A 54,217-nucleotide genomic window follows, 5' to 3' on the forward strand; every position below is an offset into this window, starting at 1 on the left:
GGGCCCCCCACCCCCCCCCCCCGCCGGGCGGGCCCCCCCCCCCGGCGCGCGGCCCCCCCCCCGGCCGGTGGGTCCGGATCGTCAGTCGACGATCGTCAGACGACGATCAGATAGATGCCGTACGCGACGGCCGCCGCGCACAGCGCGAAGCAGGCGTACGCGCCGGTGCGCGCCAGTACGGCGGAGCCGCCCTGCGCGGCGGCCTGCTCCTGCTTGGAGAGGCCGACGATGCCGAGGGTGAACAGGGCCACGAGGGCGACGGTCGCCACGAGGCTGACTCCGAAGACGGAGCCGAGAGCTGCCCAGTCGATCTTCATGTGGTTCCGTTCCTTACAGCGCGGCGGCGGAGGCCGGGGGAGCGGCCGGGTCCGTGGGGGCCGGCGTCGGGATGGTGGTCTTCAGGCCCTCGTCCGCGACGGCGGCGACGGAGCCGGCCGGCGGCGGGGTGACGGCGGCGATGGCCGTGGTCACGACGCCCGCGGGCTCGGCGTCGGCCTCGACGTCGTTGACGTTGGTGTGGTCGACGACCTGGCGTCGGGAGATGACCCAGATGGCGACGCAGGAGACGATCAGGAAGGCCGTGACGGCGGCGACGCCCCAGTCGCCCTGCCGGGCGACGTACTCGGCGCCGGCGCCGACGAGGCCCGCGGCCGGAAGGGTCAGGCCCCAGGCGACGAACATCCGGGTGGCCGTCGACCAGCGGACGACGCCGCCCTTGCGGCCCAGGCCCGCGCCCATGACGGCGCCGGAGCAGGAGTGCGTGGTCGACAGGGAGAAGCCCAGGTTGGAGGAGGCCAGGATGACCGTGGCCGCGCTGGTCTGGGCGGCGAAGCCCTGCTGCGGCTGGAGATCCGTGAGGCCCTTGCCCATCGTGCGGATGATGCGCCAGCCGCCGAGGTAGGTGCCGAGCGCGATCGCCATGCCGGCGGAGACGATGACCCAGACGGGCGGGTTGGCGCCGGGGGCGAGGACGCCGCCGGCGACCAGGGCGAGGGTGATGATGCCCATCGTCTTCTGGGCGTCGTTGGTGCCGTGGGCGAGGGAGACGAGACCGGCGGAGGCGATCTGACCGGCCCGGTAGCCCTTCTCGGTGGTCTTGCCGTCCGCGTTCTTGCCGAGGCGGTACGTCATGCGGGTGGCGAACATCGCGGCGAGGCCGGCGACCAGCGGGGCGACGACGGCCGGGATGAGGACCTTCGTGACGACGACGTCGCCGTTGACGCCGCTGACGCCGATCGAGGCGACGGTCGCGCCGATGAGGCCGCCCATCAGAGCGTGGGAGGAGCTGGACGGCAGTCCGACCAGCCAGGTGACCAGGTTCCACAGGATCGCGCCGACGAGCGCGGCCAGGATCACTTCGGGCTGGATGCCCTCTTCGTTGACCAGTCCCTTGGAGATCGTGTTGGCGACCTCGATGGACAGGAAGGCGCCGACGAGGTTCAGCACGGCGGACATGGCCACCGCCGTCTTCGGCTTGAGTGCACCGGTCGAGATGGTCGTGGCCATCGCGTTCGCGGTGTCGTGGAAACCGTTCGTGAAATCGAACACGAGAGCTGTCACGACCACAATGGCGAGCAGCAGCGTGATGTGTTCCATTTACCCAGGCAATCGTTTGACGTCAGTGGCTGGTTGAACGTAGGCAACCTGGGTGAACGGAAGGTGAACTGGGTCCGGCGGTGGAGTGTCCCCAACCGGGATCCACGGGTTCCGCTTCGCCTCCGGGGCGTCTTCCGGCCACTCGAACGAGAAGGCTGTGACCGCCGGTAATGCCCGCAGGCACGGGAGAGTGGTCGGCATGTGCCGGTTTTGCCGCTCTCGTCCAGCCTCGCAGAAGCCCTGAAAAGACCCCCCGGATGAGATCCTGGTCACCCCGCCGGCCCCGCGCCCACTGGCACGGCGCGCCGACCGTGCCGACACTGGAACGGTGCGCCCGGCTACAGCGACGGCAGCGGCCGTCACCACCCTGATCGGTGTCGGCGCGGCCCTCTACGCGGCCGGCCGCTACGCCAGCGACGCGGCCCTCAACCTGCCGCCCGGCCGGGCCCTGCCCGGCGACCCGAAACTCACCGTGCACGCCACCGGCCCCGGCCGGATCACCCTCACCCGCAGCCTCGCCGCGCTGCGCCCCGGCACGTACGGCATCGAGGGCACCGAGACCCACGCCGTCGTCGGCCCTGTCCTCGACCACGTCCCGCACAGCCCCGACACCGTCGTACGCCGCCTCGAACGGGTCGAACTGGGCGAGCTGCGGACCGGCTCCCGTGTCCGGCTCACCCCGCAGCTGCACACCGGCACCCCGCTCAGCGCCCTCGGCATCGACTACCAGGACGTCGAGATCCCCGGCGAGCTCGGCACCATGCCCGCCTGGCACGTGCCCGGACCCCGCCGCACCTGGGTGATCACCCTGCACGGCCTCGGCACCACCCGGCAGCACCCGCTGAACCTGCTGCCCTTCCTGCACCGCCGCCAGATCCCCGTCCTGCTGCCCGCCTACCGCGGCGACCCCGGCGCCCCCGGCTCGCCCGACGGCCTCGGCCACCTCGGCGACTCCGAGTGGCGCGACGTCGACGCGGCGATCCGGCACGCCGTACGGCACGGCGCGGACAAGGTCGTCCTGTACGGCTGGTCCACCGGCGCCACCATGGCGCTGCACGCCGCCGTCGGCTCCGGGCTGCGCGAGCGGATCGCCGGGCTCGTCCTCGACTCCCCGGTCCTCGACCAGGAGGCCACCCTGCGCGCCCTGGCCGCCGCCCGCGGCACCCCGAGCCTGCTGGTGCCGCTCACCGTCCGCGCCGCGCGCAGCCGGACCGGGCTGTACGGCGACACCCTCCAGGAGTCCGCCGACCCGCAGGCGCTGCGCGTCCCCACGCTCCTCTTCCACGGCCCCGACGACACCATCGCGCCCTGGGAGCCGTCCCGCGAACTCGCCGCCCTCCGCCCCGATCTGGTCACCCTCCGGCCCGTCCCGCACGCCCCGCACGCGGCCATGTGGAACGCCGATCCGAACCGGTACGAAGAGGCCCTGCGCCGCTTCCTCGTGCCCCTGCTCTAGGGGCCCCGAGCATTCCGATTGGGCTTTCGGGCCGTCAGCGGGAAGACTGCCCCCGTGACGTCTCGAAAGCCTGATGAGGAATTGGCGCGCAACTCCAGACTCCGACTCGTCCGCCCGCGGGCACTCGCCACGGCCCGCAGGGCCGTGACGACCCGGCGGACCCGGCCGGCGCCGCGGCCCCCCGAGGGGACGCCGCCCCGCCAGGAACTGGCCCGCCAGGCGCGGACCGTCCTCGGCGACGCCGTCCGGATCGCCCGCTGGGCCTCCGGCGCCCGGGCCCCGGAGGTCCTCCCGGCCCGGGAACGGGCCGCCGCGGCGCTCGACCTGACGCCCGACCAGATCCGGGCCGGCTGGGACCGCGCCCGGCTCGCCGGTCTCGTCGAGCTGCACGGCGAGACCGCCCGCCCCGGCTGGCGGCTGCACGCCTGGGACCGCGACGACTCCGCCGTGCTGCGCGGCTGGGTCGCCCTCTTCGACGCCTGGTCGCTGGTGCACCCCGCGCCGGAGGACGTCGCCCCCGGCGATGTCGCCGAGGTCGTCGAGGCGGTGCCGCAGCTGCTCTCGCTGCTCCAGCTGTCCGCCGGCCCGGTGCTCGTCCCGGCCCTCCTCGACATGCTGCAGCAGCGCGTCGAGGAACTCCGCGAGGAGCGCTGCGAAGTCCCGTCCGCGGACGCCGCCGACGCCTCGCTCCCCGCGCGCGGCGAGGAACCCGGCGCCCCGGGCGCGGAGGCCCCGGGCACGGACGCCCCCGCCGCGGCGGCCCCCGTCTCCGCCGAGGCGCTCGCCCCGCTGCTCGGCTGGGCCCTCGAAGGGCTGGCCGCCGTCGGCGCGCTCACCCTGCGCCCCGGCCAGGCCACCCTCACCCCGCTCGGCAACTGGGCGGTCTGGGTCAAGCTGGAGCAGATCTGCGTCGCCGCGCAGAGCCCGGCCGGCAACATCGAGCAGCCCGCCGAGGACATGCTGCGCGGCTGTGCCCGGCTCACCCCCGGCCCGGCCCGCGCCGAGTACCGCGCCTGGCTCGCCGCCCGCACCCTCGGCAGCGCCGTGACCGAACTGCTCGCCGTCGCCCGCGGTGAGGACGCCCTGCTGCGCGGCCTCGCCTTCGAGGCGCTCCGCGTCGTCGGCGCCCCCGCCGAGGCCGAGGTCCGCGCCACCGTCGACGAACCCTCGCTCCGCCCGTACGCGCTGCTCTGGCTCGCCGAGTACGACGGCGCCGACCCGGACGACGCCCCGGAGGTGCTCACCCGCGAGGAGGCGACCTGGCTCTGGGTGGACACCGCCGCGGCCGTCGCCGACCACGGCGAGAGCGCCCTCCTGGTCCGCCACCTCGACTCCGCCGTGCAGGGCACCGTCCCCGCCCTGCTCGACGAGGTCCGGGCCGTCGGTCACCCGCGCACCGTGCAGGTCCTCGTCGCCCTGGCCGCCGCGCACCCCGACCCGGCCCTGGCCAAGGCGGTCCGCCGGGCCGCCTTCCAGGTCCACACCGGCGGCGCCTGAGCCGGCCGGGCGCCCTACGAGGTGCCGGGGGCGTACGTCCCGAAGCTCCAGACGTTGCCCTCGGCGTCCCGGGCCATGTAGTCCCGGGAGCCGTACTCCTGGTCGGTCGGCGGCATCACGATCTCCACGCCGTGCGCCACGGCTCTGGCGTGGTGGTCGTCCACGTCGGTCACGTGGACGTACACCCCGGTCGGCCCGCCGGACGCCATCAGCCGGTCGAACTCGCTGCCGGTGCCCGAGCTGCCGAGCATCACCATGCCGTTCCCGTACGTGAGCTCGGCGTGCAGCACACGCCCGTCCTCGCCCTCGTACACCGCGTGCGCGGCGAACCCGAACGCCTCCGTCAGCAGCTTGATCGCGGCCTTCGCGTCCTCGTAGCGCAGGGTCGGACAGATGTCGGGTGCGTCGGTCATCCCGATCACTTCCTTTCGATGTGACCTCGATGTGACCTGGATCTCAGTCTTGCAGCCGCCGCTGACAACGAGGTGAACACCGGTCGGCTCAGCGGAAGGTGTCGCACCGCGCCATGTCGCCGGTCCGGTAGCCCGTGTAGAACCACTGCTGCCGCTGCGCCGCCGAGCCGTGCGTCCAGTTCTCCGGCGTCACCCGCCCCTGGAACCGTTCCTGGATCCGGTCGTCGCCCACGGCCGCCGCCGCGGACAGTCCGTCCTGGATGTCCGCGTCCGTCAGCCGGGTCAGCAGCGGCCGCCCGGTCCGCTCGTCCGGCGTCGCGGTCGCGTGCCGCGCCCACACTCCCGCGTAACAGTCCGCCTGGAGCTCCACCCGGACCGCGTTCGAGCCCGCGCCGGTCCGCCCGTCCTGGGCCCGGCCCAGCGTCCCCATCAGGTTCTGCACATGGTGCCCGTACTCGTGCGCCACCACGTACGCCTGCGCGAACGGCCCGCCACCGGCGCCGAACCTGGTGCGCAGGTCCTCGAAGAACCCGAGGTCCAGATAGACCTGCCGGTCCCCGGGGCAGTAGAACGGCCCCACCGCCGAGCTCGCCGCCCCGCAGGCCGTGCCGACCCGTTCGCTGAACATCACCGTGCGCGCGTCCCCGTACCGGCCGCCCCGCCGCGCGTACTCGGCCCGCCAGTAGTCCTGCAGGCTGTTGACCACCGCGACGATCCGGCAGTCCTCCCGGGCGTTCGCGTCCGCGCCCGTCCGGCACCGCCGGTCCACCTGCGCCGCCGAAGACGAGCTTGCCACCGGGTCCTCGCCGCCCGACGACAGCCCCAGCTGCTCCGGGCCCACCCCGAGGAACAGCCCGAGGACCAGTGCGATCAGGCCGACGATGCCGCCGCCGACGGTGCGCCGCCCGCCCGGGATCCGGCTGCCCCGGACGTCCCGCACCTCCGAGGTGTCCAGCTCGGCGTCGTCGTCGAACTGCACGGGCCACCACCTCCGCGTCGCGCCGCGGCAGGGGGCCGCCGCCCTGCGCCGAGTATCGATCAGCCCCGCCGGTCCCGCCCCTTTTGCCGATCACGCGACGGAAAACCGGTTGCATGCGCCCGTTAGACTGGCCGCATGGCCATTCTCCCCGCGCACGATTAGACGGCGTCGAAGCCCTCAGCGTCCGTCCTTCCGCCGTCCATCCCGCCCTGGAGTCTGTCCGTGATCACCGCCACCGGCATCGAGCTGCGCGCCGGCGCCCGCGTCCTCATCGAGTCCGCTTCCTTCCGTATCGCCAAGGGCGACCGCATCGGCCTGGTCGGCCGCAACGGCGCCGGCAAGACCACCCTCACCAAGTGCCTGGCCGGCGAGGGCCAGCCCGCCGCCGGCAGCATCGCCCGCTCCGGCGAGGTCGGCTATCTGCCGCAGGACCCGCGCACCGGCGACCTCGACATCCTGGCCCGCGACCGGGTGCTGTCCGCCCGTGGTCTCGACGTCCTCATCCGCAAGATGCGGCAGAACGAGGAGCGCATCGCCACCGGCTCCGGCGGCACCCGTGAGAAGGCGCTCAAGCAGTACGAGCGCCAGGAGACCGAGTTCCTCACCAAGGGCGGGTACGCCGCCGAGGCCGAGGCCGCCACCATCGCCGCCGCGCTCGGCCTGCCCGACCGGGTGCTCGGCCAGCCGCTGCACACCCTCTCCGGCGGTCAGCGCCGCCGGATCGAGCTGGCCCGGATCCTGTTCTCGGACGCCGACACCCTGCTCCTCGACGAGCCGACCAACCACCTCGACGCCGACTCGATCGTCTGGCTGCGCGACTACCTGAAGACCTACCGCGGCGGCTTCATCGTGATCTCCCACGACGTCGACCTGGTCGAGACGGTCGTCAACAAGGTCTTCTACCTGGACGCCAACCGCTCCGTCATCGACGTCTACAACATGGGCTGGAAGCTCTACCAGCAGCAGCGCGAGGCGGACGAGAAGCGCCGCAGGCGCGAGCGCCAGAACGCCGAGAAGAAGGCCGCCGCGCTCAACTCGCAGGCCGACAAGATGCGCGCCAAGGCCACCAAGACCGTCGCCGCGCAGAACATGGCCAAGCGCGCCGAGCGGCTGCTGTCCGGCCTGGAGGCGGTCCGCGTCTCCGACAAGGTCGCCAAGCTGCGCTTCCCCGACCCCGCGCCCTGCGGCAAGACCCCGCTCACGGCGGAGGGCCTGTCGAAGTCGTACGGCTCGCTCGAAATCTTCACCGATGTGAACCTCGCGATCGACAAGGGCTCGCGCGTGGTCATCCTCGGCCTCAACGGCGCGGGCAAGACCACCCTGCTCCGGCTGCTCGGCGGCGTCGAGCAGCCCGACACCGGCGAGGTCACCCCGGGCCACGGTCTCAAGCTCGGCTACTACGCCCAGGAGCACGAGACCCTCGACCCGGACCGCACCGTCCTGGAGAACATGCGCTCCGCCGCGCCCGACCTCGACCTCGTCGAGGTGCGCAAGGTGCTCGGCTCGTTCCTGTTCTCCGGCGACGACGTCGACAAGCCGGCCGGGGTGCTCTCCGGTGGTGAGAAGACCCGGCTCGCGCTCGCGACCCTGGTCGTGTCCTCTGCGAACGTGCTGCTCCTCGACGAGCCGACGAACAACCTCGACCCGGCCAGCCGCGAGGAGATCCTCGGCGCGCTGCGCACGTACAAGGGCGCGGTCGTCCTCGTCACCCACGACGAGGGCGCCGTCGAGGCGCTCGACCCGGAGCGCATCATCCTGCTCCCGGACGGTGTCGAGGACCTGTGGGGCGCCGACTACGCGGACCTCGTGGCCCTCGCCTGATCATCTCCGTAGGGATCATTCGGCTCATCGGTGATCCGTCATCTGAGTGAGACGGTCTGGTACCGGTGCGTGAGGGCCGGCGGAATCCCCGCTTGGCGCCGCGCGCCGGTCCTCCGTCGGCCGCACGTCCCTGACCTGGCACTTCGCTCGCCGGGCGGGACGGGAAGGGGCGCGACCACCAACGGAATCATTGATTCCGGTCGTGACGGCCCCTTCTCCGGACGCCAAGCTCGTGCCACGGACCTTGTCGAATGGGTGGCCAGGACGTCCGGGAGGGGTGATCATGAGAAGTCCAGAGCGCACTTCCCATGAGGAGGCACGGGTGGCCGAGACTCTGAAGAAGGGCAGCCGGGTGACCGGCGCCGCGCGCGACAAGCTCGCGGCAGACCTGAAGAAGAAGTACGACTCCGGTGCGAGCATCCGGGCGCTGGCCGAAGAGACCGGCCGCTCCTACGGATTCGTCCATCGGATGCTCAGCGAGTCCGGAGTGACGCTGCGCGGACGTGGCGGAGCGACACGAGGCAAGAAGACCGCCTCGGCCTGACACCGGGGCGCATGCTCGTCCGGTCCACCGGTTCCGACGGTGGCCGCCCGGTCGGCCGAGGGGTCGACCGGGTGGTTACTGTGCAGTAGCTTTGCTTGAGCTCGATGTGTCGAGCCGTGCTGCACGCACCGCACCTGAACCGGAGGCGCCCCATGACTACGTCCGACTCCGTCGACCCCGTGGTCGTCATCGACAAGGACGGCGTACGACTCACCGTCGAGGACGCCGTCGCCACGGTGACCCTGACCAACCCCGCCAAGCGCAACGCCCAGTCCCCCGCTCTGTGGCGGGCGTTGACGGAGGCGGGTCGGTCCCTGCCGGGCACCGTGCGCGTCGTCGTGCTGCGCGGCGAGGGCAAGTCCTTCTCCGCCGGCCTCGACCGGCAGGCGTTCACGCCCGAGGGCTTCGACGGCGAGCCGTCGTTCCTCGACCTGGCGCGCGGCGACGGCGCGGAGATGGACGCCGTCATCGCCGAGTACCAGGAGGCGTTCACCTGGTGGCGGCGGAGTGACATCGTGTCGATCGCGGCCGTCCAGGGTCATGCGATCGGCGCCGGCTTCCAGCTCGCCCTCGCCTGCGACCTGCGCGTCGTCGCCGAGGACGTGCAGTTCGCCATGCGCGAGACCAGCCTGGGTCTGGTGCCGGACCTCACCGGCACGCACCCGCTCGTCTCGCTGGTCGGCTACGCCCGCGCGCTCGAGATCTGCGCCACGGGCCGCTTCGTCCACGCCGCCGAGGCCGAGCGCATCGGGCTCGCCAACCTCGCCGTGCCCGCGGACGAACTCGACTCCGCCGTGCGGGACTTGAGCGCCGCGCTGCTCAGTGCGCCGCGGGACGCGGTCATCGAGACCAAGGCCCTGCTCCAGGGCGTCACCGGCCGCTCGTACGAGGAGCAGCGCGTCGCCGAGCGCGCCGCCCAGGGCCGCCGGCTGCGCGACCTCGCCGGCCTCGGCGACTGACCCGCCCGGAACATCGCACGGCCGCAGGGCCGCCCACCGAGCACGGCCCAGGAAGGGCGACCCGCACCCGCGGGTCGCCCTTCCGGCGTATTCGGGGGCGCGAATCGGCGGCGCCGCCCGCAGGGCCGTCGTACACGGGTTCCACGGCCCGGCTCCACCGGCCCTGAAGGGTTCCCCGGCGCGCGAGCGGGGAAGCGCGCTTAGTGTGGGCAACGGACCCAATACCGCCCGGAAGGGACGAACGGTGATGACCGAATCCGCGAAGACCGACCAACCGACCGTCGATGAGCCGAGGGGCGCGGCACGCCGGCCGTCCGTGATCAAGCGCGGCGGCGGCGAACCGGGGACCCGCGGCCGGACCACCATCGCCGACGGCGTCGTCGAGAAGATCGCCGGACTGGCCGCACGGGACGTCGACGGCGTCCACGCCATGGGCAGCGGCCTCTCCCGCACCTTCGGCGCCATGCGCGAACGCGTCCCCGGCGGCGGGAAGTCGTCCAGCGTGACGCGGGGCGTCAAGGCCGAGGTCGGCGAGGTGCAGACCGCCCTCGACCTGGAGATCGTCGTCGACTACGGCGTCTCCATCGCCGACGTCGCCCGCGACGTCCGGGAGAACGTGGTCGCCGCCGTCGAGCGGATGACCGGCCTGGAGGTCGTCGAGGTCAACATCGCCGTGAGCGACGTGAAGCTGCCGGAGGAAGAGGAAGAAGAGCCGGAGACGCGGCTCCAGTAGCCACGTGCCCGGCGGAAGGAGCTCAGCATGAGCATGGCGGTGGTCGGCCTGGTGGCCGGCATGGCCCTCGGCTTCGCCGGGTACTTCGGCGGCTTCGGGGCGTTCGTACTGGTCGCGGCGCTGGGGGCGATCGGCTTCGTGGCCGGTCGCTTCCTCGACGGCGACCTGGAGCCCGGCGACCTCTTCCGGGGCCGCCAGCGCGACGACCGGCGGAGGTGACCGCCGGTGGCCGGAGAACGGGTCACCGCCGCCGAACGGGGGGAGACCACCATCGCCGACCGCGTCGTCGCGAAGATCGCCGCGCAGGCCGCACGCGAGGCGCTGGGCCGGCTTCCCGCGGAGGGCCACAAGCCCCACGCCACGGTCGTCGTGCACCGCGACGTCGCGCACGTGTCCGTCACCGTGGAACTCGACTACCCCTCCGACATCGGCGGCCAGTGCGGCGCGGTCCGCAGCCGGGTCGCCGAACGCGTCACCTCCCTGGCCGGCATGGACGTCCCCGAAGTCGCCGTCCACGTCGAGCGGCTGCACTCGCCGCACGCCGGACACGAGGCCCGCGGGAGGCTGCGATGAGCACCGGCACCGAGGCCGCGACCCCGCCGGAACCCGCCCCCGGACCCGAGCCCGGCGACACCGGCTCCGTCCCGGTGCTCGCGGACGAGGCGGCCGAGGCGGGAAAGCGCGCCGGCCGCTTCTGGTCCCAGCGGCGGATCCCGTCCGCGATCGTCGCGGCCGTCGTCCTCGGCGGCGCCGGGCTGCTGCTGTACGACGTGGCCGCGGTCCGCGCCGAGCACTCCGCCATGCAGTGGCGGCGCAGCCTCGCCGACGACCTCGCCACCCGCCCGCTCGACGACACCTGGGTGCTCGTCGGCGCGTCCGTCGCCGTCGTCCTCGGCCTCTGGCTGCTGCTCCTCGCGGCCACGCCCGGCCTGCGTGCCGTGCTGCCGATGCGCCGCGAACACGTCGACGTACGCGCCGGACTCGACCGCGAGGCCGCGGCGCTCGCGCTGCGCGACCGGGCCATGGAGGTCTCCGGCGTGCAGTCCGTGCGGGTGCGGATGAGCCGGCGGAAGGTACGGGTCCGCGCCCTGTCGCACTTCCGCGAACTCGACGACGTCCAGGCCGATCTGACCACCGTGCTCGACACCGGGATCGACGAGCTCGGCCTGGCCGCGCCGCCCGCGGTCCGGCTGCAGGTCGGCCGGCCGCGGAAGAAGAGGTGAACCGAGGTGAAGCTGCGGCGCTTCAACCGGGGCCTGATCGGGCTCGCCGGACTGGTCCTGCTGGTGGGCGGCGGGGCCGTGCTCGCCGCCGGGCTCGACCTCGGCGTGCCCTCCTGGTGGCCCTGGTCCGGCCCGTCCGACGTCCTGCTGACCAAGGCCCAGCGGCAGCGCTGGCGCGGGGACGGCTGGTGGTGGCCCACCGTCATCGCCGTGCTCGGCGTCGTCGTGCTCCTCGCGCTGGTCTGGCTGGTCGCCCAGTTCCGGCGCGGCCGGCTGGCCGAGGTGCTGGTCGACACCGGCGACGGCGAGGCCGCGGTACTGCGCGGCCCGGCCCTGGAGCACGTCCTGGAGGCCGACGTGGCCACCCTCGACGGCGTGGCCAAGGCCCGGGTCCTGCTGCGCGGCCGGCGCACCGCGCCGACCACCCGCGTAAGGCTGCTCCTGGAGCCGTACGCCGCGCCCCGCGAGGCCCTGGCGGCCCTCACCCACGAGGCCCTGCAGCACGCCCGTACGTCGACGGGCCTCGCGTCCATCCCCACCGAGGCCCGTCTGCGCGCCGTCAAGCACCACGCCCGCCGCGTCACCTGACGGCGCCGGGCCGGCCGCTCAGAAGCCGTGCCGCAGGCCGCCGTCCACCGGGACCATCACACCCGTCAGGAACGAGGCCGCCGGGGACAGGAAGAAGGCCGCCGTGCGCCCGAACTCCTCCGGACGGCCGTAGCGGCGCAGCGGGATCTGCCCCTCGTAGGAGGCACGGGTCGCGTCGGCGTCGCCGGACAGCGCGTCCAGCTCCCGGACGCGGTCGGTGTCGACCCGGCCCGGCAGCAGACCGAACACCCGGATGCCGCTCGGGCCCAGATCGCGGGCGAGCGAGTTGGCGAAGCCCGCCAGGCCCGGGCGGAGCCCGTTCGAGATCGTCAGGCCGGAGATCGGCTCGTACACCGAGCCGGACAGCACGAAGCCGATCACGCCGCCCTCGCCCAGCGCCCCGGCCGCGGTCCGCGCCATCCGCACCGCGCCCAGGTACACCGTCTCGAACGCCGCCTGCCACTGCTCGTCGGTGTTGTCCACGCCGAAGCCCGGCGCCGGGCCGCCGACGCTGACCAGGATGCCGTCGAAGCGCCCGAACCGGGCCCTCGCCTCGGCGATCACCCGCTCCGCCGCGCCCGGGTCCGCGTTGTCCGCGGCCACGCCCACCGCGTCCGGCCCCAGTTCCTCGGCCGCCTTCGCGACCGTCGCCGCGTCCCGCCCGGTCACCACGACCTTCGCGCCGTCCGCGAGCAGCGCTTCCGCAGAGGCCCGGCCGAGACCCTTGGTCGCGCCGGTCACCACGTACACCCGGTCCTTCAGTCCAAGATCCATGGGCCTATCCTGCCGCCTCCTCGTCCACCCCGACCACCTCTCCGGCGTCCAGGGCCAGCGCCGTGCCCACCAGCCCGATGTGGCTGAACGCCTGCGGGAAGTTGCCGAGCTGGCGGCCGGCCAGCGGCTCGTACTCCTCCGCGAGCAGCCCCACGTCGTTGCGGAGCGCCAGCAGCCGCTCGAACACCTCCCGCGCCTCGTCCTTCCGGCCGATCAGCAGCAGCGCGTCCGCCAGCCAGAACGTGCAGGCGAGGAACGCCCCCTCCCGCCCCGGCAGTCCGTCGATCTCCGGCGCCGGGGTGTAGCGGCGGACGAAGCCGCCGTGCCCGAGCTCGCGCCGGACCGCCTCCACCGTGCCGATCACCCGCGGGTCGTCCGGTGGCAGGAAGCCGAGCCGGGGGATCAGCAGCGTCGCCGCGTCCAGCTCCGCCGAGCCGTACGCCTGGGTGAACGTGTTCCGCTCCGGGTCGTACGCCCGCTCGCACACCTCCGAGTGCACCTCGTCCCGCATCGCCCGCCACCGCGCCGGGTCTCCTTCCAGCGAGGGATCGGCCTCCAGCGTGCGCACCGCCCGGTCGGCGGCGACCCAGGCCATCACCTTCGAGTGGGTGAAGTGCCGGCGCGGGCCGCGGACCTCCCACAGCCCCTCGTCCGGCTCCCGCCACGTCGACTCCAGGAAGCCGAGCAGGCTCTTCTGCAGGTTCCAGGCGTGCGGCTCGGCCGGGATGCCCGCCTCCCGCGCCCGGAACAGCGAGTCGATCACCTCCCCGTACACGTCCAGCTGCGTCTGCTCCACCGCCGCGTTGCCGATCCGGACCGGGACGGACTGCCCGTGGCCGCTCAGCCAGGGCAGCGAGGTCTCGGGCAGCCGGCGCTCGCCGGCCGGGCCGTACATGATCTGCAGATCGGCCGGGTCGCCGGCGACCGCGCGCAGCAGCCAGTCCCGCCAGGCCGCGGCCTCGTCGACGTAGCCCGCCGAGAGCAGGGCGCCCAGGGTGAGGGTGGAGTCGCGCAGCCAGCAGTAGCGGTAGTCCCAGTTCCGTACGCCGCCGAGCTCCTCCGGCAGGGAGGTCGTCGGCGCGGCGACGATGCCGCCGGTGGGGGCGTACGTGAGGGCCTTCAGGGTGATCAGGGAGCGCAGCACGGCCTCCCGGTAGGGCCCCCGGTACGTGCACCGGGCCGACCAGTCCCGCCAGTCCTGCAACGACTGCTCCAGGGCCTCGAACGGGTCGCACAGCGCCGGGCGCGGGTGGTGCGAGGGGTGCCAGGTCAGCACGAACGCCACCCGGTCGCCCTCGGCGACGTCGAACGAGCAGCGGGTGCTGTACTCCTGGCCCCAGGTCTTCACCGGCGGCTCGCTGCGCAGCCACACCGAGTCCGGGCCCGCGATCGCCACCCGGTGGCCGTCCGCCCGGCGCACCCACGGCACGATCGAGCCGTAGTCGAAACGCAGCCGGAGCACGGCGCTCATCTCGACGGAGCCGCTCAGGCCCTCGACGATCCGCACGACGTCCGGCGCCCGGTCGCGCTGCGGCATGAAGTCGACGACCTTGACCGTGCCGGTCCGCGTCTCCCAGTACGTCTCCAGGATCAGCGACTCCCCGGCGTAGCCGCGGCGGGTGCACTGGGCGGCACCGGCCGGGGAGAGCCGCCAGTGGCCGTTGTTCTCGTCGCCGAGCAGCGCAGCGAAACAGGCCCCGGAGTCGAAGCGCGGCAGGCAGAGCCAGTCGATGGACCCGTCGCGGCCGACCAGGGCCGCGGTCTGCAGATCCCCGATGAGGGCGTAGTCCTCGATGCGTTGCGTCACGCCATGGCGTGTTCCCGATCGGGCGGACGGCCAATCAGACGGCCGCGGCTCAGACGGCGGCGGTGGCCGGCTCCGGGGCCTCCGGCCCCTGCGCGGCGCCGCTCCGGGCCGCCTCCTGGTCGCGCCGCTCGCGGCGGACGAGGATCACCCAGCCGACCGGCACGCCGGACGCGAACAGCCACCACTGGACGGCGTACGCCATGTGCGCGCCGATCGAGTCGTGGTCGGGCTCCGGGATCTGCTCCGGGGACTCGGTGACCGGGCCGGTCTGCTCGACATAGCCGCCGAGCACCGTCGCGCCGATCAGCTCGGCCTGCTGGGCGCTGTTGATCAGCATGACCTGACGGTCCGGAAGTCCGCGCAGGTCCTTGATGCCGCTGGCGCCGGTGGTCTCGTCGGCCTTCAGCCGGCCGGCGATCGTCACCTCGCCCCCGGGGGCGGGCGGCACCTCGGGATATGCCTTCTGGTCCGGGGCGGCGGGCACCCAGCCCCGGTTCACCAGCACGGCCCGGCCGTCCTTCAGGACCAGCGGGGTGAGCACGAGCATGCCGACGTTCTCGTCGGCGTTGGTGCGGCGGCGCACCACGACCTCGTGCGCGGTGTCGAACGTGCCGGTGGCGGTGACCTTCCGCCAGTAGTCGCCGCGCGGGACGGTGTGACCGGGTGAGGTCAGGGTCTCGACGGGGACGGGCTTCGCCTTCAGGTTGTCCGCGATCAGGGCGTTCTGGGCGACCCGGCGCTCGTGCCGGTGGAACTGCCAGAAGCCCAGCTTGATCATCACCGGGATGAGCAGGAGAGCGACGAGGGTGAGGATCACCCACTGCCGGGACAACAGGAAGCGGTACACCCCACGACCGTACCTCTCGGGCCGTGGGGTGCTCGCAGGGGGGTTCCGCCGGGGCGCCGGGCGGAACCGGGCTCACACCTTGTCGACGATGCCCACCTTTCCCTCCGCGCGGGCGCAGTGGCCGCCGCAGTACCAGTTGCCCTCGACCTCGACGCCCTGGCCGATGATCTGGACCCGGCAGTGCTCGCAGATGGGCGCCATGCGGTGGATGGCGCAGGCGAAGCAGTCGAAGACGTGCACCGCGCCCTGCGCGTGCACCTCGAAGGACATGCCGTAATCGTTTCCGCAGACCTCACAACGTGCCATGCGCCACAGGGTGGGCCGCCGGGCGGCCGAACGGGCGGCGGCACGCCCGGCGCGTCACCCGTCTGCCGGGGCCACGTCTCTCAGCAGGTGCGTGTACGCGGCCTCGTCGACGATCGGCGTGCCGTACGCCTTCGCCTTGACGGTCTTGGACGTGGCCGAGTCCGGGTCGTTGGTGACCAGCAGGCTGGTGAGCCGGGAGACGCTGCCCGCGACGTGCAGCCCCGCCTCGACCGTGCGGTCCTCCAGGAGCTCGCGGTCGATGGAGGTGTCGCCGGAGAACGCCACCCGCATGCCCTGCTTGAGAGGTTTGTCGGATTCGTAACGCCCGGGGTTGGGATGCGGGCAAGGCGGCCGCTTCTTCGTCGGACGCCAGCTGTTCCCGTACGAGGACTGCCGGCCGATCCGCGCCGCACCGGACCCGGTCGCGGGCGAGGACGCCCACTCCGTCAGCGGCCGGCACTCGAGCAGCGGCAGCCGCAGACCCTGCTCCGCCGCCGCGTGCAGGCTCGGCCGGAACGCCTCGGCGAGCACCCGCGCGTCGTCCAGCGCGTTGTGCGCGCGCTGCTGCACGACGCCGAAGTGGGCCGCCAGGGACTCCAGCTTGAGGTTGGGCAGCGGCAGCGCCAGCTCCTTGGCGAGCGCGATGGTGCACAGCCGCTGCCGCACCGGCGCGGTCCGCTCGGCGCGCGCGTACTCGCGGGCGAGCATGCCCCAGTCGAAGATCGCGTTGTGAGCGACGAGCACCCGGCCGTCGAGCCGCTCGGACAACTCCCCGGCCACGTCCGGGAAGAGCGGGGCGTCCGCCAGCATCTCGTCGGTCAGCCCGTGGATCCAGACCGGGCCGGGATCCCGCTCCGGGTTGACGAGGGTGTACCAGTGGTCCTCGACCTCGCCGCGGGCGTCCAGCCGGTAGACGGCAGCCGACACTATCCGGTCGTCGCGGGCGAGGCCGGTGGTCTCCACGTCGACGACCGCGTACCCCTGCGGGTACGCGGCCGGCCACGCTGCTGCGGTCGTACGGTCGTCGAGCATGGTCATTGAGAATACGGCCCCGCACGGACACCCTCGTCCCCGGAGTCCAGCAAACCGGACACCAGCGCCCGAATCGAGCGCGTGAACAACCGGTCCGTGTCGATCGGACGGGCCAGCGCGCGGGCGAGCGCCGGGTCGTCCCCGGTGGTCTCGCCCGCCCACAGGTCCTGTTCGGCAGGGGACTGGGCGGGGGCGCGCTCGCGGTTGCGCTCCACCAGGACATGGCCGACGACGTGGAACTGCACCGCCCGCACCACCCCGGCCGCCCGGGCCCCGCGCAGCCCCGCCGCGTGCACCTCGAGGACCAGCGCCTGCTGGGCGGGCAGGAACATGCGTTCCGTCAGGCCCCGTTCGTGCACCATCGCCACCAGATGCGGACGCGCCCGCAGTTCGCGGCGGAGCGCCCGGGCCACCGAGACGATCCGCCCGGCCGGGGTCGCGCCGCGCGGGCGGATCGCGCCGAGGTCGGCGACGGTCCGCTCGACGAGCGCGTCGAGCAGCGACTCCCGGTTGCCGACGTGCCAGTAGATCGAGGTCACCGCGGTGCCCAGTTCGGCGGCGAGCTTGCGCATCGTCAGGGCGTCCGGCCCGTGCTGCCGCACCAGGGCCGCCGCCGTGTCGAGGACCTGCTCCCGGGTCAGCGCGCTGCGTGCCATCCGTCCCCCTTCCGTTCCGTGCAAGGGCCGTTCCGTGCACGGGTCTTTACCCTTCATCCCCGCCGGTGTAACTGTGTTACAGAACCGACCCCCGACGAGAACCGAAGGGTGGTACGTCATGGCACGTGTACGGTACGGCGCGCGCACCGAGGAGGAGCTCGCGGCCGCCCGCGGCGCGAACGCGAAACTCCCCGACATCTGGTCCACCGGCGTCGTCGCGGTCTGGGAGACCGACCCCGACGTGGTGGCGGCCGTGCTGCCGCCCCCGCTCAAACCCGCCGAACGCCCCCTGGTGCGGGCGAACATCAGCAAGGTCGACCTGCCCGGATACCCGCTCGGCGCCGGCTCGGTGGCCGTCGCCGCCGGCCACGGCGACCAGCAGGGCTGGTACCCGCTGGTCATGCCGATGACCCACGAGCGGGCCCTGACCGGCGGCCGCGAGGTCTTCGGCGAACCGAAGAAGCTCGGCGAGGTCACCGTCGAACGCGACGGGCTCGTGGTCCGCGCCGTGCTCGCCCGGCACGGCATCGCCTTCGTCGAGGTGCGCGGCGCGGTCTCCGGCCCGCTGCCGCTGCCCGAGCCCGCCGACAAGACCGACTTCTACTTCAAGTTCCTTCCTGCCGTGGACGGTTCGGGCCTCGAAGGGGACCCGGTCCTGGTCCACTGCGTCCGCCACGAGAAGGTGCGCAGGCTGGAGGCGGTCACCGGCGACGTGGTGCTGCGCGAGTCCATGTACGACCCGGTCGCCGACCTGCCGGTCCGCCGGCTCGTCGAGATCACCGTCGGCGAGAAGACCACCGACCAGAAGGGCCGGGTCGTCGAACGGGTCGCCGCCGAGGTCCTGCTGCCGTACATCCACCAGCGCTACGACGACCCCCGGCAGGTGCTCGACGGACCGCCCGAGGGGAGCGTCTGATGCGGCTCGAACCCGGCCAGGTCGCGGTCGTCACGGGCGCGGCGAGCGGCATCGGCCTCGCCATGGCCCGCCGGTTCGCCGCGGAGGGGCTGGCGGTCGTGCTCGCCGACGTCGAGGAGGCGGCGCTCGCCAAGGCGGCGGACGAGCTGATGGAGAGCGGGGCACACGTCCTCGCCCGGACGGTGGACGTCGGTGACGCCGACTCCGTACGCACCCTGGCGGACGCCGCGTACGCGACCTTCGGCGCCGTCCACGTGCTCTGCAACAACGCGGGCGTCGGCTCCGGGGCCGAGGGCCGGATGTGGGAGCACGAACCCAACGACTGGAAGTGGGCCTTCGCGGTCAACGTCTGGGGCGTCTTCCACGGCGTGCAGGCCTTCGTGCCGCGGATGATCGAGGGCGGCGGGCCCGGCCACGTCGTCAACACCTCCTCCGGCGACGGCGGCATCGCCCCGCTGCCCACCGCCTCCGTCTACGCCGTCACCAAGGCGGCCGTGGTCACCATGACCGAGTCGCTGTACGCCCATCTGAAGGCCGAGGGCGCACCGGTCGGCGCGTCCGTGCTCTTCCCCGGCCCGCACATGCTGCGCACCGGACTGTGGGAGTCGCACCGCAACCGGCCCGAGCGGTACGCCAAGCAGCGCCCGCGCCGGACCCCGTACCGCACCATCGACCAGTACGAGACCGCGATGAGGCAGGCCGGGCACGAGGTGCGGTTCACGCCCGTCGAGGAGGTCGCCGGCCATGTCGTCGACGGCATCCGCGCCGACCGGTTCTGGATCCTCCCGGAGAGCGAGCACAGCGACCGGCAGATCCGCGCCCGCGCGCAGTCGATGCTCGACCGCGCCAATCCGTCGTACCTGGAGAACTTCATCCTGGACTGAGGGGGGACCGCCGTGGCCCACGACGACCCGTACCTGATCATCTCCTCCGACTGCCACGCCGGACTGCCCACCGAGCAGTACCGGCCCTATCTGGACTCCCGCTTCCACCGCGCCTTCGACGAGTTCCTCGCCGGCCGGGACGCCCGCCGCGCGGCGATGACCCGGCTCGGGGTGCGCAACGAGGCGTTCGCCGAGAAGTGGTTCAGCGACAACGAGGAAGGGCTGCGCGGCGGCTGGGACACCGCGCAGCGGCTCAAGGAGCTCGACGGCGACGGCGTCGCCGCCGAGGTCGTCTTCCCCGACGCGGACGCCGTCGACAGCCAGACCGCCGCGCCCTTCGGCGTCGGCCTCGGGCTCTCCGGCGACCAGGACCCCGAGCTCGGCATGGCGGGCGCGCAGGCGCACAACCGCTGGCTCGCCGAGTTCGTGGGCGGGAACGCCGAGAACGCAGCACGGCACTGCGGCGTCGCCCTGCTGCCGGTCACCGCCGACGTCGACAAGGTCGTCGCCGAGATCCACCGGGCCAAGGAGTCCGGGCTCGGCGCGCTGATGATCCCGTCGATGTGGGTGGACAAGGAGCCGTACCACGACCGCCGTTACGACCCGGTGTGGGCGGCCGCCGCCGATACCGGGATGCCGCTGGTCACCCACTCCGGCGCGGCCCCGCGCGAGGAGTACGGCGACCACCTCGGCATCTACGTCTCCGAGGTCACCTGGTGGCCGGCCCGGCCGCTGTGGTTCCTGCTGTGGTCCGGGGTCTTCGAGCGCCACCCGGGGCTGCGGTTCGGCGTCGCCGAGTCCGGCTGCTGGTGGCTGCCGAACCTGCTGTGGTTCATGGACCGGCTCTATCTGGGCGCGCACGGCGGCAAGAAGCTGTCCCCGTTCGCCGAGCTGAGGCGGCCGCCGAGCGAGTACCTCGACCGGCAGGTGTTCATCTGCGCCACCAACACCAAACGGCGCGAGCTGGCGCAGCGGTACGAGATCGGCGTCGACAACATCCTGTGGGGCAGCGACTTCCCGCACCCCGAGGGCACCTGGCCGCGCACCCGGGGCTGGCTGCGCGACACCTTCCACGACATCCCGGTCGACGAGACCCGCCGGATCCTGGGCCTGGCCGCGGCGGAGGTGTTCGGCTTCGACACGGCGAAGCTGGAGCCGATCGCCCGCCGCATCGGCCCCACCCCGGCCGAGCTCGGCCAGCCGGAGGACCAGACCGCCGTCGAGGCGTCCTGGGCGCGCTCGCGCGAGGTGGGCCGGCACTGGCTGACGGGGCACGACTTCCCGTCGATCGGCGCGGCGTCATGACGGACCGGTACACCGTGATCTCGGCCGACTGCCATGCCGGCGCCGACCTCCTCGACTACAAGCCGTACCTGGAGAAGCGCCACCACGACGACTTCGACGCCTGGGCGGCCGCGTACGTCAACCCGTACGAGGACCTGCTCGCCGACACCGCCGACCGCAACTGGAACTCGCAGCGCCGGCTGCGGGAGCTGGAGGCGGACGGCATCGTCGCCGAGGTCGTCTTCCCCAACACCATTCCGCCGTTCTTCCCGTCGGCCTCGCTGATGGCGCCCGCGCCCGGCCTTGCGGAGTACGAGCAGCGCTGGGCCGGACTGCGGGCGCACAACCGCTGGCTGGCCGACTTCTGCGCGGACGCGCCGGGACGGCGGGCGGGGGTCGCGCAGATCCTGCTCAACGACGTCGACGAGGCGGTACGGGAGATCCGCCGCGCCAAGGAGGCGGGCCTGACCGGCGGCGTCCTGCTGCCCGGCGCGCCGCCCGGCAGCGGGATCCCGGAGCTGTACGCCGCTGTGTACGACCCGATCTGGGCGGTCTGCGCCGAGCTGGACGTGCCGGTCAACCACCACGGCGGCTCGGCGTCGCCGCCGCTCGGCGACGAGCCGGCCGCGCGGGCGGTGTTCATGGTGGAGACGACGTGGTTCTCGCACCGGGCGCTGTGGCACCTGATCTTCGGCGGGGCGTTCCGCCGGCACCCCTCGCTGAAACTGGTGCTGACGGAGCAGGGGTCGGGCTGGATCCCCGGCGTCCTGGAGATGCTGGACTACTACCACGACCGGCTGGTGGCGGCCACGACGAAGGCGGCGACGGCGGAGTCGAAGTTCGGCGCGGGCCTGGCGGCGCACATGGGCCGTGGCCCCAGCGAGGTGTGGCGGGACAACTGCTTCGTCGGCGCGAGCTTCATGCGCCCGCACGAGGTGCCGCTGCGCGAGCGGATCGGCCTGGACAAGATCATGTGGGGCAGCGACTACCCGCACGACGAGGGCACCGCGCCGTACTCCCGCGAGGGCCTGCGGATCGCCTACGCGGGGCTGCCGCGGGAGGAGGTAGCGGCGATGGCCGGCGGCAACGCGGCCCGCGTGTACGGCTTCGACCTGGCGTACCTGGACACCCTGGCCGCCGTCCACGGCCCCACGGTGGCCGAGATCGCCGAACCCCTCAAGGAGGTCCCGCCCGCGGCCACCAGCCCGGCGTTCGCCCCGGGCGGGTCGGTCCGCGTCTGGTGACGCGGCGGGTGAGACCCTCCCGGGGTGACTGAAGCCCCAGCACACGACGAGGCCCACGGCGGCGGGCTCGGCACCCGGCTGAACTGGCTCCGGGCCGCCGTCCTCGGCGCGAACGACGGAGTCGTCTCCACCGCGGGCCTCGTCGTCGGCGTCGCCGGCGCCACCGAGTCGCAGTCCGCGCTGCTCACCGCGGGCCTCTCCGGACTGCTGGCCGGCTCGATGTCGATGGCGGCGGGGGAGTACGTCTCGGTCTCCACCCAGCGCGACTCGGAACTGGCGGCGCTGGCCCAGGAACGCCGCGAACTGCGCGAGCGCCCCGAGGCCGAACTCGCCGAACTCACCGAGCTCCTCGCCCGCCGCGGCCTGAGCCAGGACGTCGCCCACGAGGCCGCCGTCCAGCTCACCGAACGCGACGCCCTGCGCGCCCACGCCCGCGTGGAGCTGGGCATCAACCCCGACGAGCTGACCATCCCCTGGCACGCGGCGGGCGCCAGCTTCCTCGCCTTCACGGTCGGCGCCCTGCTCCCGCTGCTCGCGATCGTCCTCCCGCCCGCCGACGACCGCCTCTGGGTCACCGTCCTCTCCGTCCTCACCGCCCTCGCCCTCACCGGCTGGTGGAGCGCCCGCCTGGGCGCCGCCCCACCCACCCGAGCCATCCTCCGCAACGCCGCCGGCGGCGCCCTGGCGATGGGCGTGACGTACGCGGCGGGTTCGTTGCTGGGGGCGGCGGGGGTCTAGTACTCCGGCCTGTACCCGGCGCCCTTGTCGGAAGTAGCCAAAGGTTGCTGACATCTCGTCTTACTTACTTGTGCGTAACGACGTCTAGCCGCGCCGCCGCCCCGCCTCTACCTTCAGCGCATGCCGAACCTGCCCGATGTCGTGCTGTGGTCGATACCCGCCTTCGTGGTGCTCACCGTCGTGGAGATGGTCGGTTACCGGATCCATCCCGACGACGACAAGGCCGGGTACGAGGCCAAGGACGCCGCGACCAGTGTGGGCATGGGGCTGGGGAGTCTGTTCTTCGACGTGGTGTGGAAGATCCCGGTCGTCGCGATCTACGGCGCGGTCTACGCGCTCACCCCGCTCCGGGTGCCGGTGCTGTGGTGGACGGTTCCGCTGATGCTGCTGGCGCAGGACTTCTGCTACTACTGGCAGCACCGCGGCCATCATGTGGTGCGGATCCTGTGGGCCTCCCATGTGGTGCACCACAGCAGCCGGAAGTTCAATCTCAGCACCGCCCTCCGGCAGCCCTGGACCGGGTTCACCTCCTGGCCGTTCTATCTGCCGATGCTCGTGCTCGGCGTGCATCCGGCGGCCGTCGCCTTCTGTTCCTCGGTGAACCTCGTGTACCAGTTCTGGATCCACACCGAGCGGATCGACCGGCTGCCGCGGCCCGTCGAGTACGTCTTCAACACGCCCTCGCACCACCGCGTGCACCACGCCTCGCAGGGCGGCTACCTCGACCGGAACTTCGGCGGGGTGCTCATCGTCTGGGACCGGCTCTTCGGGACCTGGGTGGGGGAGACGGACCGGCCCGTCTTCGGGCTCACCAAGAACATCGCCACCTACAACCCGCTGCGGGTCGCCACCCACGAGTACGCGGCCATCGCCCGTGATCTGCGGGCGGCCGGCAGCTGGCGCGAGCGGGGCGGGCGGGTGTTCCGGGGGCCCGGGTGGGAGCCGGGGGCGGGGGCGGGCTCGTGAGGAGGGCCGTGAGGAGGAGAGCCGTCGCCTCCCGGGTGCTGCTCGGCGCGTTCCTGATCGCCGCCGTCGTCGACCTCGGCTCGCTGCTCGTCGGGGCCGAGGCCGGGCATCTCGCCGCCAAGCCGTTGCTCATGCCGCTGCTCGCCGCGTACGCGGCCGCCCGCAGGGCCCCGGCGTCGCTGGTCGCCGCGCTGCTGTTCGGGTGGGGCGGGGACGTCCTGCTGCTCGGGGACGCCGACGGGGCGTTCCTCGCCGGGATGGGCTGTTTCGCCGCCGGGCATGTCTGCTACCTGCTGCTCTTCGGGCGGCGCTCCACCTCCCCGGCGCTCGGCCTGCTGTACGCCGGAGTCCTCGCCGTCACCGTCCTCGCCCTGTGGCCCGATCTGCCCGCCGGCCTGCGCGTACCCGTCGCCGCCTACTCGCTGCTGCTGACCGCCGTGGCCTACCGGTCCAGCTCGCTCGGGCTCCTCGCCGGGGCCGGTGGCGCGCTGTTCCTGCTGTCCGACACGCTCATCGCCACCGCCCTCGCCGACTGGCCCCAGCCGCCCTTCCCGGACTTCTGGGTCATGGCGACCTACCTCGCGGCGCAGTTCCTGCTGACCGAGGGCACCCTGCGAGCGAGGTACGGTGAATGTCGTACAACCAGTCGTACGACCAGCCGTACAGCCATCTGACAGCGAGGACCGTCCGTCATGCGCGCCACCACCATTCACGCCCCGTTCGACCTGCGCGTGGAGGACGTGCCCGATCCGGTGATCAAGGAGCCCACGGACGTCGTGCTGCGGGTGCTGCGGGCCTGCATCTGCGGCAGCGACCTGTGGGCGTACCGCGGCGAGTCCGCGCGGCAGCCGGGCCAGCGCATCGGCCACGAGTTCCTCGGCATCGTCGAGGCGGCCGGGGCGGACGTGACCGGCTTCGCGGCCGGCGACCTCGTCGTCGCGCCGTTCGTCTGGTCCGACGGCACCTGCGACTACTGCCGCGAGGGCCTGCACACCTCCTGCCCGAGCGGCGGCTTCTGGGGCTCGGTCGGCTCCGACGGCGGCCAGGGCGAGGCCGTACGGGTGCCCCACGCCGACGGCACCCTGGTCAAGCTGCCCGCCGACGCCGCCTCCGACGACCGGCTGCTCACCGCGCTGCTCGCGCTCTCCGACGTCCTCGGCACCGGCCACCACGCCGCCCTCGGGGCGGGGGTCCGCAAGGGCTCCACCGTCGCCGTGGTCGGCGACGGGGCGGTCGGCCTCTGCGGCGTGCTGGCGGCCAGGCGCCTCGGCGCCGAGCGGATCATCGCCCTGGGCCGGCACACCGCCCGCACCGACATCGCCCGCACCTTCGGCGCGACCGACGTCGTCGCCGAGCGCGGCGAGGCCGCCGAGGCGGCCGTCCGCGAACTCACCGGCGGCCAGGGCGCGCACGCCGTCATCGAGGCCGTCGGCACCGAGCAGTCCATGCGCACCGCCGTGAACATCACCCGCGACGGCGGCGCGATCGGCTACGTCGGCGTCCCGCACGGCAGCGGCACGGGCCTGGACCTGTCGGTCATGTTCGACCGCAACATCTCCCTGCGCGGCGGCGTCGCGCCCGTCCGCGCGTACATCCCCGAGCTGCTCCCCGACGTCCTCAGCGGCGCCGTCGACCCGTCGCCGGTGTTCGACATGACGGTCGGCCTCGACGGCGTTCCGGACGGCTACAAGGCCATGGACGAGCGCACCGCGCTGAAGGTCCTCGTCAAGCCGTGAGCCACGCGGGGTCGTCGGCCCCGGGCAGGCCCGGCGGGCGCGACCAGCCCGCCGGGCCGCCCTCGTACGCGACGGGGGAGAGCGCGTGCCGCACGCGCCCCAGCGGGCCCTCCGTCTCGGTGACGTACCGCTCGGGCTCGTACCGCGGCAGGGCGTGGGTCAGCCAGTGGCCCGTCTGGGCGAGCGCCAGGCGGACGAGGCGGGTGCCGCCGTCCCGGTCCTGTTCGGTCAGCGAGCGCAGGACGGCCGCCGCCAGCAGATAGCCCGTACCGTGGTCCAGCGCCTGCGCCGGCAGCCAGTACGGCTCCTCCTCCGCGCCCTCGACCACCGCGATCCCGCTCGCCGCCTGGACCAGGCTGTCGAAGCCCCGCCGCCCGCCCCACGGCCCGTAGTCGCCCCAGGCGGAGAGCCGGGCGGTCACCAGACCGGGCCGGTACAGGTCGAAGCGGTCCAGGGCGCCGGGACGGTAGCCGGTGACCAGGACGTCGGCGGCGTCGAGGAGTTCGTCGAAGGTGCGCCGGTCGGACGGCCGGTCCAGGTCCAGCGCGGCGGACCGCTTGCCGACGGCCGCGTCGGCGTGCAGGTCCGGCAGTTCGGGGTTGCCCGGCGGGTCGATCCGCAGCACGTCCGCGCCGAGCAGCGCCAGGGTCCGGGTCGCGACCGGCCCGGCGATGACCCGGGTCAGGTCCAGGACCCGCAGGGGGCCCGAACGCCGCCTCGGGGGCGCCTCGTCGAGCCGTTCCCTCGTCAGCAGCGGCCGGGCGGCGACCTCCCGGCCCTGCTCGTGCGCGGCCCACTGCTCGGGGGTGCGTACGGCCACGGCGCAGCCGCCGGCCGCGTACACCGCCGTCTCCAGCTCCACGGCCGTACGCTCCCTGAGCGCGTCGTAGACGGCGGTGTCCGGCGCGTCCTCGGTCAGGCCCAGGGCCGTGTAGAAGGCCGCCCTGTGGTGCGGATAGTTGGCGTGACCGCGGATCCAGCCGTCGCCGACGCGCAGGCAGGAGGAGAACTTGGCGAAGTTCACCGGCCTGCGGCGGTCGACGCTCAGGTGGCGCTCGCTCGTGAAGGCGGTGGCCACCGCCCCGTCGTCCACCCGTACCGGACCCGGCAGCCCCGCCTGCTCGACCGCGGCCAGAGAACAGACCGCGACCGTGGCCCGCGCCAGGTCCATCACGGGCAGCCGGGCGGCCAGCAGCCCCGACGGACCCGTGTACTCGACCCGGTCGGTCAGGGCGGGATCGCCGTCGAGGACCGCCCACAGCAACTCCGTGGCGCTGCCCACCGTGTTGCTCATGCCGTTGCTCATGCCGCTGCCCGTGCCGTCGCCCATGGCCGCATGATCGCACTCCTCGTGCCGGCCGGACCTCGTACGACTCCACAATAGATAGCGGATAATGCTACTATCCATTCTATCGGCCGCGTCATCGCAGGTCGCAAGCAGGCTCACCGAAAGGAAGCTCCTTCCATGTTCGGCACTCTGATGCTCCTCGCCGTCCCCACCCTGCTGTTCCGGCTGCTCGGCGCGTTCGGCGTCGGACGGTTCGCCACCTGGCGGGTGTCCGCCGCGCACGGTCTCGCGGTCATGCTGCTGTTCACGGCGAGCGCCCACTTCGTCCCCTCGGCGCTCGGCCCCATGCCCGGCCATCACGACCTGGTCGCGATGGTCCCGCCGTTCGTGCCGTTCCCCCGCCTCGCCGTGTACGCGACAGGCGTCCTGGAACTCCTCGGCGCCGCCGGACTCGTCCTGGCGGCGACCCGGCGCATCGCGGCGTTCGGCCTGGTCGTGCTGTTCGTCGTGATGCTCCCGGCCAACATCCACGCGGCCGTCGAGCAGATCCCCTTCAACGGGGAGCCGGCGACACCGCTGTGGTTCAGGATTCCGGAGCAGCTGCTCTTCATCGGCGTCGCCCTGTGGGCCTCCTCCTCCGTGCGCGCCGCGGCTCCCCGCCGGGCCGAAGCGACGGCGGTCCGCTAGACACGGGCCGACAGACGAAGGGGCCCCGGTGCGGCATGCCGCACCGGGGCCCCTCGCGTCAATAGGTGTTACCTGCGCACGGCGTCCAGCGCGTCGACGACGCCCTCGCCGTAGAAGCTGTTGCGGCCGGTGCCGCCCTCGCAGACCGCGTCCACGGTGCCGTCACCGTCGATGTCGTACGGGTTCGTGCAGGCGTGGTTGTCGGCCTGGCCGTACAGCAGCTCCTTGAGCTCCGCCGGCGACGCGTCCAGGTGCCGCGACTTGATCAGCGCGAGCACACCGGCGGCGTGCGGGGCGGCCATGGACGTGCCGGCCTTGTAGTTGTAGCCGCCGTTGACCGTGGTCGACAGGATGCGGCCGTTGACCGCCGGGGCGTCCGGGGTCTGGTACTCGGTGCGGTCGCCGCCGGGCGCCGAGATGTCGACGACGCCCTTGCCGTAGTTCGAGTACGAGGCCTTCAGGCCCTTCGCACCGGTCGCGGAGACGGTGACGACGCCCGGGAGCATGGCCGGGTAGTCGAAGCACTCGCGCGGGTTGATCACGCGGGTGACCGGCGTGGTGTCGTTCGGGCTGCTGTCGTCGGTGATCTCGCCCGCCGCCAGGTCCATCTTGGAGTTGCCGGCCGCGGCCACGTTCACCGCGCCCTTGCGCTCGGCGTACCGGCTGGCGCGGGTGACCGCCTCGACGAGGGCCTTCTGGTCCTCGTCGTTCTTGCAGGCGAACAGCCACGGGTCGGTGTAGTAGCTGTTGTTGGTGATGTCGACGCCGTGCTCGGCCGCCCACACGAAGCCACAGACCACGGCCTCGGTGTAGAAGAAGCCCTCCGAGGTGGACACCTTGATGCCGGAGACCTTCACGCCCGGCGCGACGCCGGTGATGCCGACGCCGTTCTTGGCGGCGGCGATCGTGCCGGCCACGTGCGTGCCGTGGTCGCTCTCGCCCGGCTGCGGACGCCAGGAGCCCGGCGTGGTGTCCGGCTTGCCGGTCACGCAGTTGGCCGAGGCGGCGACGTCGAAGTTCGGGGAGAGGTCCGGGTGCGTGTCGTCGACGCCGGTGTCGATGACGCCGACGGTGACCTTGCTGCTGCCCAGGGTCCGCTCGTGGGCCTTGTCCGCCTTGATGGCCGGCAGGTCCCACTGCAGCGGCTCGAGCGGGTCCTGGCCGTCGGTGGCCTGAGCGGCCGCGGCCAGCGCCTCCGAGCCCGTCAGGGCCTCGGCGCCCTCGCCGACGGAGGTGTCGCGCTGGACGGAGAGCGGCGCGGTGCGCGTCGCGCCGGCGGAGACCACCCCGCGGACCGTGCGGATCGTCTTCGCGAACTCGGGGTTCTGCGAGTGGACGACGATGACGCCGATCCGGTCGTACGACATGACGATGCTGCCGCCGGCCGCGGCGATCGCCCGCTTGACCGCGGCGGCGGTGTGGCGGCCGCCGTCGATGTTCACCACGTACGACAGCTTCGGGCCGTCGTACACGGCGGTGGCCGCCGGAGCCTCGTTCAGCGGCGCGGCGTTCGCGCCGGTGGGCAGGAAGCCCAGCGAGGCCGTGAGCGCCAGACCGGCGGGCAGAGCGAGTATGCGCCCGCGTCTGGTTCCCAGATGAGCCATGGGTTCTCCACATCATCCGTATGTACTGTCCGCACACCCGTTGTGCGTGGACAGGTGCATGACGAGTGAAGCTATCGCTGATCTTCCCGGCACATCAATGCGTCGAGACGCCCGGATGAAGAAAAAAAGATCCGCGTGAACCGCTTCGTCACCCGCTCCGTGCCGTTGTGCAGGGGAGGAGCTCTTTGAGGCTCCGTTCCCCCCACCCCCCAGTGAGGTCCCCCTTGTCCATGCCCACCGCAGCGTCGCGAGGAGAATCCGTGGCTACCGAGGCAACACCGCCGCCCCCCGGCGGAACGGCCACCACACCCGTCCCGCCCACGACCGAGCGCTTCGTCGAGATGCAGCAGAGCGCGGAGTTCGGCGAGCTGCGCCGTGCGCACCGCTCGTTCGCCTTCCCCCTGACGATCGGCTTCATCGCCTGGTACCTGCTCTACGTGCTGCTCTCCAACTACGCGGGCGGCTTCATGGGCACCAAGGTCGTCGGCAACATCAACGTCGCCCTCGTCCTCGGCCTCGGCCAGTTCCTGACCACCTTCCTCATCGCCTGGTTCTACTCGCGGCACGCGGCCGAGAAGCTCGACCCCAAGGCGGAGGCCATCAAGTCCCGTATGGAGGGCGACGCATGAGCAGCACCTTCGAGGCCGGGACCGCCGTCGCCGTGCTGGCCGCCGGCGGCAGCGCCTCCGAGCACCGGCCGCTGATCATCACCCTCTTCGCGGCCTTCGTCGTCGCCACCCTCTTCATCACCGTCTGGGCCGGCCGGCAGACCCGCAGCGCCGCCGACTTCTACGCCGGCGGCCGCCAGTTCACCGGCTTCCAGAACGGCCTGGCCATCTCCGGCGACTACATGTCCGCCGCCTCGTTCCTCGGCATCGCCGGCGCCATCGCCCTCTTCGGCTACGACGGCTTCCTGTACTCCATCGGCTTCCTCGTCGCCTGGCTGGTCGCCCTGCTCCTGGTCGCCGAACCGCTGCGCAACTCCGGCCGGTTCACCATGGGCGACGTACTCGCCTACCGGATGCGCCAGCGCCCGGTCCGCACCGCCGCCGGCACCTCCACCATCGTGGTCTCGATCTTCTACCTGCTCGCCCAGATGGCCGGCGCCGGCGTCCTCGTCTCGCTGCTGCTCGGCATCACCAGCGACGGCGGCAAGATCGCCATCGTCGCCCTGGTCGGCGTGCTGATGATCGTGTACGTCACCATCGGCGGCATGAAGGGCACCACCTGGGTGCAGATGGTCAAGGCCGTGCTGCTCATCGCCGGCACGCTCCTGATCACCTTCCTGATCCTGCTGAAGTTCGACTTCAACCTCTCCCAGCTGCTCGGCGCGGCCGCCGAGAACAGCGGCAAGGGCGCCGCGTTCCTGGAGCCCGGACTGAAGTACGGCGCCACCGGCATCTCGAAGCTGGACTTCATCTCGCTCGGCATCGCCCTCGTCCTCGGCACCGCCGGCCTGCCGCACATCCTGATCCGCTTCTACACCGTGCCCACCGCCAAGGCCGCCCGGAAGTCCGTCAACTGGGCCATCGGCATCATCGGCGCCTTCTACCTGATGACGATCGTCCTCGGTTTCGGCGCGGCGGCGCTGCTGAAGAACAGCGACATCATCGCCTCCAACAAGGCCGGCAACACCGCCGCCCCGCTCGCCGCCCTCGAGATCGGCGGCGGCGCGGGCTCCACCGGCGGCGCGATCCTGCTCGCCGTCATCTCCGCGGTCGCCTTCGCGACCATCCTCGCCGTGGTCGCCGGACTGACCCTGGCCTCGTCCTCGTCCTTCGCGCACGACATCTACGCCAACGTCATCAGGCGGGGCAAGGCCACCGAGAAGGAGGAGGTCCGGGCCGCCCGCTGGGCGACCGTCCTCATCGGCGTCGTCTCCATCGGGCTCGGCGCCCTCGCCCGTGACCTCAACGTCGCCGGCCTGGTCGCCCTCGCCTTCGCCGTGGCCGCCTCGGCGAACCTGCCGACCATCCTGTACAGCCTGTTCTGGAAGCGGTTCACCACCACCGGCGCGCTGTGGTCGATCTACGGCGGTCTGATCTCCGCGGTCGTCCTGGTGCTGTTCTCGCCGGTCGTCTCCGGCAAGCCGACCTCGATGTTCAAGGAGGCCGACTTCTACTGGTTCCCGCTGGAGAACCCCGGCATCGTCTCCATCCCGCTGGGCTTCCTGCTCGGCTGGCTCGGCTCGGTCCTGTCGAAGGAGAAGCCGGACGCGGGCAAGTACGCGGAGCTCGAGGTCAAGTCCCTGACAGGCGTCGGAGCGCACTGACCGCAGCCGAACGGACACCCTCCGCAGTCGCCGCGCGGCCGCGTCGTAGAGTCCTACGACGCGGTCGCGCAGGTCTCGTTCCATGGCGACCTGCTCGGTGTCGGAAGCCTCGCGTAGGCTCGGACCTGGAGAAAACACCGAACGACAGGCAGGGAGCGCGCAGTGCTCATCGACACCTACGGCCGAGTGGCCACCGACCTGCGTGTCTCGCTCACCGACCGGTGCAATCTGCGCTGTACGTACTGCATGCCCGAGGAGGGCCTGCAGTGGCTGGCCAAGCCCGACCTCCTCACCGACGACGAGATCGTCCGGCTGATCCGCATCGCGGTCACCGACCTCGGCGTCACCGAAGTCCGCTTCACCGGCGGCGAACCGCTGCTCCGCCCCGGCCTCGTCGGCATCGTCGAGCGCTGCGCCGCCCTGGAGCCGCGCCCGCGGATGTCCCTGACCACCAACGGCATAGGCCTCAAGCGCACCGCCGCCGCCCTCAAGGCCGCCGGCCTGGACCGGGTCAACGTCTCCCTGGACACCCTGCGCCCCGACGTGTTCAAGACCCTCACCCGCCGCGACCGGCACCGGGACGTCCTCGACGGCATGGCCGCCGCCCGCGACGCCGGACTGACCCCGGTCAAGGTCAACGCCGTCCTCATGCCCGGGCTCAACGACGACGAGGCCCCCGACCTGCTGGCCTGGGCGATCGAGCACGACTACGAACTCCGCTTCATCGAGCAGATGCCGCTCGACGCCCAGCACGGCTGGAAGCGCGACGGCATGATCACCGCCGGGGACATCCTGGAGTCGCTGCGCACCCGTTTCACCCTCACCCCCGAGGGCGCCGACGAGCGCGGCTCCGCGCCCGCCGAGCGCTGGGTGGTCGACGGCGGACGGCACACCGTCGGCGTGATCGCCTCGGTCACCCGCCCGTTCTGCCGGGCCTGCGACCGCACCCGGCTCACCGCCGACGGCCAGGTGCGCACCTGCCTGTTCGCCACCGAGGAGACGGACCTGCGGGCCGCGCTGCGCTCCGACGCTCCGGACGCGGTGGTCTCCGAGATCTGGCGCAAGGCGATGTGGGGCAAGAAAGCCGGTTCCGGCCTGGACGACCCGAGCTTCCTGCAGCCCGAGCGCCCGATGTCAGCGATCGGCGGCTGAGGAGTCGCCGGAGTCCTCCTGCCGGGCCTCCCACTCCGCGAGCGTCACCACGTCCTTGAGGAAACCCCGCACCCCGAGGAACTGCGACAGATGCTCGCGGTGCTCCTCGCAGGCGAGCCAGGTCTTGCGCCGCTCCGGCGTGTGCAGCTTCGGGTTGTTCCAGGCCAGCACCCAGACGGCCGCGGCGCGGCAGCCCTTGGCGGAACAGATCGGGGACGTCGGCGACGGGGAACTCTCCGGGATGATCACCGGAACATTGTCCCTGCACAAACGACGCCGAGCAGCCACGGGGGGAGCTGCCCGGCGTCGGTCCGTCGCTCCGACGGGGGATGCGGAGCGCAAGGGCAGTATGTCACGCGGACCCCATCGCAGTGCAGCGGAACGTCATGATTGATCTGAGCTTTTCTTGAGCTTCTCGTCGGGCCCCGGCTCGATCATCGGCCGCTCCGGCGGCAGCGAGAACGTCGACGGCAGGGACGGCGCCCGCTCACGGCCCGCATTGGCGATCACCACGGCCACGTACGGCAGCACCGCCCCCAACACCAGGGCCACGATCGCCACATGGCGCTCCACGTTCCACAGCACGGCCGCCGCGATGACAGCCAGCGTGCGCACGCTCATCGAGATCACGTAGCGACGCTGCCGGCCCCGTACGTCGTCGGCCAGACCCTTGCGCGCCCCGGTGATCCGGAAGACCTCGTTGCTGCCATGCGTCCGCATCGCGTACCACCACCGGATTCCGTGCCGGACTCTCCCCGGTCCGGGTCTCTCTCCACGGTACGCCCGCCGTCCGGCGGAGGTGAGAGGGGGTCACGTACGGCGCTGTCCGACATGCACGGTACGGCCGACTGGCCGAGACTGGGCCCACATGCGCAGATCGCGCCGCCGCTGAGGAGGCGACCAGATGGGTTGGTTGTGGGCAATCATCGTGGGCTTCGTCCTCGGCCTGATCGCCAAGGCGATCCTGCCGGGCAAGCAGCAGATCCCCCTGTGGCTGACGACCGTGTTCGGCATTCTCGGCAGCCTCCTCGGCAACGCCGTCGCGGGCTGGATCGGCGTCGAGGAGACCCGGGGCATCGACTGGACGCGCCACCTGCTCCAGCTGGTCTTCGCGGTCGCCGTGGTCGGCGTGGGCGACATGCTGTGGGTCCGGCTCAAGGGCGGCAGACGCACCGTGTGACCGGACGGACGACGGCCCGGGCACGCGTGGAAACGCGCACCCGGGCCGCCGTCGTGCAGCCGGACCGGTAGGACTCAGGCCCCCGCGTACTCGATCGCCGCCAGGTTCTTCTTGCCGCGCCGCAGCACCAGCCAGCGCCCGTGCAGCAGCTCGCCCGCCCCGACCTCGGCGTCCTCGGCCGCGACCTTCACGTTGTTCACGTAGGCCCCGCCCTCCTTCACCGTGCGCCGGGCGGCCGACTTGCTCGCCACCAGACCCACCTCGGCGAACAGGTCCACGACCTGGCCCAGCTCGGTGACCTTCGCGTGCGGCAGCTCGGAGAGCGCCGCCGCCAGCGTCGCCTCGTCCAGCTCCGCCAGCTCGCCCTGGCCGAACAGCGCCTTCGATGCCCCGATCACGGCCGCGCACTGGTCCGCGCCGTGCACCAGCGTGGTCAGCTCCTCGGCCAGCGCCCGCTGTGCGGTGCGCGCCTGCGGCCGCTCCTCGGTGAGCCGCTCCAGCTCCTCCAGTTCCTCGCGGGACTGGAAGGAGAGGATCCGCATGTACCGGGCGATGTCGCGGTCGTCGACGTTCAGCCAGAACTGGTAGAACGCGTACGGCGTGGTCATCTCCGGGTCCAGCCAGACGGCGCCGCTCTCGGTCTTGCCGAACTTGGTGCCGTCCGCCTTCGTCATCAGCGGCGTCGCCAGCGCGTGCACGGCCGCTTCCGGCTCGAGGCGGTGGATCAGGTCGAGACCGGCCACCAGGTTGCCCCACTGGTCCGAGCCGCCCTGCTGCAGCGTGCAGCCGTAGCGCCGGTACAGCTCCAGGAAGTCCATGCCCTGCAACAGCTGGTAGCTGAACTCGGTGTAGCTGATGCCCTGCTCGGACTCGAGACGGCGGGCCACCGAGTCCTTGGTCAGCATCTTGTTGACCCGGAAGTGCTTGCCGATGTCCCGCAGGAACTCGATCGCCGACAGCCCGGCCGTCCAGTCCAGGTTGTTCACCATGACCGCGGCGTTCTCGCCCTCGAAGGACAGGAACGGCTCGATCTGCGAACGCAGCCGGTTCACCCAGTTCGCGACCGTCTCCGGGTCGTTCAGGGTGCGCTCGGCGGTGGGACGCGGGTCGCCGATCTGACCGGTGGCCCCGCCGACCAGCGCCAGCGGCCGGTGTCCGGCCTGCTGGAGCCGCGCGACGGTGAGCACCTGGACCAGGTGGCCGACGTGGAGACTGGCCGCGGTCGGGTCGAAGCCGCAATAGAACGTGACGGGACCGTCCGCGAGAGCCTTGCGCAAAGCGTCCTCGTCGGTGGACTGGGCGAACAGCCCGCGCCACTTCAGCTCGTCGACGATGTCCGTCACGTCGTCCGTCTCCTCGTGATGAAGGGGGATCTGGTTGTCCTGATCAGTCTAGGCGGGTCAGACCCCCTTGCTGACCGAGCTCATGTTGAAGTCCGGGACCCGCAGGGCGGGCATCGCGGCTCGGGTGAACCAGTCGCTCCACTCGCGCGGCAGCGTCTTCTCCGTGCGGCCCGCCTCCGAGGCGCGCGACAGCAGGTCCACCGGGGACTCGTTGAAGCGGAAGTTGTTCACCTCGCCGACCACCTCGCCGTTCTCGACGAGATAGACGCCGTCCCGGGTCAGCCCGGTCAGCAGCAGCGTCGCCGGGTCGACCTCGCGGATGTACCAGAGGCAGGTCAGCAGCAGGCCGCGCTCGGTGCCGGCCACCATCTCGTCCAGCGACCGCTCGCCGCCGCCGTCCAGGACGAGGTTGCCGATCCCCGGGGCCGACGGCAGCCCGGTCAGGCCGGCGCTGTGCCGGGTGGTGGTCAGGTGCTCCAGCTTCCCGTCCCGCACCCAGTCGGTCGGGGACAGCGGCAGGCCGTTGTCGAAGACCGAGGAGTCGTCGCCGGAGGAGTGCGAGATCACGAACGGCGCGCACTCCAGGCCCGGCTCGTCCGGGTCCGAGCGCAGGGTCAGCGGGAGCGGGGAGAGCGTCTCGCCCAGGCGGGTGCCGCCGCCGGGCTTGGAGAAGACCGTACGGCCCTCCACCGCGTCCCGGGCGGTCGACGACCACAGCTGGTAGATCAGCAGGTCGGCCACCGCGGTCGGCGGCAGCAGCGTCTCGTACCGCCCGGCGGGCAGCTCCATGCGGCGCTCGGCCCAGCCCAGCCGCTTCGCCAGCTCGGCGTCGAGCGACGCCGGGTCGACGTCCTTGAAGTCCCGGGTGGAGCGGCCGGCCCACGCCGAGCGGGACCGGTCCGGGGACTTGGCGTTGAGCTCCAGGGTGCCGTTCGGCTGGTCGTGGCGGAGCCGCAGGCCCGTGGAGGAGCCCAGGTAGGTCGAGGTCAGCTCGTGGTTGGCGAAGCCGTACAGCTCACGGCCGCCGGCCCGGGCGCGGGCGAAGGCCTCGCCGAGCGCGGGCGCGAAGTCGGCGAAGACGGCCGAGGTGGTCTCGGCCGGAGCGTCGGTGAAGTCGGGGGACGACGGCACGCCCGTCACCAGCGGCTGGGCGTCCTCGGCCGGCCCGGCGGCCCGCGCGGCCTCCTCGGCGGCCCGCACCAGCGGCTCCAGGTCGTCCACGGTCACCGCCGACCGGGACACCACGCCGGACGCGGTCCCCTGCGCGCCGTCGACCGTGGCGATCACGGTGAGGGTGCGGCCGCGGGTGACGCCGTTGGTGGTCAGCGCGTTGCCGGCCCAGCGCAGATTGGCGCTCGACTCCTCGTCGGCGATGACGACGCACCCGTCCGTCCGGGACAGCTCCAGGGCGCGCTCGACGATCTCGTACGGCTTGGTGATCCGAGAGCTCATCGCCCGGCCTCCTGCGTGGTGTTCAGAATGTTCACGCCCCGGAAGAGGGCGGAGGGGCAGCCGTGGGAGACCGCGGCGACCTGGCCGGGCTGGGCCTTGCCGCAGTTGAACGCGCCGCCGAGGACGTACGTCTGCGGGCCGCCGACCTTCTCCATCGAGCCCCAGAAGTCCGTCGTCGTCGCCTGGTACGCGACGTCCCGCAGCTGGCCCGCGAGCCGGCCGTTCTCGATGCGGAAGAAGCGCTGACCGGTGAACTGGAAGTTGTACCGCTGCATGTCGATCGACCACGACCGGTCGCCGACCACGTAGATGCCCCGCTCGACCCCGCCGATCAGGTCCTCCGTGGACAGCCCGCCCGGGTCCGGCTGCAACGACACGTTCGCCATCCGCTGCACCGGCACATGTGCGGGGGAGTCCGCGAAGGCGCAGCCGTTCGAGCGGCCGAGGCCGGTCAGCTTCGCGATCCGCCGGTCCAGCTGGTAGCCGACCAGGGTGCCGTCCTTCACCAGGTCCCAGCTCTGCGCCTCGACGCCCTCGTCGTCGTAGCCGATGGTGGCCAGGCCGTGCTCGGCGGTCCGGTCGCCGGTCACGTTCATGACCGGGGAGCCGTACGTCAGCTTGCCCAGCTGGTCGAAGGTGGCGAACGAGGTGCCCGCGTACGCCGCCTCGTAGCCGAGCGCCCGGTCCAGCTCGGTGGCGTGGCCGATCGACTCGTGGATCGTCAGCCACAGGTTCGACGGGTCGACGACCAGGTCGTACCGCCCCGCCTCGACGCTCGGCGCGCGCATCTTCTCCGCGAGCAGCGCCGGGATCTCCTCCAGCTCCGCGTCCCAGTCCCAGCCGGTTCCGGTCAGGTACTCCCAGCCGCGCCCGACCGGCGGCGCGATGGTGCGCATCGAGTCGAACTCACCCGTCGTCCCGTCCACCGCGACGGCGGTGAGCTGCGGGTGCAGCCGGACCCGCTGCTGGGTGGTGACCGTCCCCGCCGTGTCCGCGTAGAACTTGTTCTCCTGGACCGTCATCAGCGAGGCGTCCACATGCGCCACGCCCTCGGCCCGCAGCAGCCGCGCGCTCCAGTCGGCGAGCAGCGCGCTCTTCTCCTCGCCCGGGACGTCGAACGGGTTGATCTCGTACGCGGAGATCCACGTCTTCTCCGCGTGCACCGGCTCGTCGGCCAGCTCCACCTTCTCGTCGGACCCCGCCGCGGAGATGATCTTCGCCGACAGCTGCGCCATGGCCACCGCCTGCGAGGCGACCCGCGCCGCCGCGTCCATGGTCAGGTCGACGCCCGAGGCGAACCCCCACGCGCCCCCGTGCACCACCCGCACCGCGAAGCCCAGGTCCGTGGTGTCCGAGGAACCCGCGGGCTTGGCGTCCCGCAGCCGCCAGGAGGCGCTGCGCACCCGCTCCAGGCGGAAGTCGGCATGGCTCGCGCCGAGCGCGCGCGCCCGCGCGAGCGCCGCATCGGCGAGCGCCCGCAGGGGCAGCGCCGTGAAGGCGTCGTCGAGGGAATGGGTCCCAGATGGCACAGCTGTCTCCTGTCGTGTGAGACCGGTCGTCCCCGATCATGTCGCGGTTCCGGGCGCGATGCCACGCGCTTTCCGCGGCGCGTTCTGTAGGGACCCGACAGTGGCATGCGTACGCCACTGTCAGGGGTCGATTCCCTCGAAGAGGGACGGGACCGATAGGTTTTCGATGTACCAGACCGCTGATCGAAAGGGTGATCCGTTGAGCCGCTCGGTTCTCGTCACCGGAGGAAACCGGGGCATCGGCCTCGCCATCGCCCGCGCTTTCGCCGAGGCCGGAGACAAGGTCGCCATCACGTACCGCTCCGGCGAACCGCCGGCCGCCCTGACCGATCTGGGCGTCCTCCCCGTCAAGTGCGACATCACCGATGCCGAACAGGTGGAGCAGGCCTACAAGGAGATCGAGGAGAAGCACGGTCCGGTGGAGGTGCTGGTGGCCAACGCCGGTGTCACCAAGGACCAGTTGCTCATGCGGATGTCCGAGGAGGACTTCACCTCCGTCCTCGACACCAACCTCACCGGCACGTTCCGGGTCGTGAAGCGTGCCAACCGCGGGATGCTGCGCGCCAAGAAGGGCCGCGTCGTCCTGATCTCCTCGGTCGTCGGACTGCTCGGCTCCGCCGGGCAGGCGAACTACGCCGCCTCGAAGGCCGGACTGGTCGGCTTCGCCCGCTCCCTCGCCCGTGAGCTCGGATCGCGCAACATCACGTTCAACGTCGTCGCGCCCGGTTTCGTCGACACCGACATGACCAAGGTCCTCACCGACGAGCAGCGTGCGGGCATCGTGTCCCAGGTCCCGCTGGGCCGCTACGCGCAGCCGGAGGAGATCGCCGCCGCGGTGAAGTTCCTCGCCTCCGACGACGCCTCGTACATCACTGGAGCCGTCATCCCGGTTGACGGCGGATTGGGCATGGGTCACTGATCACCATGAGCGGAATTCTCGAAGGCAAGCGCATCCTGATCACCGGCGTGCTGATGGAGTCCTCCATCGCGTTCCACGCCGCGAAGCTGGCGCAGGAGCAGGGCGCGGAGATCATCCTCACCGCCTGGCCCCGGCCCACGCTGACGGAGCGCATCGCCAAGAAGCTCCCCAAGCCCGAGAACGTGAAGGTCCTGGAGCTCGACGTCTCCAACGACGAGCACCTCGCGCGCCTGGAGGGCCAGGTCCGCGAGCAGCTGGGCGACCGCCTCGACGGCGTCGTCCACTCCATCGGCTTCGCCCCGCAGGACGCGCTCGGCGGCAACTTCCTCAACACGCCGTTCGAGTCGGTCGCCACGGCCATGCACGTCTCGGCCTTCTCGCTGAAGTCCCTGACCATGGCGCTGCTGCCGCTGATGAGCGAGGGCGGCTCCGTCGTCGGCCTCACCTTCGACGCGAAGTTCGCCTGGCCGCAGTACGACTGGATGGGCCCGGCCAAGGCCGCCCTGGAGGCCACCAGCCGGTACATGGCGCGTGACCTCGGCAAGCAGAACATCCGCTGCAACCTGGTCTCCGCCGGCCCGCTCGGCTCCATGGCCGCCAAGTCCATCCCCGGCTTCGACGGTCTGGCGAGCGTCTGGGACTCCCGCTCCCCGCTGGAGTGGAAGCTGGACGACCCGGAGCCGGCCGGCAAGGCCATCGTCGCCCTGCTGAGCGACTGGTTCCCGATGACCACCGGCGAGATCGTCCACGTCGACGGCGGCCTGCACGCGATCGGCGCGTAGCCGTACGCCTGCACGCGATCGGCGCGTAAGCACGCCGCGGACGTGATGAGGGCCGGTGGGCCGCCCCTTCGGGGGTGGCCCGCCGGCCCTCCCGCATTGCGGAACGGGCTCGAGTCGAAAAGTCCGGCGGCGCACCTCAGACTGGTCGGAGCGTGACGTTTCTGTCTGCCGACGGGGAGGAGGTACGGCCATGCGTGCGAGGCACCGCAGAGTGGTCGGGATCGCCTCGGCCGCCGTACTCCTCGCCGGGACCGCCGCCGTCCTCGCCGAGGTACGCGCCGCTCCGGCGCCCGCCGCCCGGGGCGAACAGCCTCCGGCGTACGAGGCGACCTGCCGTACCGCCGTCGACGGCTCGCGGGTGACCGCGTACTGCCACAACCCCTACCCCGGCACCGACCGGGTCCGGCTGCACGTCGAGTGCGACGCCTGGTGGGACGTCGACAGCGACAGCGCCCCGGCCGACGTCGGCCCGACCGAGTACGCCGAGCTGAGCGGCCGTTGCTGGAAGGACGTACGGGCGGTCTGGCTCACCCATCAGCCGGCGACGGACTCCGCAGGCACATGAACGGATAGCTCGCCGCCTCCGCCGCCGCGGCGTCCCCGTCGCCGGCCCGGATCGCGGCGACGAGCCGCCCGTGGTCCATGTGGTTCTCCGGCCGCAGCTCCCGGCCCACGTCCCCGCGCAGCCAGTCGCGCAGCACGTCCCCGAGGTCGGCGTACAGCCCCGTCAGCACGTCGTTGTGGGAGGCCGCCACCACCGCCTGGTGGAAGGCCGCGTCCAGGGTCACGAAATGCTCCGCGTCGCCCGCCGCCCAGGACTCCTCGCGCCGCGCGAGCAGCGCCTCCAGCTGCCGCATGTCCCGCTCGGTGCGCCGCTGCGCGGCCAGCCGGGCCGCCGAGGACTCCAGCGTCGAGCGCACCTCGGCCACGTGCCGCGGGTCGGAGCCGGCGAAGCGGCGGTGCATGACGCCGGCCAGCTCGCTGGTGGCGATCACGTACGTGCCCGAGCCCTGGCGGATGTCGAGGAGCCCGTTGTGCGCGAGCGCGCGGACCGCCTCGCGCACGGTGTTGCGGGCCACGCCCAGCAGTTCGACCAGCTCCGGCTCGGTCGGGATGCGCGAGCCCACCGGCCACTCGCCGGAGGTGATCTGGTTGCGCAGCTGCGCGATCACCTGGTCCGAGAGCGCGGAACGCCGGGGGGAGCTGAGCACCATCAGAGACCTCCGGATTGGTTCGAGATTGGACAATCAATCATCCCATGATTCTATGATGGCGCTCATGTCCGACGAGCCGCAGACCCTCGACCCCGCCCCGGCCCCTGCCCGCCTCCGTACGCCCGCCGCCGAGGCCACGGCGGCGATCAGCGGCGGCAGCAGAGGCGGCGACACCGGTCCCGGCACAGGTCCCGGCCCCGGCCGCTGGGTCGTCCGTCTCGTCGTCGTCGGACTCGTGCTCGCCGCGCTCAACCTGCGCCCCGCCATCACCAGCCTCGGCGCCCTCCTCGAAGAGGTCCGCGCCGGCCTTCACATGAGCGGCAGCGTCGCCGGCGTCCTCACCTCCGTGCCGCCGCTCTGCTTCGCCGTCTTCGGGCTCACCGCACCCCGCCTGGCCCGCCGCTTCGGCCCCGCCGCGGTCGTCGGCGCGGGCATGGCCGCGATCTTCGCCGGTCTCGCCGTACGGCCCTTCGCCTCCGGCACCGTCGGCTTCCTCGCCGCCAGCGCGCTCGCCCTCATGGGCATCGCGGTCAGCAACGTCCTGATGCCGGTGATCGTCAAGCGGTACTTCCCGGACCGCATCGGCACCATGACCGGCCTGTACTCCATGGCCCTCGCCCTCGGCACCTCACTCGCGGCCGCCGCGACCGTCCCCATGACCGAGGCCCTGGGCGGAAGTTGGCGCACGGGCCTCGGCGTCTGGGCCGTACTCGCGGTTCTCGCCGTACTCCCCTGGATCCCGCTGCTGCGCGACCGCGACCGCGACGGCAGCCGCCACCTCGGCCGCGACGGCAGCCGCCACCGCACCCCGGCCGGCCGACCGGCCGCCTCCCCGGGCGCGCCCGCCGACGCGCCGCCCGGCCGCATCACCCGCAGCCGCACCGCCTGGGCCCTCGCCTGCTTCTTCGGCCTCCAGGCCACCGGCGCGTACATCACCATGGGCTGGATGCCGCAGATCTTCCGCGACGCCGGCGTCCCCGCCACCACCGCCGGCCTGCTGCTCGCGGTCACCATGGTCATGGGCGTCCCGCTCGCCTTCGTCATCCCGCGGCTCGCCACCCGGCTGCGCACCCAGGGCCCGATCGTCGTCGCCCTGGGACTGTGCGGCGTCACCGGCTACCTCGGGCTCTTCCTCGCCCCCACCGCCGGCGCCTGGGTCTGGGCCGTGCTGCTCGGCGTCTCCAACTGCTCCTTCCCGCTCGCCCTCACCATGATCGGAATGCGCTCGCGCACCGGCACGGGCGTCGTCCGGCTCTCCGCCTTCGCGCAGAGCGCCGGCTATCTGATCTCCATCCCAGGACCGCTGCTCGTCGGCGTCCTCTACCAGCACAGCGGCGGCTGGGACCTGCCCCTCGCGCTCATGGCGGGCCTGCTGGTCCCGCAGATGGTCGTGGGCGTCCTCGCCGGACGGGACCGGACCGTCGAGGACGAGATCTGAGATGCGAGACTGGGCCCATGCCCTACCTCGAACCGAATCCCCCGAACGGCCAGAAGAAGCTGCTGCTCGTGCTGTGCGCGATGCTCGGCATCGGGGCCGTGATCGCCGTCATCGCCTCCATCGCCTCGCCCTCCTGAGCCCGGCACGCCCCCGGGTGGGGGCTTTCCCCCGCGTCCCCTAGGGGGTACGCCTCAGGGTGAAGTGGGTGGATCACCGGATGGGCGGGGCCCCGCCCGCTTCGTACGGTGGGGACCGTCGCAGCAGCGCGCAGGTCCCGACCCACGGAGGCGGCCATGACGGCCCGTATCCCCACCCGCCCCCGGACCCCGGCCAACGGGGTCGACGCCCGGCTGCCGTGGTGGGCCCTCGCCCTCCCCGTGGCCGCCTTCGCCGTCCTGTTCCTGCTGATCGCCGACCCGGGCCAGGCGCATGCCGCGGCCGTCGCCGGCGACGCCCCGATGGGCCGGTTCCTGGAGACCCTGCAGCGCGCCCTGGGCCGCTGACCTCGTGCGGGTGCCGTCGATCTCGTGCGGGTGGAGTCCCCTCAACCCCCTGCGCCCAAAGGCCCGTTTCATGCGAAGCTGGGGTGCATGAGCGTCGAGACACCCCGCAAGATCGTGCTGCTCCGCCACGCCAAGGCCGACTGGGGCCAGGAAGCCGACCACGAGCGGCCGCTGGCCGACCGGGGCCGACAGGACGCCCCCCTCGCCGGCCGCCGGCTCGCCGCCCAAGGCATCACCTTCGACCTGGCCCTCTGCTCGACCGCGCTCCGCACCCGCGAGACCTGGAAGCTCGCCGTCGCCGAGCTGTCGCAGCGGCCGAAGACCGTCTACGAGGAGCGGCTGTACGAGGCCTCGCTCGGCGAGCTCATCGCGCTGCTCAACGAGACCTCCGACGAGGTCCGCACCCTGGTCGTCATCGGCCACAACCCCGGCATGCACGGCCTCGCCGACGCGCTCTCCGGCGAGGCGGACGGCGACCTGCTGTCCCGGATGAACCGCCGCGGCTTCCCGACCTCGGCCATCGCGACCGTCGAGTTCACCGGCTCCTGGAAGTCCGTGGAGCACGGGGTCGGCCGCCTGGTCGACTACTGGACCCCGCACTCCTGACCCGTACGCGCGTGGGCCCGGCCGTCCCGAAGGACAGCCGGGCCCACGCGCAGGTCACGGGAGCGCCCGCGGCTCAGTGCGGCAGCTCGTCGTCGCCGAGGTCCGCCGCCTCGACCTCCTCGCGGGTCACCCCGAGCAGGTACAGCACGGTGTCCAGGAAGGGCACGTTCACCGCCGTGTCGGCGGCCCGGCGCACCACCGGCTTGGCGTTGAACGCCACACCGAGCCCGGCCGCGTTCAGCATGTCCAGGTCGTTCGCGCCGTCGCCGATCGCCACGGTCTGCGCCAGCGGCACGCCCGCCTCATGGGCGAACCGGCGCAGCAGCCGCGCCTTGCCCGCCCGGTCCACGATCTCCCCGGTGACCCGGCCGGTCAGCCTGCCGTCCACGATCTCCAGCGTGTTCGCCTGGGCGAAGTCCAGGCCGAGACGCTCCTTCAGATCGTCCGTGACCTGCGTGAACCCGCCGGAGACGACGCCCACCTGGTAGCCGAGCCGCTTCAGCGTACGGATCAGGGTGCGGGCGCCCGGGGTCAGCCGCACCTCGGCGCGGACCTTGTCCACGACCGAGGCGTCCAGGCCCTCCAGGAGCGCCACCCGGGCGTGCAGCGACTGCTCGAAGTCCAGCTCGCCGCGCATCGCGGCCGCGGTGACCTCGGCGACCTCGTTCTCGCAGCCGGCGTGGGCCGCGAACAGCTCGATGACCTCGTCCTGGATCAGCGTCGAGTCGACGTCCATGACCACCAGCCGCTGCGCGCGGCGGCTCAGCCCCGCGGAGACGACGGCGACGTCCACGCCGATCTCGTGCGCCTCGGTGGCCAGCGCGGTCCGCAGCGGCTCCGTCTCACAGCCGGAGACCGCGAACTCGACCGCCGTCACCGGGTACTTCGCCAGCCGGAAGACCCGGTCGATGTTGCCGCCGGTCCCGGTGATCCTCGCCGCTATGGCGGCGGTCTGCTCCGAGGTGAGCGGGTGGCCGAGCACGGTCACGTGGGACCGGCCGACGCCCCGGGGCCGGTTGTCGCCGAGGCCGGAGATGATCTCGGCCTGCAGCTTCTGCGACTCCGCCCAGCTGTGCACGGTCGCCCGCAGCTCGCCCTCGGAGCTCACGGTCGGCTCCGTGACGAGCGCGCACAGGACGATACGGCCCCGGGTGACGACCTGCTCGATGTCGACCACGTCGACGGAGAAGGCGGCCAGGGTGTCGAAGAGCCCGGCGGTGATCCCGGGCCGGTCCTTCCCGAAGATCTTGACGAGAAGGGTGGGAACGTCTGAGGTCTGCGTTGCGCTCATGGTGATACCACCGTATCGGGCACCCGGTGCCACCGGACGTCCCGTCCCGACTGCCGGACAGACCTGTGACGACCCCGTCGCCCCCGGTTCGCCCGCGTGACGCCCGGCCGCCATCCGGGTACGGCTGGGGAGTGCGCGGACCCTGGTGCCGGAGCGCGCGGACCCCGGCGTCGGCTTGCCCCCGCTCGTCCGTACTTTCATGATCCGTACGGACTCGCGGGGTTTCGCGTCCTCGGCGGCAGCCTCTGCGGGGTCTTCACACGGCCCGACTTTCGGTTCGAGGGCCGGGCCTGAAATAGTTCCCCAGGTTGTTCACCATCCCTAGACTCCCGCGCGACGGGGGTACATCGGGGGACAAGTAGTGGGGCATGGAGTGCCAGAACTCGTACTGGAATTGAACGGAAGGACCTGGACTCTCGATCCGTCCAGGTCATACACCCTCGGACGCGATCCGCAGGGCGACCTGGTCATCGACGATGCCCGGGTCTCGTGGCGACACGCCACCATCAGCTGGGGCGGCCGGAGTTGGGTCATCGAGGACCACGGCTCGACCAACGGCACGTTCGTACAGGGCCAGCGGATCCACCAGATGGAGATCGGCCCCGGTTCCGCGGTCAACCTCGGCAACGCGACCGACGGCCCGCGACTGAATCTCGCCGGCGCCGCCCAGGCCGCCCCGGCGCAGCAGTCGGTGCAGCACCAGGCGCCGGCCCATCAGGCCGCCGGCTGGGCGGGTCATCAGGCCCCGCCGCAGGCCCAGCCCCAGCAGGGCTGGCAGCAGCCGCCGGCCCAGCAGCCGGCGCAGCCTCAGGTGCCGCACCAGCAGGCGCCGCACCAGGCACCCGGAGTCGGCGGAGCCGCGGGGGCCGCGCCGGCGCTCGGCGACCGCAGCCCGACCATGTTCCACCAGCTGTCGCTCGGTCATGTCATGCGCATCGGCCGTGCGCTGGAGAACGAGCTGGTCGTCTCCGACCTCCAGGTCTCGCGCCACCACGCCGAGTTCCACGCCACGCCCGACGGCCGCATGGAGATCCGCGACCTCGGCTCCCACAACGGCACGTACGTCAACGGTCAGCCGATCCCCAAGGGCGGCACCGCCCTGCTCGGCCCCAACGACACCGTCGGCGTCGGCCACTCGACGTTCCGGATCGTCGGCGGCCGGCTCGAGGAGTTCGTCGACACCGGCGACGTCTCCTTCTCCGCCCGCCACCTCACGGTGACGGTCGACGGCGGCAAGCAGATCCTCAAGGACGTCTCCTTCGGCGTCCCGGAGAAGTCGCTCATCGGCGTCATCGGCCCCTCCGGCTCCGGCAAGTCGACGCTGCTCAAGGCGCTGACCGGATACCGCCCGGCCAACGAGGGCGACGTCCTGTACGACAACCGCAGCCTCTACAAGCAGTTCGCCGAACTGCGCCAGCGCATCGGTCTGGTCCCGCAGGACGACATCCTGCACAAGGAGCTGACCGTCCAGAAGGCGCTCAAGTACGCGGCCAAGCTCCGCTTCCCCGCGGACACCAGCGACCAGGAGCGCGCCCAGCGCATCGACGAGGTGCTGCGCGAGCTCAAGCTGGACATCCACAAGGAGAAGAAGGTCACCTCCCTCTCCGGTGGCCAGCGCAAGCGCGTCTCCGTCGCCCTGGAGCTCCTCACCAAGCCGTCGCTGATCTTCCTGGACGAGCCGACCTCCGGCCTCGACCCGGGCATGGACCGCGACGTCATGCAGCTGCTGCGCGGCCTCGCCGACGACGGGCGCACCGTCCTCGTCGTCACCCACTCCGTGGCCGAGCTGGCGCTGTGCGACAAGCTCCTGGTGATGGCCCCCGGCGGCTCCGTGGCCTACTTCGGGCCCCCGGACGAGGCGCTGAACTTCTTCGGCTACAGCACCTGGGCCGACGTCTTCTCCGCCTTCGAGAACTACCGCGACTACGACTGGGCGGGCCGCTGGAAGGGCTCGCAGCACTACCAGATGTACGCCGCGGACCTCGACGCCGTCGCCGCGCAGCCGGTCCAGATGCCCGGCGCGGCCCAGCAGGCGCTGGCCCGGCCGCCCAAGCCGCAGGGCTGGGGCTCGCAGCTGTGGACCCTGATCCGCCGCTACGTCTCGGTGATCGCCTCCGACAAGGGCTTCCTGGCCCTGATGGTGATCCTGCCCGCCGTCCTCGGCGCGGTCTCGGTGGTCATCCCCGCCGACTTCGGCCTGGCCCCGCCCAAGCCGCCGTCCCGCTTCAACGGCGACGCCGGCACGATCATGCTGATCCTCGCGGTCGGCATGTGCTTCTCGGGCGCGGCCAACTCCGTACGAGAACTGATCAAGGAACGGGTCATCTACGAGCGGGAGCGCGCCACCGGCCTGTCCCGCTCCGCGTACCTGATGTCCAAGGTCATCGTGCTCGGCGTGATCACCGCCTTCCAGGGCGTGATCATCTGCGGCATCGGCTTCTCCACCCGCGACCTGCCGGCCGAGGGCCTGCTCATGCCGCCGGCGGTCGAGCTGTGCATCCAGGTCATCGCGCTCGGCCTGACCTCGATGATGGTCGGCCTGGTCATTTCCGCGCTGGTGAAGACCGCCGAGAAGACCATGCCGCTGCTGGTCATGTTCGCGATCATCCAGGTCGTGTTCACCGGCATCCTCTTCCAGGTGTACGGCTCGCCCGGCCTGGAGCAGTTCGCCTGGCTGATGCCGTCCCGCTGGGGCATCGCGGGCGCCGGCACCACGCTCGACCTGGCGCACCTGATGCCGCCGTGGGACCACAAGGACCCCACGAACACCGACCCGCTGTGGGAGCACACGGTCGGCCAGTGGAGCCTCGACCTCGGCATCCAGCTGTTCATGGCGGCCGTCTGCTGCGTCCTCGTGGCGCGGCTGCTGCGCCGCCACGAGCCGGAGGTCATGCGCAAGTAGTCACCGGCGCACGGCCCGGGCCGCACGCCCGAAGGGCGGCACCCCTGCACGGGGTGCCGCCCTTCGGCATGTCTGAGGCGACTCAGTACGCGCTGTTGACGTTGTCGATCGTGCCGTAGCGGTCGGCCGCGTAGTTGCAGGCGGCGACGATGTTGGCGACCGGGTCGTACTGGTCGAACTTGGTGCCCGGGACGTGGTAGGCCTTGAAGGTCGGGTAGATGACCTGCAGCAGGCCCTTCGACGGGACGCCGTTGATGGCGTTGATGTCCCAGTTGTTGATCGCGCGCGGGTTGCCGCTGGACTCGCGCATGACGTTCTTGTGGATGCCGTTGTAGGTGCCCGGGATGTCGTGCTTGTCCATGATGAACAGCGCCTCGCGGATCCAGCCGTCGAGGTTGTTCGCGAACACGGGGGTGCGGGCGGCGGCGCGGCTGGCGGCGGCCTTCTCGGCGGCGCGCTTCTTCGCGGCGGCCTTCGCCTTGGCCTGGGCCTCGGCCTTGGCGGCGGCCTTGGCCTTCGCCTTCGCGGCGGCGACGCGCTTGGCCTTGGCCTTCGCGGAGGCCTGCGCCTTGGCGGCGGCGTCCTTCTTGGCCTGGAGGCTCAGGGCGGTCTGCTGCTCGGTCAGGCTGCTCTGGAGCGCCTTGGCCTGCGCGCTCTCGGCGTTGTACGCCCAGGCGACGGGCTTGCCGTTGGCCAGGGCCTGCGGCTCGGTCTCGGCAGAAGCGTTGCCGCCGGAGACCAGGGAGAAGGAGAGGGCGGCGACGCTCAGGGCGGCCACACCGGCGATGGAGACCTTGTGCTTCTTGTTGAGTCGATAGTTGCCAGGCTTCTTCGTGGACATGCGGGAGTACCTCTTCGAGTAGCGCGGGGGGTCGCTCAGGCCGGGGCGGCTGCGCCTCATCGGCGGCGACGGACGCAATTCTTAGCGGCCGCAAAATCCTGTGGCAAAGGTGTGACGTACGATCCCGGGTAGTGGATCAGGGGGCCCACGACAACCCCCCGACACCACCCCCGAACCGGACCTATCAGGACTCATCCGGTCCTTATGCGGCCACTAGCGCGCTTCGTAAGTGACCTGGGTCCTATGCCCGGGCTCACACCGGGCCCACGCCGCTCTCACCATGCGTTGCTCACGCAATGCGCACAGTGAGGCCCTCCTCGGGCAGGAGGAGATGCACGTCCCCGAACTCGTGCCAGAGGTAACGGCCGTTCACCGCCGCGGCGTACGCGGCCTCCAGCGCGGGCCGCCCGGCGACCGCCTCCAGCATCAGCAGATGCGAGGCCTCGGGCTCGTGCAGCCCGGTCAGCAGCCCGGCCACCACCCGCACCCCCCGCTCCGACGTCACCACCAGGTCCGTCCACCCGGAGGCCGCCCGCACCACCCCGTCCGGCCCGGCGGCCGACTCCAGCGCCCGTACGGCCGTCGTACCCACCGCGACCACCCGCCCGCCGCCCGCCCGAGCCGCGTTCACCAGCCGGGCCGTCGCCGCCGGCACCTCGTACGGCTCCGGGTACGGCGGCTCGTGCACCTCAGCCGACGCCACCCCCGTATGAAGGGTCAGCGGAGCGAACCGCACCCCCCGGCGCTCCAGCTCCGCCACCAGCGCCGCCGTGAACGGCCGGCCCGCGCTCGGCATCTCCGCCGAGCCCGCCCCGTCCGCCGCCGGCCGCGCGAACACCGTCTGGTACGCCTCCAGCGGCTGGTCCCGCTCCGTGTACCCGTACCGGATCGGCCGCCCGTACCGCGCGAGGAGCCCCGGCACCGCCGTGTCCGCCCGCGCCCACCACAGCCGCGAGCCCCCCGGCGTCAGCGGCTCGCCCAGCGCCAGCCGCGCCCCGCCCGGCAGCCGCACCACGGCCCCCGCCGGACCGCCCGCCCGCGGCCGCGTCGTCCCCCGGCCGTCCGGCGCCCGCAGCTCCACCGCCCACCGGCCGTCGCCGCCCCGGGTGGAGAAGTGCACCACCACGGCGTCCCCGCCGAGCCGTCCGTTCACCGCCGCGGGCAGCGTCGCGGACGTGTTCACCACCAGTACGTCCCCGGCCCGCAACAGCCCCGGCAGCTCCCGGAACCGGTGATGCGCCACGGTCGCGCCCCGCGACAACAGCAGCCGCACCTCGTCCCGCTCCTGCGCGGGAACCCGCGCCGAAAGCTCCGGAGGCACCCGCGGCCAGGGCCGGACGGGCACGGCGCCCGCACGCCCCGTCCGCGCCCGCGTGCTCACCCGGTCACCCCCGCCGCCCCCAGCAGCCCCGCCGCCGTGTGGCGGCCGCTGGCCGGACGGGTGTCCAGGAGACGCAGGAACGCCGGGGCGACCTCCTCGGGGAGGGGCGCGCCCGCGGCCTCCTCCGGGTCGGCCGCCGCCAGCATGTCCGTGCGCATGCTGCCCGGGTCCACCCACCAGACCCGCAGCCCCGGCTCCTCCACGGCCAGGACCGCCGAGAGCCGGTCCAGGGCCGCCTTCGTCGCCCCGTACGCGCCCCAGGTCCGGTACGCCTCCACCGCCGCGTCCGAGCTGATGTCCACCACCGCGCCCGCGGGCGCCCCGCGCAACAGCGGCAGCGCCTCCTGCACGAGGCCGAGCGGGGCCACCACGTTGGCCTCCAGGGCCGCCCGGAACCGGTCGAGCGGATGGTCCTCCAGGCGGACCAGCGGCTCGACGCCGAGGATCCCCGCGTTGTTCACCAGCAGATCCAGACCGCCCAGCGCCCCGGCCGCCGCCACCAGCGCCCGCCGGTGCGCCGCGTCCGTCACGTCCCCCGGCACCGCCACGACCCGCGCGCCGTGCGCCGAGCGGACCGCCTCCGCCGTCTCCTCCAGTGCCTTCGCCCTGCGGGCGCCCAGGACCAGGTCCCAGCCCCGGCCGGCCAGCGCGTGCGCGAGGGCCCGCCCGAGCCCCCGGGACGCCCCCGTGACGATCGCAACAGACATGTGCCCCAGTCCCCTCGAAGTCGGTACTCGCCTCGTCGACGAGTTCCAGCCTCCGGCGGGGCCTTTCCGGCCGCCTCGTCCCCGGGCCCCGACCCGGCACGGCACTTCGACCTAGGCCCCCGGTCCCGGACCGCCGCGGTCTCCGGACGGATACGGACCGTCACACCCCGCCGGTACGGTGAACACATGAGCCATCGACCGAGCTCCGGCCTCGCCGCCGTGAGCACCGCGCTCCTGGCGATGAGCCGCCAGATGGAGGTCCGCGACGTCCTCAAGACGATCGTCGTGTCCGCGCGCGAACTGCTCGACGCCGAGTACGCCGCGCTCGGCGTGCCCGACGATCACGGCGGCTTCGCCCAGTTCGTCGTCGACGGCATCTCCGACGAGCAGTGGAAGGCCATCGGCCCGCTGCCCCGCCAGCACGGCATCCTCGCCGCGATGCTCCACAAGGCCGAGCCCGAGCGGCTTGCCGACGTCCGCAAGGACCCCCGCTTCGAGGGCTGGCCCGCGGCCCACCCCGAGATGTCCGACTTCCTCGGCCTGCCCGTCCGCGACGGCGACGAGACCCTCGGCGCGCTGTTCCTCGCCAACAAGCGCTGCCCCAAGCCGGCCGGCGGCTGCGGCTTCACCGCCGACGACGAGGAACTTCTCGGCATCCTCGCCCAGCACGCCGCCATCGCCCTGACCAACGCCCGGCTGTACGAGCGCAGCCGCGAGCTCACCATCGCCGAGGAGCGCTCCCGGCTCGCGCACGAGCTGCACGACGCGGTCAGCCAGAAGCTGTTCTCGCTCCGGCTCACCGCCCAGGCCGCCGCCGCGCTCGTCGACCGCGACCCGGCCCGCGCCAAGGGCGAGCTCCAGCAGGTGGCCGCGCTGGCCGCCGAGGCGGCGGACGAACTGCGCGCCGCCGTCGTCGAGCTGCGCCCCGCCGCGCTGGACGAGGACGGGCTCGTGCACACCCTGCGCACCCAGATCCAGGTCCTGGACCGCGCCCACGCGGCGAAGGTCACCTTCGACAGCGCGGGCGTGCGCGCCCTGCCGGCCGCGCAGGAGGAGGCGCTGCTCCGCGTCGCCCAGGAGGCCCTGCACAACGCGCTGCGGCACTCCGGCGCGGAGCGCGTCGACGTCGCCCTCGTACGGCGCGGCCAGGGCGCGCTGCTCACCGTCGCCGACGACGGCCGCGGCTTCGAGCCGGGTGCCGTCCGCAAGGCGGGCCGGCACCTCGGACTGGTGTCCATGCGGGCCCGGGCCGGCGGGGTCGGCGGCAAGCTCACCGTGACGTCGGCTCCGGGCCGCGGCACCACGATCGAGATGGAGGTCCCCGGTGGCTGACAGGACAATCAGAGTGCTCCTGGTCGACGACCATCAGGTCGTCCGCCGGGGCCTGCGCACCTTCCTGGAGGTCCAGGACGACATAGAGGTGGTCGGGGAGGCCGCCGACGGCGCGGAGGGCGTCGCCCGCGCGCAGGAGCTGAAGCCCGACGTGGTCCTGATGGACGTGAAGATGCCGGGGATGGACGGCATCGAGGCCCTGCGCAAGCTGCGGGAGCTGGCGAACCCGGCCAAGGTGCTGATCGTCACCAGCTTCACCGAGCAGCGCACGGTCGTCCCGGCGCTGCGCGCGGGCGCCTCGGGGTACGTGTACAAGGACGTCGACCCGGACGCCCTGGCCGGCGCGATCCGCTCGGTCCACGCCGGCCACGTCCTGCTCCAGCCGGAGGTCGCCGGCGCGCTCCTCTCCCAGGAGGAGGGCCACGGCGGCTCGGGGCGCGGCTCGACGCTGACGGAGCGGGAGCGCGAGGTCCTGGGCCTGATCGCGGACGGCCGCTCGAACAGGGAGATCGCGCGCGCCCTGGTCCTGTCGGAGAAGACGGTGAAGACGCACGTCTCGAACATCCTGATGAAGCTCGACCTGGCGGACCGCACACAGGCGGCGCTCTGGGCGGTTCGCCACGGTCTGACGTCATAGCGACGATCACCGTGTTCATACTGTCGGGCGAATGTCCCCCACATGGCGCAACTGTGCCGGGCGGGGGCCGTTCTCCAGGACGTACCGCGGCCACCCGGCCGCGGCGACGACCAGGAGGAATCCGCACATGAACAGCTTCAAGAAGGCCGCCGCGCTCACCATGGTCGCCGGGGGCCTCGTGGCCGCCGGCGCCGGCGTCGCCTCCGCCTCGGCCCACGCGGACGGCGAGGCCCTGGCCTCCCCGGGCGTCGCCTCCGGCAACCTCGTCCAGGCCCCGATCCACGTCCCGGTCAACGCCTCCGGCAACAGCGTCAACGTGATCGGTCTGCTCAACCCCGCCTTCGGCAACACCGCCGCGAACGGCTGACACCCCTCGCCGAACGGACACGGGAGCCGCTCGGCGAACACGGTGTGCCCCCGCCCACGGCGGGCGCCGCACGTCCGCGTCCCCCTTCGCGGACGAGCGGCCGCCCGCCGGGCGGGCCCGGCGGGCCGTCACCTACCGCTCCCGCTCCCGCTCCTCCACATACGCGTTGTACGCCGCCACCTGCGCCCGCCGGGCCACCCGCTCCACCGGCCGCAACGCGGCACCCCGCGCCGCCATCTCCGCCGCGCTCACCGCACCGCCGTGCCCGTCGTCGTACGCGAGCGACACCAGCAACGACACCCGCTGCGCCAGCTCCAGCACCCGCACCGCCCGCGGCGGATACCCCGGCGCCAGTACGTCCCGCGCCGCCGACGCCTCCGCCCGCGCCCGGTACGCGTCCCGCGCCGCGTCCGCCGCCGGGCCGGAGCCGGCCACGTCCAGCCGGGTCAGCACCGCCGTCGCCTCGCGCAGCGCCTCCGCGAGCTCCCGCTCCGCCTCGCCGAGCGACGGCACGTCCGCCGGCGGCGCCTCCCGCACCGCGAGGCAGCGCCAGACGACCTCCACATGGACGTCCCCGGCCGGCCCCGCCTCGGACACCTCCGGCACCAGCCCGTACGGCGCACCGAAGCCGACCACCGCCTCCTCGGCCTCCAGGGCCCGGGCGTTGAAGTCCGGCGGCCCGCTGAGCCCCAGCGGATGTCCCGGTGTGGGCAGCGCCACGCGCCACCCGGTCACCCCGAGCCGCCGCAGCCGCCCCAGCGCGAGCGTCAGTCCGACCGGAGCCGCCTCACCCGGCAGCCCCTCCACCCGATGCACCGCGTCGTCCCCGACGATCGCCTCGACCGCGTCGTCCGGCGACACCGCCCCGGCCAGAAGGGCGTTGCCCCAAGCGGCGAGGCGTCCTGAGCGTGGTTCCCAAAGCATGGGCCACAGCCTAGGCACTCGCCGCGCCGCCGACGCCGCACCCGGGAAGTCCGGTCGGTACGGACGTACCAGGGACCTAAGGGCCGAGCCCCCGCGCCGGTGGCGTAGGTTTTCCCCTGGACGCCCGCCCACCGACGCCGGCGCCGCAACGACACGACACGACTCGACCACCGCAAGGGGAGACGACACGACCATGAGCGATGTACTGGAGCTGGTGGACGTATCCGTGGTCCGCGACGGACGCGCTCTGGTGGACGAGGTCTCATGGTCGGTCAAGGAGGGCGAGCGCTGGGTCATCCTCGGCCCCAACGGCGCGGGCAAGACCACCCTCCTCAATCTCGCCTCCAGCTACCTCTTCCCCACCAAGGGCACCGCCCGGATCCTCGGCGAGCAGCTCGGCGGCGTCGGCACCGACGTGTTCGAGCTCCGCCCCCGCATCGGTGTCGCCGGCATCGCCATGGCCGAGAAGCTCCCGAAGCGCCAGACCGTCCTGCAGACCGTGCTGACCGCCGCATACGGCATGACCGCCACCTGGCACGAGGACTACGACCCGGTCGACGAGGAGCGCGCCCGCGCCTTCCTCGACCGCCTCGGCATGTCCGACTACCTGGACCGCAAGTTCGGCACCCTCTCCGAGGGCGAGCGCAAGCGCACCCTGATCGCCCGCGCCATGATGACCGACCCCGAGCTGCTGCTCCTGGACGAGCCGGCCGCCGGTCTCGACCTCGGCGGCCGCGAGGACCTGGTCCGCCGCCTCGGCCGGCTCGCCCGCGACCCGATCGCCCCCTCGATGCTCATGGTGACCCACCACGTCGAGGAGATCGCCCCGGGCTTCACCCACGTGCTGATGATCCGTCAGGGCAAGGT

Annotated in this window: 58 protein-coding genes (1 of these 58 cut by a window edge); 35 read left to right on the forward strand and 23 right to left on the reverse strand. The window is 72.6% G+C overall.

The genetic code is table 11. From position 1 onward, the window contains the following. Window positions 1–95: 95 nt before the first annotated feature. Both ACGFMM_RS17475 and ACGFMM_RS17480 read right to left on the reverse strand, forming a co-directional pair. Complete coding sequence (locus tag ACGFMM_RS17475) at window positions 96–317, reverse strand: hypothetical protein (protein WP_393647204.1); 222 nt, start codon at window positions 315–317, stop codon at window positions 96–98. A 13-nt stretch (window positions 318–330) separates the two neighbouring features. Continuing rightward, on the reverse strand, window positions 331–1,596 hold the full coding sequence (locus ACGFMM_RS17480; RefSeq protein ID WP_393647205.1) for an anion permease: 1,266 nt from the start codon (window positions 1,594–1,596) through the stop codon (window positions 331–333). Window positions 1,597–1,924: 328 nt separating this feature from the next. On the opposite strand from ACGFMM_RS17480, the gene ACGFMM_RS17485 reads away from it, so the two are divergent. Both ACGFMM_RS17485 and ACGFMM_RS17490 read left to right on the forward strand, forming a co-directional pair. Beyond that, window positions 1,925–3,052: an alpha/beta hydrolase gene (locus ACGFMM_RS17485; RefSeq protein WP_393647206.1), complete on the forward strand. Its 1,128-nt coding sequence runs from the start codon at window positions 1,925–1,927 to the stop codon at window positions 3,050–3,052. Window positions 3,053–3,106: 54 nt separating this feature from the next. After that, window positions 3,107–4,549: a hypothetical protein gene (locus ACGFMM_RS17490; protein WP_393647207.1), complete on the forward strand. Its 1,443-nt coding sequence runs from the start codon at window positions 3,107–3,109 to the stop codon at window positions 4,547–4,549. A gap of 14 nt (window positions 4,550–4,563) precedes the next feature. Here the strand turns inward: ACGFMM_RS17490 and ACGFMM_RS17495 are convergent, their stop codons facing one another. Further along, a complete protein-coding gene (locus tag ACGFMM_RS17495) occupies window positions 4,564–4,962 on the reverse strand; it encodes a VOC family protein (protein WP_393647208.1) in 399 nt (132 codons plus the stop codon). Between the two features lie 88 nt (window positions 4,963–5,050). Beyond that, a complete protein-coding gene (locus ACGFMM_RS17500) occupies window positions 5,051–5,941 on the reverse strand; it encodes a neutral zinc metallopeptidase (RefSeq protein WP_393647209.1) in 891 nt (296 codons plus the stop codon). Between the two features lie 222 nt (window positions 5,942–6,163). Here ACGFMM_RS17500 and ACGFMM_RS17505 point away from each other — a divergent pair, with 222 nt between their 5' ends. The 8 genes from ACGFMM_RS17505 to amaP all read left to right on the forward strand — a co-directional run bounded on the left by ACGFMM_RS17505 (window position 6,164) and on the right by amaP (window position 11,809). After that, the gene (locus ACGFMM_RS17505) at window positions 6,164–7,762 is read left to right on the forward strand and encodes an ABC-F family ATP-binding cassette domain-containing protein (RefSeq protein ID WP_393647210.1); all 1,599 of its coding nucleotides are present in this window, start codon (window positions 6,164–6,166) and stop codon (window positions 7,760–7,762) included. 322 nt (window positions 7,763–8,084) lie between these two features. Further along, on the forward strand, window positions 8,085–8,306 hold the full coding sequence (locus ACGFMM_RS17510) for a helix-turn-helix domain-containing protein (RefSeq protein ID WP_005477683.1): 222 nt from the start codon (window positions 8,085–8,087) through the stop codon (window positions 8,304–8,306). A 152-nt stretch (window positions 8,307–8,458) separates the two neighbouring features. After that, window positions 8,459–9,265, forward strand: coding sequence for an enoyl-CoA hydratase/isomerase family protein (locus ACGFMM_RS17515; protein WP_393647211.1), 807 nt, complete (start codon window positions 8,459–8,461; stop codon window positions 9,263–9,265). 247 nt (window positions 9,266–9,512) lie between these two features. Beyond that, window positions 9,513–9,998 (forward strand): Asp23/Gls24 family envelope stress response protein, encoded by a 486-nt coding sequence (locus ACGFMM_RS17520; protein ID WP_393647212.1) that lies wholly within the window; start codon window positions 9,513–9,515, stop codon window positions 9,996–9,998. A 27-nt stretch (window positions 9,999–10,025) separates the two neighbouring features. Next, window positions 10,026–10,217 (forward strand): hypothetical protein, encoded by a 192-nt coding sequence (locus ACGFMM_RS17525; protein WP_393647213.1) that lies wholly within the window; start codon window positions 10,026–10,028, stop codon window positions 10,215–10,217. Window positions 10,218–10,223: 6 nt separating this feature from the next. After that, on the forward strand, window positions 10,224–10,571 hold the full coding sequence (locus ACGFMM_RS17530; protein ID WP_393647214.1) for an Asp23/Gls24 family envelope stress response protein: 348 nt from the start codon (window positions 10,224–10,226) through the stop codon (window positions 10,569–10,571). After that, window positions 10,568–11,221 (forward strand): DUF6286 domain-containing protein, encoded by a 654-nt coding sequence (locus ACGFMM_RS17535; protein WP_393647215.1) that lies wholly within the window; start codon window positions 10,568–10,570, stop codon window positions 11,219–11,221. The genes ACGFMM_RS17530 and ACGFMM_RS17535 overlap by 4 nt, the downstream gene beginning before the upstream one ends. A 6-nt stretch (window positions 11,222–11,227) precedes the next feature. Continuing rightward, window positions 11,228–11,809: an alkaline shock response membrane anchor protein AmaP gene (gene amaP, locus ACGFMM_RS17540; RefSeq protein ID WP_393647216.1), complete on the forward strand. Its 582-nt coding sequence runs from the start codon at window positions 11,228–11,230 to the stop codon at window positions 11,807–11,809. An 18-nt stretch (window positions 11,810–11,827) separates the two neighbouring features. On the opposite strand, the gene ACGFMM_RS17545 is transcribed toward amaP, so the two are convergent. From ACGFMM_RS17545 to ACGFMM_RS17570, 6 genes are all read right to left on the reverse strand, one after another. Continuing rightward, window positions 11,828–12,583, reverse strand: coding sequence for an SDR family oxidoreductase (locus ACGFMM_RS17545; protein WP_393647217.1), 756 nt, complete (start codon window positions 12,581–12,583; stop codon window positions 11,828–11,830). A gap of 4 nt (window positions 12,584–12,587) precedes the next feature. Continuing rightward, complete coding sequence (locus tag ACGFMM_RS17550; protein ID WP_393647218.1) at window positions 12,588–14,390, reverse strand: glycoside hydrolase family 15 protein; 1,803 nt, start codon at window positions 14,388–14,390, stop codon at window positions 12,588–12,590. Between the two features lie 49 nt (window positions 14,391–14,439). Continuing rightward, on the reverse strand, window positions 14,440–15,237 hold the full coding sequence (locus tag ACGFMM_RS17555; RefSeq protein ID WP_393647219.1) for an SURF1 family protein: 798 nt from the start codon (window positions 15,235–15,237) through the stop codon (window positions 14,440–14,442). A gap of 72 nt (window positions 15,238–15,309) precedes the next feature. Further along, window positions 15,310–15,543 carry a hypothetical protein gene (locus ACGFMM_RS17560; RefSeq protein WP_393647220.1) on the reverse strand — a complete coding sequence of 78 codons (234 nt, stop codon included), beginning with the start codon at window positions 15,541–15,543 and terminating at the stop codon, window positions 15,310–15,312. Between the two features lie 54 nt (window positions 15,544–15,597). Then, window positions 15,598–16,581 carry a DEDDh family exonuclease gene (locus ACGFMM_RS17565; RefSeq protein WP_393647221.1) on the reverse strand — a complete coding sequence of 328 codons (984 nt, stop codon included), beginning with the start codon at window positions 16,579–16,581 and terminating at the stop codon, window positions 15,598–15,600. Further along, window positions 16,578–17,231 carry a TetR/AcrR family transcriptional regulator gene (locus ACGFMM_RS17570; RefSeq protein WP_393647222.1) on the reverse strand — a complete coding sequence of 218 codons (654 nt, stop codon included), beginning with the start codon at window positions 17,229–17,231 and terminating at the stop codon, window positions 16,578–16,580. The genes ACGFMM_RS17565 and ACGFMM_RS17570 overlap by 4 nt, the downstream gene beginning before the upstream one ends. 118 nt (window positions 17,232–17,349) lie before the next feature. Here ACGFMM_RS17570 and ACGFMM_RS17575 point away from each other — a divergent pair, with 118 nt between their 5' ends. The 8 genes from ACGFMM_RS17575 to ACGFMM_RS17610 all read left to right on the forward strand — a co-directional run bounded on the left by ACGFMM_RS17575 (window position 17,350) and on the right by ACGFMM_RS17610 (window position 24,999). Then, entirely contained in the window at window positions 17,350–18,147 is a 798-nt protein-coding gene (locus ACGFMM_RS17575; protein ID WP_393647223.1) for an acetoacetate decarboxylase family protein, read from the forward strand. After that, window positions 18,147–19,031, forward strand: coding sequence for an SDR family NAD(P)-dependent oxidoreductase (locus tag ACGFMM_RS17580; RefSeq protein WP_393647224.1), 885 nt, complete (start codon window positions 18,147–18,149; stop codon window positions 19,029–19,031). Before ACGFMM_RS17575 ends, ACGFMM_RS17580 begins: the two co-directional genes overlap by 1 nt. Before the next feature lie 12 nt (window positions 19,032–19,043). Beyond that, a complete protein-coding gene (locus ACGFMM_RS17585; RefSeq protein ID WP_393647225.1) occupies window positions 19,044–20,336 on the forward strand; it encodes an amidohydrolase family protein in 1,293 nt (430 codons plus the stop codon). Further along, the gene (locus ACGFMM_RS17590; protein WP_393647226.1) at window positions 20,333–21,559 is read left to right on the forward strand and encodes an amidohydrolase family protein; all 1,227 of its coding nucleotides are present in this window, start codon (window positions 20,333–20,335) and stop codon (window positions 21,557–21,559) included. Before ACGFMM_RS17585 ends, ACGFMM_RS17590 begins: the two co-directional genes overlap by 4 nt. Before the next feature lie 24 nt (window positions 21,560–21,583). After that, on the forward strand, window positions 21,584–22,297 hold the full coding sequence (locus ACGFMM_RS17595; protein ID WP_393647227.1) for a VIT family protein: 714 nt from the start codon (window positions 21,584–21,586) through the stop codon (window positions 22,295–22,297). Between the two features lie 120 nt (window positions 22,298–22,417). Beyond that, window positions 22,418–23,263: a sterol desaturase family protein gene (locus tag ACGFMM_RS17600; RefSeq protein ID WP_393647228.1), complete on the forward strand. Its 846-nt coding sequence runs from the start codon at window positions 22,418–22,420 to the stop codon at window positions 23,261–23,263. An 8-nt stretch (window positions 23,264–23,271) separates the two neighbouring features. Next, window positions 23,272–23,937 (forward strand): lysoplasmalogenase family protein, encoded by a 666-nt coding sequence (locus ACGFMM_RS17605; RefSeq protein WP_393647229.1) that lies wholly within the window; start codon window positions 23,272–23,274, stop codon window positions 23,935–23,937. Between the two features lie 18 nt (window positions 23,938–23,955). Further along, window positions 23,956–24,999 (forward strand): zinc-dependent alcohol dehydrogenase family protein, encoded by a 1,044-nt coding sequence (locus ACGFMM_RS17610; protein ID WP_393647230.1) that lies wholly within the window; start codon window positions 23,956–23,958, stop codon window positions 24,997–24,999. Here the strand turns inward: ACGFMM_RS17610 and ACGFMM_RS17615 are convergent. Then, on the reverse strand, window positions 24,989–26,329 hold the full coding sequence (locus ACGFMM_RS17615) for a CoA transferase (RefSeq protein ID WP_393647231.1): 1,341 nt from the start codon (window positions 26,327–26,329) through the stop codon (window positions 24,989–24,991). The two genes, ACGFMM_RS17610 and ACGFMM_RS17615, sit on opposite strands and share 11 nt — an antisense overlap. Window positions 26,330–26,464: 135 nt before the next feature. On the opposite strand from ACGFMM_RS17615, the gene ACGFMM_RS17620 reads away from it, so the two are divergent. Beyond that, complete coding sequence (locus ACGFMM_RS17620) at window positions 26,465–26,974, forward strand: hypothetical protein (RefSeq protein ID WP_393647232.1); 510 nt, start codon at window positions 26,465–26,467, stop codon at window positions 26,972–26,974. A gap of 68 nt (window positions 26,975–27,042) precedes the next feature. Here the strand turns inward: ACGFMM_RS17620 and ACGFMM_RS17625 are convergent, their stop codons facing one another. Further along, window positions 27,043–28,578 carry a S8 family serine peptidase gene (locus ACGFMM_RS17625; protein ID WP_393647233.1) on the reverse strand — a complete coding sequence of 512 codons (1,536 nt, stop codon included), beginning with the start codon at window positions 28,576–28,578 and terminating at the stop codon, window positions 27,043–27,045. Between the two features lie 260 nt (window positions 28,579–28,838). On the opposite strand from ACGFMM_RS17625, the gene ACGFMM_RS17630 reads away from it, so the two are divergent. The 3 genes from ACGFMM_RS17630 to moaA all read left to right on the forward strand — a co-directional run bounded on the left by ACGFMM_RS17630 (window position 28,839) and on the right by moaA (window position 32,002). Then, window positions 28,839–29,207, forward strand: coding sequence for a DUF485 domain-containing protein (locus tag ACGFMM_RS17630; RefSeq protein ID WP_393647234.1), 369 nt, complete (start codon window positions 28,839–28,841; stop codon window positions 29,205–29,207). Next, window positions 29,204–30,850 carry a cation acetate symporter gene (locus ACGFMM_RS17635; RefSeq protein WP_393647235.1) on the forward strand — a complete coding sequence of 549 codons (1,647 nt, stop codon included), beginning with the start codon at window positions 29,204–29,206 and terminating at the stop codon, window positions 30,848–30,850. The genes ACGFMM_RS17630 and ACGFMM_RS17635 overlap by 4 nt, the downstream gene beginning before the upstream one ends. 162 nt (window positions 30,851–31,012) lie before the next feature. Next, on the forward strand, window positions 31,013–32,002 hold the full coding sequence (gene moaA, locus ACGFMM_RS17640; protein WP_393647236.1) for a GTP 3',8-cyclase MoaA: 990 nt from the start codon (window positions 31,013–31,015) through the stop codon (window positions 32,000–32,002). Here moaA and ACGFMM_RS17645 read toward each other — a convergent pair. Both ACGFMM_RS17645 and ACGFMM_RS17650 read right to left on the reverse strand, forming a co-directional pair. Beyond that, window positions 31,985–32,245 carry a hypothetical protein gene (locus ACGFMM_RS17645; protein ID WP_393647279.1) on the reverse strand — a complete coding sequence of 87 codons (261 nt, stop codon included), beginning with the start codon at window positions 32,243–32,245 and terminating at the stop codon, window positions 31,985–31,987. The two genes, moaA and ACGFMM_RS17645, sit on opposite strands and share 18 nt — an antisense overlap. Before the next feature lie 141 nt (window positions 32,246–32,386). Continuing rightward, window positions 32,387–32,722, reverse strand: a complete 336-nt coding sequence (locus ACGFMM_RS17650) for a DUF3099 domain-containing protein (protein WP_393647237.1) — start codon at window positions 32,720–32,722, stop codon at window positions 32,387–32,389. 184 nt (window positions 32,723–32,906) lie between these two features. On the opposite strand from ACGFMM_RS17650, the gene ACGFMM_RS17655 reads away from it, so the two are divergent. After that, complete coding sequence (locus ACGFMM_RS17655; protein ID WP_393647238.1) at window positions 32,907–33,182, forward strand: GlsB/YeaQ/YmgE family stress response membrane protein; 276 nt, start codon at window positions 32,907–32,909, stop codon at window positions 33,180–33,182. A 74-nt stretch (window positions 33,183–33,256) separates the two neighbouring features. On the opposite strand, the gene tyrS is transcribed toward ACGFMM_RS17655, so the two are convergent. From tyrS to ACGFMM_RS17670, 3 genes are read right to left on the reverse strand one after another with little or no spacing between them, the layout of a single operon-like run. Then, the gene (tyrS, locus tag ACGFMM_RS17660) at window positions 33,257–34,525 is read right to left on the reverse strand and encodes a tyrosine--tRNA ligase (RefSeq protein WP_393647239.1); all 1,269 of its coding nucleotides are present in this window, start codon (window positions 34,523–34,525) and stop codon (window positions 33,257–33,259) included. A 57-nt stretch (window positions 34,526–34,582) separates the two neighbouring features. After that, window positions 34,583–35,977 (reverse strand): metallopeptidase TldD-related protein, encoded by a 1,395-nt coding sequence (locus tag ACGFMM_RS17665; RefSeq protein WP_393647240.1) that lies wholly within the window; start codon window positions 35,975–35,977, stop codon window positions 34,583–34,585. Then, on the reverse strand, window positions 35,974–37,506 hold the full coding sequence (locus ACGFMM_RS17670) for a TldD/PmbA family protein (protein WP_393647241.1): 1,533 nt from the start codon (window positions 37,504–37,506) through the stop codon (window positions 35,974–35,976). The genes ACGFMM_RS17665 and ACGFMM_RS17670 overlap by 4 nt, the downstream gene beginning before the upstream one ends. Window positions 37,507–37,705: 199 nt before the next feature. Here ACGFMM_RS17670 and fabG point away from each other — a divergent pair, with 199 nt between their 5' ends. The 3 genes from fabG to ACGFMM_RS17685 all read left to right on the forward strand — a co-directional run bounded on the left by fabG (window position 37,706) and on the right by ACGFMM_RS17685 (window position 39,772). Continuing rightward, window positions 37,706–38,425, forward strand: a complete 720-nt coding sequence (fabG, locus tag ACGFMM_RS17675; RefSeq protein WP_393647242.1) for a 3-oxoacyl-[acyl-carrier-protein] reductase — start codon at window positions 37,706–37,708, stop codon at window positions 38,423–38,425. Between the two features lie 5 nt (window positions 38,426–38,430). Next, on the forward strand, window positions 38,431–39,207 hold the full coding sequence (gene fabI, locus ACGFMM_RS17680) for an enoyl-ACP reductase FabI (protein ID WP_393647243.1): 777 nt from the start codon (window positions 38,431–38,433) through the stop codon (window positions 39,205–39,207). Window positions 39,208–39,397: 190 nt separating this feature from the next. Next, the gene (locus ACGFMM_RS17685; protein ID WP_393647244.1) at window positions 39,398–39,772 is read left to right on the forward strand and encodes a hypothetical protein; all 375 of its coding nucleotides are present in this window, start codon (window positions 39,398–39,400) and stop codon (window positions 39,770–39,772) included. Here the strand turns inward: ACGFMM_RS17685 and ACGFMM_RS17690 are convergent. Next, a complete protein-coding gene (locus tag ACGFMM_RS17690; protein WP_393647245.1) occupies window positions 39,735–40,421 on the reverse strand; it encodes a FadR/GntR family transcriptional regulator in 687 nt (228 codons plus the stop codon). The two genes, ACGFMM_RS17685 and ACGFMM_RS17690, sit on opposite strands and share 38 nt — an antisense overlap. Window positions 40,422–40,485: 64 nt before the next feature. Here ACGFMM_RS17690 and ACGFMM_RS17695 point away from each other — a divergent pair, with 64 nt between their 5' ends. From ACGFMM_RS17695 to ACGFMM_RS17710, 4 genes are all read left to right on the forward strand, one after another. Continuing rightward, complete coding sequence (locus tag ACGFMM_RS17695) at window positions 40,486–41,859, forward strand: CynX/NimT family MFS transporter (RefSeq protein ID WP_393647246.1); 1,374 nt, start codon at window positions 40,486–40,488, stop codon at window positions 41,857–41,859. Window positions 41,860–41,876: 17 nt separating this feature from the next. Further along, window positions 41,877–41,996 carry an SGM_5486 family transporter-associated protein gene (locus tag ACGFMM_RS17700; RefSeq protein WP_393647247.1) on the forward strand — a complete coding sequence of 40 codons (120 nt, stop codon included), beginning with the start codon at window positions 41,877–41,879 and terminating at the stop codon, window positions 41,994–41,996. 156 nt (window positions 41,997–42,152) lie between these two features. Then, window positions 42,153–42,362 (forward strand): hypothetical protein, encoded by a 210-nt coding sequence (locus ACGFMM_RS17705; RefSeq protein WP_393647248.1) that lies wholly within the window; start codon window positions 42,153–42,155, stop codon window positions 42,360–42,362. 87 nt (window positions 42,363–42,449) lie between these two features. Next, the gene (locus tag ACGFMM_RS17710) at window positions 42,450–42,968 is read left to right on the forward strand and encodes a SixA phosphatase family protein (protein ID WP_393647249.1); all 519 of its coding nucleotides are present in this window, start codon (window positions 42,450–42,452) and stop codon (window positions 42,966–42,968) included. Window positions 42,969–43,041: 73 nt separating this feature from the next. Here the strand turns inward: ACGFMM_RS17710 and serB are convergent, their stop codons facing one another. Continuing rightward, entirely contained in the window at window positions 43,042–44,259 is a 1,218-nt protein-coding gene (gene serB / locus ACGFMM_RS17715) for a phosphoserine phosphatase SerB (RefSeq protein WP_393647250.1), read from the reverse strand. Between the two features lie 361 nt (window positions 44,260–44,620). Here serB and ACGFMM_RS17720 point away from each other — a divergent pair, with 361 nt between their 5' ends. Then, window positions 44,621–47,161: an FHA domain-containing protein gene (locus ACGFMM_RS17720; protein ID WP_393647251.1), complete on the forward strand. Its 2,541-nt coding sequence runs from the start codon at window positions 44,621–44,623 to the stop codon at window positions 47,159–47,161. Between the two features lie 82 nt (window positions 47,162–47,243). Here the strand turns inward: ACGFMM_RS17720 and ACGFMM_RS17725 are convergent, their stop codons facing one another. From ACGFMM_RS17725 to ACGFMM_RS17735, 3 genes are all read right to left on the reverse strand, one after another. After that, window positions 47,244–48,002 carry a transglycosylase SLT domain-containing protein gene (locus ACGFMM_RS17725; RefSeq protein WP_393647252.1) on the reverse strand — a complete coding sequence of 253 codons (759 nt, stop codon included), beginning with the start codon at window positions 48,000–48,002 and terminating at the stop codon, window positions 47,244–47,246. A gap of 289 nt (window positions 48,003–48,291) precedes the next feature. Then, window positions 48,292–49,383, reverse strand: a complete 1,092-nt coding sequence (locus ACGFMM_RS17730) for an S-adenosylmethionine:tRNA ribosyltransferase-isomerase (RefSeq protein WP_393647253.1) — start codon at window positions 49,381–49,383, stop codon at window positions 48,292–48,294. Beyond that, a complete protein-coding gene (locus ACGFMM_RS17735; protein ID WP_393647254.1) occupies window positions 49,380–50,090 on the reverse strand; it encodes an SDR family NAD(P)-dependent oxidoreductase in 711 nt (236 codons plus the stop codon). The genes ACGFMM_RS17730 and ACGFMM_RS17735 overlap by 4 nt, the downstream gene beginning before the upstream one ends. Before the next feature lie 186 nt (window positions 50,091–50,276). On the opposite strand from ACGFMM_RS17735, the gene ACGFMM_RS17740 reads away from it, so the two are divergent. From ACGFMM_RS17740 to ACGFMM_RS17750, 3 genes are all read left to right on the forward strand, one after another. Then, complete coding sequence (locus tag ACGFMM_RS17740) at window positions 50,277–51,422, forward strand: GAF domain-containing sensor histidine kinase (RefSeq protein ID WP_393647255.1); 1,146 nt, start codon at window positions 50,277–50,279, stop codon at window positions 51,420–51,422. Next, window positions 51,415–52,059 (forward strand): response regulator, encoded by a 645-nt coding sequence (locus ACGFMM_RS17745; RefSeq protein WP_393647256.1) that lies wholly within the window; start codon window positions 51,415–51,417, stop codon window positions 52,057–52,059. Before ACGFMM_RS17740 ends, ACGFMM_RS17745 begins: the two co-directional genes overlap by 8 nt. 127 nt (window positions 52,060–52,186) lie before the next feature. Beyond that, on the forward strand, window positions 52,187–52,426 hold the full coding sequence (locus tag ACGFMM_RS17750; protein WP_393647257.1) for a chaplin: 240 nt from the start codon (window positions 52,187–52,189) through the stop codon (window positions 52,424–52,426). Window positions 52,427–52,558: 132 nt separating this feature from the next. Here ACGFMM_RS17750 and ACGFMM_RS17755 read toward each other — a convergent pair whose 3' ends face one another. Continuing rightward, a complete protein-coding gene (locus ACGFMM_RS17755; protein ID WP_393647258.1) occupies window positions 52,559–53,350 on the reverse strand; it encodes a hypothetical protein in 792 nt (263 codons plus the stop codon). Window positions 53,351–53,543: 193 nt separating this feature from the next. On the opposite strand from ACGFMM_RS17755, the gene ACGFMM_RS17760 reads away from it, so the two are divergent. Next, window positions 53,544–54,217, forward strand: partial view of an ABC transporter ATP-binding protein gene (locus ACGFMM_RS17760; protein ID WP_393647259.1) — the 5' portion only. It continues 124 nt past the right edge of the window; only the first 674 of its 798 coding nucleotides appear in the window; it begins with the start codon at window positions 53,544–53,546; its stop codon lies beyond the right edge, outside the window.

It is taken from the genome of Streptomyces sp. NPDC048604 (assembly GCF_043199435.1).
Classification (GTDB): Bacteria; Actinomycetota; Actinomycetes; order Streptomycetales; family Streptomycetaceae; genus Streptomyces.

Excerpts from the sequence above, each read along its gene's own strand:
- ACGFMM_RS17695 (WP_393647246.1), top strand. The coding sequence starts at position 40,486 with ATGTCCGACGAGCCGCAGACCCTCGACCCCGCCCCGGCCCCTGCCCGC.
- ACGFMM_RS17735 (WP_393647254.1), bottom strand. The coding sequence starts at position 50,090 with ATGTCTGTTGCGATCGTCACGGGGGCGTCCCGGGGGCTCGGGCGGGCC.
- ACGFMM_RS17580 (WP_393647224.1), top strand. The coding sequence starts at position 18,147 with ATGCGGCTCGAACCCGGCCAGGTCGCGGTCGTCACGGGCGCGGCGAGC.
- ACGFMM_RS17665 (WP_393647240.1), bottom strand. The coding sequence starts at position 35,977 with ATGAGCTCTCGGATCACCAAGCCGTACGAGATCGTCGAGCGCGCCCTG.
- ACGFMM_RS17525 (WP_393647213.1), top strand. The coding sequence starts at position 10,026 with ATGAGCATGGCGGTGGTCGGCCTGGTGGCCGGCATGGCCCTCGGCTTC.
- ACGFMM_RS17600 (WP_393647228.1), top strand. The coding sequence starts at position 22,418 with ATGCCGAACCTGCCCGATGTCGTGCTGTGGTCGATACCCGCCTTCGTG.
- ACGFMM_RS17560 (WP_393647220.1), bottom strand. The coding sequence starts at position 15,543 with ATGGCACGTTGTGAGGTCTGCGGAAACGATTACGGCATGTCCTTCGAG.
- ACGFMM_RS17570 (WP_393647222.1), bottom strand. The coding sequence starts at position 17,231 with ATGGCACGCAGCGCGCTGACCCGGGAGCAGGTCCTCGACACGGCGGCG.
- ACGFMM_RS17575 (WP_393647223.1), top strand. The coding sequence starts at position 17,350 with ATGGCACGTGTACGGTACGGCGCGCGCACCGAGGAGGAGCTCGCGGCC.
- ACGFMM_RS17475 (WP_393647204.1), bottom strand. The coding sequence starts at position 317 with ATGAAGATCGACTGGGCAGCTCTCGGCTCCGTCTTCGGAGTCAGCCTC.
- ACGFMM_RS17480 (WP_393647205.1), bottom strand. The coding sequence starts at position 1,596 with ATGGAACACATCACGCTGCTGCTCGCCATTGTGGTCGTGACAGCTCTC.
- ACGFMM_RS17545 (WP_393647217.1), bottom strand. The coding sequence starts at position 12,583 with ATGGATCTTGGACTGAAGGACCGGGTGTACGTGGTGACCGGCGCGACC.
- ACGFMM_RS17655 (WP_393647238.1), top strand. The coding sequence starts at position 32,907 with ATGGGTTGGTTGTGGGCAATCATCGTGGGCTTCGTCCTCGGCCTGATC.
- ACGFMM_RS17685 (WP_393647244.1), top strand. The coding sequence starts at position 39,398 with ATGCGTGCGAGGCACCGCAGAGTGGTCGGGATCGCCTCGGCCGCCGTA.
- ACGFMM_RS17635 (WP_393647235.1), top strand. The coding sequence starts at position 29,204 with ATGAGCAGCACCTTCGAGGCCGGGACCGCCGTCGCCGTGCTGGCCGCC.
- fabI (WP_393647243.1), top strand. The coding sequence starts at position 38,431 with ATGAGCGGAATTCTCGAAGGCAAGCGCATCCTGATCACCGGCGTGCTG.
- ACGFMM_RS17515 (WP_393647211.1), top strand. The coding sequence starts at position 8,459 with ATGACTACGTCCGACTCCGTCGACCCCGTGGTCGTCATCGACAAGGAC.
- ACGFMM_RS17700 (WP_393647247.1), top strand. The coding sequence starts at position 41,877 with ATGCCCTACCTCGAACCGAATCCCCCGAACGGCCAGAAGAAGCTGCTG.
- ACGFMM_RS17610 (WP_393647230.1), top strand. The coding sequence starts at position 23,956 with ATGCGCGCCACCACCATTCACGCCCCGTTCGACCTGCGCGTGGAGGAC.
- ACGFMM_RS17750 (WP_393647257.1), top strand. The coding sequence starts at position 52,187 with ATGAACAGCTTCAAGAAGGCCGCCGCGCTCACCATGGTCGCCGGGGGC.
- ACGFMM_RS17520 (WP_393647212.1), top strand. The coding sequence starts at position 9,513 with ATGACCGAATCCGCGAAGACCGACCAACCGACCGTCGATGAGCCGAGG.
- serB (WP_393647250.1), bottom strand. The coding sequence starts at position 44,259 with ATGAGCGCAACGCAGACCTCAGACGTTCCCACCCTTCTCGTCAAGATC.
- ACGFMM_RS17625 (WP_393647233.1), bottom strand. The coding sequence starts at position 28,578 with ATGGCTCATCTGGGAACCAGACGCGGGCGCATACTCGCTCTGCCCGCC.
- ACGFMM_RS17690 (WP_393647245.1), bottom strand. The coding sequence starts at position 40,421 with ATGGTGCTCAGCTCCCCCCGGCGTTCCGCGCTCTCGGACCAGGTGATC.
- ACGFMM_RS17535 (WP_393647215.1), top strand. The coding sequence starts at position 10,568 with ATGAGCACCGGCACCGAGGCCGCGACCCCGCCGGAACCCGCCCCCGGA.
- ACGFMM_RS17620 (WP_393647232.1), top strand. The coding sequence starts at position 26,465 with ATGTTCGGCACTCTGATGCTCCTCGCCGTCCCCACCCTGCTGTTCCGG.
- ACGFMM_RS17710 (WP_393647249.1), top strand. The coding sequence starts at position 42,450 with ATGAGCGTCGAGACACCCCGCAAGATCGTGCTGCTCCGCCACGCCAAG.
- ACGFMM_RS17590 (WP_393647226.1), top strand. The coding sequence starts at position 20,333 with ATGACGGACCGGTACACCGTGATCTCGGCCGACTGCCATGCCGGCGCC.
- ACGFMM_RS17725 (WP_393647252.1), bottom strand. The coding sequence starts at position 48,002 with ATGTCCACGAAGAAGCCTGGCAACTATCGACTCAACAAGAAGCACAAG.
- ACGFMM_RS17615 (WP_393647231.1), bottom strand. The coding sequence starts at position 26,329 with ATGGGCGACGGCACGGGCAGCGGCATGAGCAACGGCATGAGCAACACG.
- ACGFMM_RS17755 (WP_393647258.1), bottom strand. The coding sequence starts at position 53,350 with ATGCTTTGGGAACCACGCTCAGGACGCCTCGCCGCTTGGGGCAACGCC.
- ACGFMM_RS17740 (WP_393647255.1), top strand. The coding sequence starts at position 50,277 with ATGAGCCATCGACCGAGCTCCGGCCTCGCCGCCGTGAGCACCGCGCTC.
- ACGFMM_RS17650 (WP_393647237.1), bottom strand. The coding sequence starts at position 32,722 with ATGCGGACGCATGGCAGCAACGAGGTCTTCCGGATCACCGGGGCGCGC.
- ACGFMM_RS17565 (WP_393647221.1), bottom strand. The coding sequence starts at position 16,581 with ATGACCATGCTCGACGACCGTACGACCGCAGCAGCGTGGCCGGCCGCG.
- ACGFMM_RS17495 (WP_393647208.1), bottom strand. The coding sequence starts at position 4,962 with ATGACCGACGCACCCGACATCTGTCCGACCCTGCGCTACGAGGACGCG.
- ACGFMM_RS17705 (WP_393647248.1), top strand. The coding sequence starts at position 42,153 with ATGACGGCCCGTATCCCCACCCGCCCCCGGACCCCGGCCAACGGGGTC.